This window comes from Burkholderia sp. B21-005 (assembly GCF_020843965.1).
GTDB classification, from domain to species: domain Bacteria; phylum Pseudomonadota; class Gammaproteobacteria; order Burkholderiales; family Burkholderiaceae; genus Burkholderia; species Burkholderia ambifaria.
In genome coordinates this window covers 2179424-2235763 of record NZ_CP086302.1, presented here as the reverse complement: position 1 = coordinate 2235763, position 56340 = coordinate 2179424, and the positions used below count along the sequence as shown (strand labels likewise).

At 68.1% G+C, this 56340-nt stretch carries 53 protein-coding genes (2 of these 53 only partly in view); 31 read left to right on the top strand and 22 right to left on the bottom strand.

Annotated features, from left to right (window positions below; all coding sequences use genetic code 11):
* The 7 genes from LMA02_RS26540 to lysA form a co-directional block, all read right to left on the bottom strand.
* On the bottom strand, positions 1–252 hold the 5' portion of the coding sequence (locus LMA02_RS26540) for a ribosome-inactivating family protein (protein WP_228908165.1). 360 nt of this gene lie to the left of the window's left edge; 252 of the gene's 612 nt are visible here — the first part of the coding sequence; its start codon is at positions 250–252; its stop codon lies off the left edge, out of view.
* A gap of 422 nt (positions 253–674) precedes the next feature.
* Complete coding sequence (locus LMA02_RS26535; RefSeq protein ID WP_228908164.1) at positions 675–1019, bottom strand: DUF3088 domain-containing protein; 345 nt, start codon at positions 1017–1019, stop codon at positions 675–677.
* 87 nt (positions 1020–1106) lie between these two features.
* On the bottom strand, positions 1107–2294 hold the full coding sequence (metC, locus tag LMA02_RS26530; protein ID WP_228908163.1) for a cystathionine beta-lyase: 1188 nt from the start codon (positions 2292–2294) through the stop codon (positions 1107–1109).
* A gap of 49 nt (positions 2295–2343) precedes the next feature.
* Positions 2344–3069 (bottom strand): amino acid ABC transporter ATP-binding protein, encoded by a 726-nt coding sequence (locus LMA02_RS26525; RefSeq protein WP_041491502.1) that lies wholly within the window; start codon positions 3067–3069, stop codon positions 2344–2346.
* 44 nt (positions 3070–3113) lie between these two features.
* Positions 3114–3773, bottom strand: coding sequence for an amino acid ABC transporter permease (locus LMA02_RS26520; RefSeq protein WP_011659235.1), 660 nt, complete (start codon positions 3771–3773; stop codon positions 3114–3116).
* An 84-nt stretch (positions 3774–3857) separates the two neighbouring features.
* Positions 3858–4658: a transporter substrate-binding domain-containing protein gene (locus LMA02_RS26515; RefSeq protein ID WP_228908162.1), complete on the bottom strand. Its 801-nt coding sequence runs from the start codon at positions 4656–4658 to the stop codon at positions 3858–3860.
* A gap of 589 nt (positions 4659–5247) precedes the next feature.
* On the bottom strand, positions 5248–6486 hold the full coding sequence (gene lysA, locus LMA02_RS26510) for a diaminopimelate decarboxylase (protein ID WP_175790424.1): 1239 nt from the start codon (positions 6484–6486) through the stop codon (positions 5248–5250).
* A 109-nt stretch (positions 6487–6595) separates the two neighbouring features.
* On the opposite strand from lysA, the gene LMA02_RS26505 reads away from it, so the two are divergent.
* Both LMA02_RS26505 and LMA02_RS26500 read left to right on the top strand, forming a co-directional pair.
* On the top strand, positions 6596–7510 hold the full coding sequence (locus LMA02_RS26505; RefSeq protein ID WP_175654465.1) for a LysR family transcriptional regulator: 915 nt from the start codon (positions 6596–6598) through the stop codon (positions 7508–7510).
* A gap of 87 nt (positions 7511–7597) precedes the next feature.
* Positions 7598–8197, top strand: a complete 600-nt coding sequence (locus LMA02_RS26500) for a GNAT family N-acetyltransferase (protein ID WP_228908161.1) — start codon at positions 7598–7600, stop codon at positions 8195–8197.
* Between the two features lie 121 nt (positions 8198–8318).
* Here the strand turns inward: LMA02_RS26500 and LMA02_RS26495 are convergent, their stop codons facing one another.
* The gene (locus LMA02_RS26495; protein WP_212063378.1) at positions 8319–8891 is read right to left on the bottom strand and encodes a DUF4142 domain-containing protein; all 573 of its coding nucleotides are present in this window, start codon (positions 8889–8891) and stop codon (positions 8319–8321) included.
* Between the two features lie 394 nt (positions 8892–9285).
* Positions 9286–9909, bottom strand: a complete 624-nt coding sequence (locus LMA02_RS26490; RefSeq protein ID WP_228908160.1) for an HAD hydrolase-like protein — start codon at positions 9907–9909, stop codon at positions 9286–9288.
* A gap of 149 nt (positions 9910–10058) precedes the next feature.
* Between LMA02_RS26490 and LMA02_RS26485 the strand changes: the two genes are divergently transcribed.
* A complete protein-coding gene (locus tag LMA02_RS26485) occupies positions 10059–10502 on the top strand; it encodes a GNAT family N-acetyltransferase (RefSeq protein WP_228908159.1) in 444 nt (147 codons plus the stop codon).
* 56 nt (positions 10503–10558) lie between these two features.
* Entirely contained in the window at positions 10559–10777 is a 219-nt protein-coding gene (locus LMA02_RS26480; RefSeq protein WP_006751720.1) for a DUF1653 domain-containing protein, read from the top strand.
* A 96-nt stretch (positions 10778–10873) separates the two neighbouring features.
* On the opposite strand, the gene LMA02_RS26475 is transcribed toward LMA02_RS26480, so the two are convergent.
* Complete coding sequence (locus LMA02_RS26475; protein ID WP_228908158.1) at positions 10874–12085, bottom strand: winged helix-turn-helix domain-containing protein; 1212 nt, start codon at positions 12083–12085, stop codon at positions 10874–10876.
* A gap of 349 nt (positions 12086–12434) precedes the next feature.
* Positions 12435–13823, bottom strand: coding sequence for an MFS transporter (locus LMA02_RS26470; protein WP_228908157.1), 1389 nt, complete (start codon positions 13821–13823; stop codon positions 12435–12437).
* Positions 13824–14142: 319 nt separating this feature from the next.
* On the opposite strand from LMA02_RS26470, the gene treA reads away from it, so the two are divergent.
* Positions 14143–15861: an alpha,alpha-trehalase TreA gene (gene treA / locus LMA02_RS26465; protein ID WP_228908156.1), complete on the top strand. Its 1719-nt coding sequence runs from the start codon at positions 14143–14145 to the stop codon at positions 15859–15861.
* Positions 15862–15954: 93 nt separating this feature from the next.
* On the opposite strand, the gene LMA02_RS26460 is transcribed toward treA, so the two are convergent.
* A complete protein-coding gene (locus LMA02_RS26460; RefSeq protein ID WP_228908155.1) occupies positions 15955–17433 on the bottom strand; it encodes a carbohydrate porin in 1479 nt (492 codons plus the stop codon).
* Positions 17434–17539: 106 nt separating this feature from the next.
* Positions 17540–17800: a hypothetical protein gene (locus tag LMA02_RS26455; protein ID WP_166724594.1), complete on the bottom strand. Its 261-nt coding sequence runs from the start codon at positions 17798–17800 to the stop codon at positions 17540–17542.
* 1064 nt (positions 17801–18864) lie between these two features.
* Here LMA02_RS26455 and LMA02_RS26450 point away from each other — a divergent pair.
* Both LMA02_RS26450 and LMA02_RS26445 read left to right on the top strand, forming a co-directional pair.
* Positions 18865–19002 (top strand): hypothetical protein, encoded by a 138-nt coding sequence (locus LMA02_RS26450; protein WP_006751726.1) that lies wholly within the window; start codon positions 18865–18867, stop codon positions 19000–19002.
* A gap of 103 nt (positions 19003–19105) precedes the next feature.
* The gene (locus tag LMA02_RS26445) at positions 19106–20752 is read left to right on the top strand and encodes an NRAMP family divalent metal transporter (RefSeq protein WP_228908154.1); all 1647 of its coding nucleotides are present in this window, start codon (positions 19106–19108) and stop codon (positions 20750–20752) included.
* Between the two features lie 71 nt (positions 20753–20823).
* Here LMA02_RS26445 and LMA02_RS26440 read toward each other — a convergent pair whose 3' ends face one another.
* A complete protein-coding gene (locus tag LMA02_RS26440) occupies positions 20824–21729 on the bottom strand; it encodes a helix-turn-helix transcriptional regulator (protein WP_228908153.1) in 906 nt (301 codons plus the stop codon).
* Between the two features lie 280 nt (positions 21730–22009).
* On the opposite strand from LMA02_RS26440, the gene LMA02_RS26435 reads away from it, so the two are divergent.
* The 15 genes from LMA02_RS26435 (at position 22010) to asnB (ending at position 38399) form a co-directional block, all read left to right on the top strand.
* Positions 22010–22843, top strand: coding sequence for a helix-turn-helix transcriptional regulator (locus LMA02_RS26435; protein WP_166724591.1), 834 nt, complete (start codon positions 22010–22012; stop codon positions 22841–22843).
* A gap of 238 nt (positions 22844–23081) precedes the next feature.
* Positions 23082–25286: a type III secretion system export apparatus subunit SctV gene (sctV, locus tag LMA02_RS26430; protein WP_228908152.1), complete on the top strand. Its 2205-nt coding sequence runs from the start codon at positions 23082–23084 to the stop codon at positions 25284–25286.
* The gene (gene sctS, locus LMA02_RS26425) at positions 25283–25561 is read left to right on the top strand and encodes a type III secretion system export apparatus subunit SctS (protein ID WP_006751731.1); all 279 of its coding nucleotides are present in this window, start codon (positions 25283–25285) and stop codon (positions 25559–25561) included. The genes sctV and sctS overlap by 4 nt, the downstream gene beginning before the upstream one ends.
* Positions 25561–27603 (top strand): type III secretion system outer membrane ring subunit SctC, encoded by a 2043-nt coding sequence (gene sctC / locus LMA02_RS26420; RefSeq protein WP_228908151.1) that lies wholly within the window; start codon positions 25561–25563, stop codon positions 27601–27603. Before sctS ends, sctC begins: the two co-directional genes overlap by 1 nt.
* Complete coding sequence (gene sctD, locus LMA02_RS26415) at positions 27584–28942, top strand: type III secretion system inner membrane ring subunit SctD (protein WP_228908150.1); 1359 nt, start codon at positions 27584–27586, stop codon at positions 28940–28942. The genes sctC and sctD overlap by 20 nt, the downstream gene beginning before the upstream one ends.
* 148 nt (positions 28943–29090) lie before the next feature.
* Positions 29091–29312, top strand: a complete 222-nt coding sequence (locus LMA02_RS26410) for a hypothetical protein (RefSeq protein WP_012366493.1) — start codon at positions 29091–29093, stop codon at positions 29310–29312.
* Between the two features lie 109 nt (positions 29313–29421).
* On the top strand, positions 29422–29904 hold the full coding sequence (locus LMA02_RS26405; protein WP_165753483.1) for a hypothetical protein: 483 nt from the start codon (positions 29422–29424) through the stop codon (positions 29902–29904).
* Positions 29905–30026: 122 nt separating this feature from the next.
* Complete coding sequence (sctJ, locus tag LMA02_RS26400) at positions 30027–30914, top strand: type III secretion system inner membrane ring lipoprotein SctJ (protein ID WP_228908149.1); 888 nt, start codon at positions 30027–30029, stop codon at positions 30912–30914.
* On the top strand, positions 30911–31651 hold the full coding sequence (locus tag LMA02_RS26395; protein ID WP_228908148.1) for a SctK family type III secretion system sorting platform protein: 741 nt from the start codon (positions 30911–30913) through the stop codon (positions 31649–31651). Before sctJ ends, LMA02_RS26395 begins: the two co-directional genes overlap by 4 nt.
* Positions 31633–32262, top strand: coding sequence for a type III secretion system stator protein SctL (gene sctL, locus LMA02_RS26390; protein ID WP_006762149.1), 630 nt, complete (start codon positions 31633–31635; stop codon positions 32260–32262). Before LMA02_RS26395 ends, sctL begins: the two co-directional genes overlap by 19 nt.
* Positions 32259–33644, top strand: coding sequence for a type III secretion system ATPase SctN (gene sctN / locus LMA02_RS26385; protein WP_228908147.1), 1386 nt, complete (start codon positions 32259–32261; stop codon positions 33642–33644). The genes sctL and sctN overlap by 4 nt, the downstream gene beginning before the upstream one ends.
* Positions 33637–34317, top strand: coding sequence for a hypothetical protein (locus LMA02_RS26380; RefSeq protein ID WP_228908146.1), 681 nt, complete (start codon positions 33637–33639; stop codon positions 34315–34317). The genes sctN and LMA02_RS26380 overlap by 8 nt, the downstream gene beginning before the upstream one ends.
* Positions 34311–35120, top strand: a complete 810-nt coding sequence (gene sctT / locus LMA02_RS26375) for a type III secretion system export apparatus subunit SctT (protein ID WP_175654482.1) — start codon at positions 34311–34313, stop codon at positions 35118–35120. Before LMA02_RS26380 ends, sctT begins: the two co-directional genes overlap by 7 nt.
* A 24-nt stretch (positions 35121–35144) precedes the next feature.
* Positions 35145–36176, top strand: coding sequence for an EscU/YscU/HrcU family type III secretion system export apparatus switch protein (locus LMA02_RS26370; RefSeq protein WP_228908145.1), 1032 nt, complete (start codon positions 35145–35147; stop codon positions 36174–36176).
* Between the two features lie 255 nt (positions 36177–36431).
* Entirely contained in the window at positions 36432–38399 is a 1968-nt protein-coding gene (asnB, locus tag LMA02_RS26365; protein WP_228908144.1) for an asparagine synthase (glutamine-hydrolyzing), read from the top strand.
* Between the two features lie 72 nt (positions 38400–38471).
* On the opposite strand, the gene LMA02_RS26360 is transcribed toward asnB, so the two are convergent.
* The 4 genes from LMA02_RS26360 to LMA02_RS26345 all read right to left on the bottom strand — a co-directional run bounded on the left by LMA02_RS26360 (position 38472) and on the right by LMA02_RS26345 (position 41778).
* Positions 38472–39275 (bottom strand): lytic transglycosylase domain-containing protein, encoded by an 804-nt coding sequence (locus LMA02_RS26360; RefSeq protein WP_228908143.1) that lies wholly within the window; start codon positions 39273–39275, stop codon positions 38472–38474.
* A complete protein-coding gene (gene sctR, locus LMA02_RS26355) occupies positions 39272–39946 on the bottom strand; it encodes a type III secretion system export apparatus subunit SctR (protein ID WP_166726763.1) in 675 nt (224 codons plus the stop codon). The genes LMA02_RS26360 and sctR overlap by 4 nt, the downstream gene beginning before the upstream one ends.
* A 3-nt stretch (positions 39947–39949) precedes the next feature.
* A complete protein-coding gene (gene sctQ / locus LMA02_RS26350; RefSeq protein WP_228908142.1) occupies positions 39950–41095 on the bottom strand; it encodes a type III secretion system cytoplasmic ring protein SctQ in 1146 nt (381 codons plus the stop codon).
* Between the two features lie 284 nt (positions 41096–41379).
* Positions 41380–41778, bottom strand: a complete 399-nt coding sequence (locus LMA02_RS26345) for a winged helix-turn-helix domain-containing protein (RefSeq protein WP_166726267.1) — start codon at positions 41776–41778, stop codon at positions 41380–41382.
* Positions 41779–42159: 381 nt separating this feature from the next.
* Between LMA02_RS26345 and LMA02_RS26340 the strand changes: the two genes are divergently transcribed.
* On the top strand, positions 42160–42297 hold the full coding sequence (locus LMA02_RS26340) for a hypothetical protein (RefSeq protein WP_228908141.1): 138 nt from the start codon (positions 42160–42162) through the stop codon (positions 42295–42297).
* A gap of 100 nt (positions 42298–42397) precedes the next feature.
* Here the strand turns inward: LMA02_RS26340 and LMA02_RS26335 are convergent, their stop codons facing one another.
* Positions 42398–44608 carry a xanthine dehydrogenase family protein molybdopterin-binding subunit gene (locus LMA02_RS26335; protein WP_228908140.1) on the bottom strand — a complete coding sequence of 737 codons (2211 nt, stop codon included), beginning with the start codon at positions 44606–44608 and terminating at the stop codon, positions 42398–42400.
* A gap of 2 nt (positions 44609–44610) precedes the next feature.
* On the bottom strand, positions 44611–45072 hold the full coding sequence (locus LMA02_RS26330; RefSeq protein WP_012366480.1) for a (2Fe-2S)-binding protein: 462 nt from the start codon (positions 45070–45072) through the stop codon (positions 44611–44613).
* Positions 45073–45252: 180 nt separating this feature from the next.
* Here LMA02_RS26330 and LMA02_RS26325 point away from each other — a divergent pair, with 180 nt between their 5' ends.
* From LMA02_RS26325 to LMA02_RS26295, 7 genes are all read left to right on the top strand, one after another.
* Positions 45253–46179 carry an AraC family transcriptional regulator gene (locus LMA02_RS26325; RefSeq protein ID WP_228908139.1) on the top strand — a complete coding sequence of 309 codons (927 nt, stop codon included), beginning with the start codon at positions 45253–45255 and terminating at the stop codon, positions 46177–46179.
* Between the two features lie 1803 nt (positions 46180–47982).
* The gene (locus LMA02_RS26320) at positions 47983–48309 is read left to right on the top strand and encodes a hypothetical protein (RefSeq protein WP_228908138.1); all 327 of its coding nucleotides are present in this window, start codon (positions 47983–47985) and stop codon (positions 48307–48309) included.
* 111 nt (positions 48310–48420) lie between these two features.
* Complete coding sequence (locus LMA02_RS26315; RefSeq protein WP_228908137.1) at positions 48421–49011, top strand: hypothetical protein; 591 nt, start codon at positions 48421–48423, stop codon at positions 49009–49011.
* 76 nt (positions 49012–49087) lie between these two features.
* The gene (locus tag LMA02_RS26310; protein WP_228908136.1) at positions 49088–49369 is read left to right on the top strand and encodes a hypothetical protein; all 282 of its coding nucleotides are present in this window, start codon (positions 49088–49090) and stop codon (positions 49367–49369) included.
* A 44-nt stretch (positions 49370–49413) separates the two neighbouring features.
* Positions 49414–51078, top strand: coding sequence for a chemotaxis protein CheA (locus tag LMA02_RS26305; RefSeq protein WP_228908135.1), 1665 nt, complete (start codon positions 49414–49416; stop codon positions 51076–51078).
* Between the two features lie 155 nt (positions 51079–51233).
* Entirely contained in the window at positions 51234–51818 is a 585-nt protein-coding gene (locus LMA02_RS26300; RefSeq protein ID WP_228908134.1) for a hypothetical protein, read from the top strand.
* 169 nt (positions 51819–51987) lie between these two features.
* Positions 51988–53349, top strand: coding sequence for a sigma 54-interacting transcriptional regulator (locus LMA02_RS26295; protein ID WP_416378695.1), 1362 nt, complete (start codon positions 51988–51990; stop codon positions 53347–53349).
* Positions 53350–53454: 105 nt separating this feature from the next.
* Here LMA02_RS26295 and LMA02_RS26290 read toward each other — a convergent pair whose 3' ends face one another.
* Positions 53455–53946: a hypothetical protein gene (locus LMA02_RS26290; protein WP_228908132.1), complete on the bottom strand. Its 492-nt coding sequence runs from the start codon at positions 53944–53946 to the stop codon at positions 53455–53457.
* A gap of 361 nt (positions 53947–54307) precedes the next feature.
* Between LMA02_RS26290 and LMA02_RS26285 the strand changes: the two genes are divergently transcribed.
* Positions 54308–54985 carry a response regulator transcription factor gene (locus LMA02_RS26285; RefSeq protein WP_228908131.1) on the top strand — a complete coding sequence of 226 codons (678 nt, stop codon included), beginning with the start codon at positions 54308–54310 and terminating at the stop codon, positions 54983–54985.
* Between the two features lie 96 nt (positions 54986–55081).
* On the opposite strand, the gene LMA02_RS26280 is transcribed toward LMA02_RS26285, so the two are convergent.
* Positions 55082–56340, bottom strand: partial view of a methyl-accepting chemotaxis protein gene (locus tag LMA02_RS26280; protein WP_228908130.1) — the 3' portion only. The gene runs 295 nt beyond the window's last position; the window shows 1259 of its 1554 coding nt (coding positions 296–1554); its start codon lies off the right edge, out of view; the stop codon is at positions 55082–55084.

The window sequence follows — 56340 nt, the reverse complement described above, 5'->3', positions numbered from 1 at the left end:
GTCGAACACGAAGGCCATGCCGCTCTGGCCGACGAAGCCGAGTGTGTACAGCGACGCGTCGACGGCGGGGCCGTTCTTCGCGGCTTGCCATGCGAGGTTCAGCAGCAGCGACACGCGCGGCGCGCCGGCGTCGTCATCGATCACGAGGTCGACGGCATGCCGCGTCGCGCGCGTGCCGTTCCGACGGATCGTGTCGCGGAGCGCCGCGAGATCGTCCAGGTAGTCACTGCCGGTGGTGAGTCGAAGTTGCACGATGTCCACTCCTGTCGATAACCCGGCGTCGCTCGGCCGTCGAGACGGCGCGCGGATCGAAGCGGACGCGCAGCCGTGTGGCCACTGTGCGCGGCGCGCGGCGGGTGAACAATGCGGCGGAAGTCATGGCCATCGGTGTGACCGAACACCCGGGAAGCAGGTGCCGGATGCGGCCGACGCAGGCGGCGCAGGATGTGCGGCGGCGTCACGCGACGCGCATGAAGGCTTGGCAACTTCGACGGCGTGCTTCATGCATCGTCGAGCAGCACGCCTGCGCCGCGCCGAAAAACACAACGGCCAGGCTTGCCGGCAGCGGCAAGCCTGGCCGTTGGCGTTGCTGCCGCCGAACGCGTGTTGCTCGAATGTGTCGAGTGCGATCAAGGTACCGATCGCCTGCCGGCGGTGAATCAGCCGCGGCGTGCTTACGCGACGTGCGCGACGCCGTATTGCGACGACAGATAGCGCCGGATGTCGGCCGGCGAATCGATGAAGCGGCGGCCGTCGTGTTCGCGAATCCCGACCGCGTCATCCTTCGGCATGCGCCCGTCGCCGAGCACGAGCACTGGCGCCGACTGGTTGTCCTCGCCGATCAGCGCGACGATCGGCAGGCGCGGCCGCGGCGCGTCGATGTACTCGACCGCGACGGCCTCGCGCAGCTGCGGATAGAAGCTCAGCAGCCCTTCGACGGCGACCGAGTCGCCGCAGTAGAACGGACCTTCGGAGTCCTTGAAAAAACCGGGACGGAGAATGAACAGCGTGTCTTTCATGAGGGTCTCGCTATCAGTGGTGGTCGAACGTTGAAGAAAAAGGGTGGTGCGCGGTGACGCGCGTGACGCAGATGGCGTTGTCGGATTTCAGGCTTCCGCGAGCGCGGCCGCGGCGGCGCGCATTCTCGCGAAGCCGGCGTCGAGGTCGGCGATCATGTCGTCCGGATGCTCGAGCCCCGCGTGAATGCGCAGCAGCGGGCCGGCCGCGTTCCATTGCGTCGCGGTGCGCTGGCGCGACGGATTCGACGGGATGATCAGGCTTTCGAAGCCGCCCCAGCTGTAGCCCATGCCGAAGCACGTCATGCCGTCGAGCAGCGCGCGCACCGCATCGTCGGGCTGCGGATGCAGCACCAGGCCGAACAACCCGCACGCACCCGTGAAGTCGCGCTGCCACAGCGCGTGGCCGGCGTCGCCCGGCCGCGCGGGATACAGGATTTGCGCGACTTCCGGCTGCCGCGCGAGCCAGTCGGTCAGCACCTGCGCATTGCGCTGGTGGCGTTCGAGGCGCACCGACAGCGTGCGCAGGCCGCGCAGCGCGAGATACGCATCGTCGCCGCTGACGGTCATCCCGAGCTGCCGGTAGCAGCGCGTCACCTGCTGCGCGAGCGCTTCGGTCGTCAGGATCACCCCCATCAGCACGTCGGAGTGTCCGGCGATGTATTTGGTCGCCGCGTGGATCGACACGTCGACGCCGTGCGAGAACGAGCGGAAATTCAGCGGCGTGCCCCACGTGTTGTCGAGCAGCACGACCGCGCCATGCTGGTGCGCGACGCGGCAGATCGCGGGGATGTCCTGCACCTCGAACGTCAGCGAGCCGGGCGATTCGGTAAACACCGCGCGCGTGTTCGGCCGCATCAGCGCCGCGATGCCGGCGCCGATCGACGGATCGTAGTAGGTCGTCTCGATGCCGAGGCGGGCGAGCGTCTCGTCGCAGAACGAGCGGGTCGGGTCGTACGCCGAATCGACCATCAGCAGGTGATCGCCGGGATTCAGCACCGCGAGCAGCGCGGTCGTGATCGCGCTGAGCCCGCTCGGCGTCAGCAGCGCGGCATGTGCGCCTTCGAGGCGTGCCAGCGCCTTTTCGAGCGCCCGCGTGGTCGGGCTGCCGTGGCGTCCGTACGCGAGCGGCGTGCCGCGCACGGCGTCGAGCGCGTCGGTGCCGTGAAAGAGCAGCGTCGACTGCCGGTACACGGGCGGGTTCACCGGCGAGCCGGGCTGGCCGTGCGAGCGGCCTTCGTGAGCGAGCAGGGTGTCGGTCGAATGCAGGGGATTCAAGATGTCGTCCTTTGAAGGTCAGTCAAATCGGAGCGAGGCCGTCGCGCGGTCAGTGCAGGATCTTGTCGAGGAAGTCGCGTGCGCGTTCGGAGCGCGGCGCGGCGAAGAACGCATCGCTCGCCGCATCCTCGACCACCGCGCCCTGGTCCATGAAGATCACGCGATGCGCGACCTTTCTCGCGAAGCCCATCTCGTGCGTGACGCACACCATCGTCATGCCGTCGCGCGCGAGCTCGACCATCACGTCGAGCACTTCGTTGATCATCTCGGGGTCGAGCGCGGAAGTCGGCTCGTCGAACAGCATCGCGACCGGGTTCATCGACAGCGCGCGCGCAATCGCGACGCGTTGCTGCTGCCCGCCGGACAATTGCCCCGGATACTTGTTCGCATGCGCCTTCAGGCCGACGCGATCGAGCAGCTTCATCGCGTTGTCGAGCGCTTCGTCCTTGCGGCGGCCGAGCACCTTGACCTGCGCGAGCGTCAGGTTGTCGGTGATCGACAGGTGCGGGAACAGCTCGAAATGCTGGAACACCATGCCGACCCGCGCGCGCAGTTGCGCGAGTTTCGCGGCGGGATCGCCGAGCCGCATGCCGTCGACGACGATGCTGCCTTTCTGGAACGGCTCGAGGCCGTTGATCGTCTTGATCAGCGTCGACTTGCCGGAGCCCGACGGCCCGCAGACGACGACCACTTCGCCTTTCGATACCGCCGCGCTGCACGCCGAAAGGACCTGATGCTTGCCATACCACTTGGAAACGTTGTCGAGCGTGATCATGGGTTGTCCGTGGTGGAGGTTCGGGTTGAATGACATGCGCAGGCTCAATGCGTGGACGGCAGCGACAGACGCGTTTCGACACGGCCCTGCAGCCGCGTGAGCAGCGTGCTCAGCACCCAGTAGAGCGCGGCGGCCGCGAGGTACAGCGGCAGCGGCTGGAACGTCGCTGCGATGACTTCCTGCGTCGAGCGCAGCAGCTCGGTGACGGTGATCACCGACACGAGCGACGTGTCCTTGATCAGGCTGATCAGCGTATTGCCGAGGCTCGGCACCGCGAGGCGCAGCGCTTGCGGGCAGACGATGTAGCGCAGCGTCTGCACGTGCGTGAGGCCGAGGCTGTGCGCGGCCGCCCATTGCCCGCGGCCGATGCCGAGGATCGCGCCGCGCATGCTTTCCGACAGGTACGCGCCGGCGTTGAGCGTCAGCGTGAAGATGCCGGCCGTCGTCGGATCGAGCGTGATGCCGAGATCGGGCAGCCCGTAGTAGACGACGAACATCTGCACGAGCAGCGGCGTGCCGCGCATCAGGCTGACGTAGCCTTGCGCGAGACCGGATGCGAGCCGGTTGCTGCCGATGCGCATGATCGCGACCACGAGCCCGACGACGAGGCCGAGCGCCATCGACGCCACCGCGAACTTCAGCGTGAGCAGCGCGCCCTTCACCATCACGGGCAGGGTATGAATGACCAGATCGAGTGCTTCCATCGCGTGTCTCCTGATTGTGTGTCGTGTGCCGCCGAGGGGGCGGCGGGCCCGCGCGTTCGGGCGCGCGGGCGCGTGAAGGCTGCGTTATTGCGCGATCGGCTGCGTCGTGTCCGTGCCGAACCACTGCATCGAGATCTTCTTCAGCGTGCCGTCCTGCTGCAGCGACGCGACCGCGTCGTCGATCGCCTTCGCGAACTTCGGATTGCCCTTGCGGAACGGGATGCCCATCCGGTCCTCGCCGCCGGCGAGCACGGAGCCGGGCCGCAGCGGCAGGTGCGAGTTCTTGATCAGGTAGCTCAGCATCAGGCGGTCGTTGACTGCCGCGTCGATACGCCCCGCCGCGAGATCGCGCAGGTTTTCCGGCGTGCCCGGATAGACCTGCAGATCGATCGCGGGCACCGTCTTCACGAGATCGACGTAGTTGCTGCCCATCGTCACGCCGACTTTCTTGCCCTTCAGCTCGTCGAGCGACTTGAACGCACGCGTGTCGTTCTGGCGTTGCAGCAGCTGCGCGGACGAATACACGTACGGCATGCTGAAGTCGAGCGCCTGCTGGCGCGATGGCGTGATCGCGACCTGGTTGACGATCACGTCGAACTTGCCGGCCTGCAGCCCGGCGAGAATCCCGCTCCATTCGGTCGTGACGAACTGCGGCTTCACGCCGAGCCGCGCGGCGACCGCCTTCGCGACGTCGACGTCGAATCCTTCGAGTTGTCCTTCGGCATTGCGGTAGTCGAACGGCGGGTAGGTGCCTTCGAGTGCGATCTTCAGCACGCCGGCCTGTTTGACGGTGTCGAGCAGATCCGCCGCGTGCGACGCCGTGGCCGCCACGCAGAGGAGGGCGGCGGCGAGGCCTTGCTTGAGCGTCGGGGTGAAGGGCTTCATGGTTGTCTCCGGGTGTTGTCGAAACGTCGTTGTCGAAATTTTTGGGCGTACGTGTCCGCGGCGACGGGCGGTGTCGCCGTGGGCGGGAAGCGGGCCGCAGTGGAATGCGGCGCGGGAAAGGTGCGGCGAGAGACGGCGAAAGACGGCGCGAGAGGCCGCGAGCCGTTTGCCGCGATGCGTTACGGCATGCGTTCGCGCACGGTGGCGTAACGGTGCGCGGCGAAGAGTTCAAGCGTCGTGTTCATGAGTGCCCGTGCGGCTTGCGAGTGGGGTAGACCGGCTGCATCGTCGATGCGTGTCCGGTGACGCAAATGCTGAACGACTGAGGGCAATCTTAGATTTGTCAAAAAGGAAAGTGCTTCCAAAAATGCACGGACTTTCCACGCGGCATGGAATGTTTTTCTCCTTGCATGAAACACGGTGCAAGCGATCTGCTGCGGTTGCACGGGATGCGCAGCATCCGGTGCTACGCCGTGCTCGAGCGGTTGCTCCGAGCACCATCGCCGAAAAGCAAAACGGCCAGGCATGCCGGTAGCGGCTAGCCTGGCCGTTGGCGTCCGGTTGATCGAACGCGGCGCGAAGGCGCGTGTTACTCGAACGTTTCGAGCGCGAGCAGTTCGCCGATCGTCTGCCGGCGGCGGATCAGCCGCGGCGTGCCGCGATCGACCAGCACTTCCGGCGCGAGCGGCCGGCTGTTGTAGTTCGAGGACATCGATGCGCCGTATGCGCCCGCATCGTGCAGGAACAGCAGGTCGCCGATCTGCGGTTGCGCGAGCGTGCGGTGCGTGACCACGCCGCCTGCGTCCTGGGTGAACACGTCGCCGGATTCGCACAGCGGCCCCGCGATCGCGATGTCGACGAGCGGCCGGCCGGCCGGCAGCGCGCCGTCCGGCGCATGCACGGACACCGCGTGGTAGCTGCCGTACATCGACGGACGCATCAGGTCGTTGAAGCCCGCATCGATCAGCACGAAGTCGTGCTTCGGCCGGTGGTTCACGGCCTGCACTTCGGTGACGAGCGTGCCGGCCTCGGCGACGAGGAAGCGGCCCGGCTCGATCTCGATGCGCACCGCATGCCCGAGATGCCGTTCGATCCGCTTGCGCGCGGCATCCCACTGGCTGAAGTAGTGGCCGACGTCCACGCGCGGCTCGCCGTCGCGATACGGAATCGACAGCCCGCCGCCGGCGGAGATCGCTTCGATGTCGTGGCCAAGCGACGTGACGAGGTCGACCATCGCGTCGCACACTTGCGACAGGTGGCCATAGTCGACGCCCGAGCCGATATGCATGTGGATGCCGACCAGCTTCAGCCCGTACTGGCGCACGATCTCGATCGCGCGCGGCACGTCGTCGATCCAGATCCCGTGCTTGCTCTGCGGGCCGCCGGTATTGGTCTTGTTGCTGTGGCCGTGGCCGAAGCCGGGATTCACGCGCAGCCACACGCGATGGCCGGGCGCATGCTCGCCGACGCGTGCCAGCATGTCGAGCGAGCCGGCGTTCACGGTCACGCCGTGCTTCAGCACGGCGGCGAGCGTCGGGCGGTCGATCAGGTCGGCCGTGAACACGACGCCTTCCGGATCGCCTGCAGGACTGAACCCCGCCGCGAGGCTGCGCTCGATCTCGCCGAGCGACACGGCGTCGACGCACACGCGTTCGTCGCGCATCAGCTTCAGGATATGCAGGTTCGAGTTCGCCTTCTGCGCGTAGCGGATCACGTCGAACTGACGCAGTTGGGCGATACGGTCGCGGATGACGTCGGCGTCGTACACCCACAGCGGGGTGCCGTATTGCTGCGCGAGCGTCGCGAGCTGGCGGGAATCGAGGGACATGGCGGAGGAACCAAAGCGAATGAACGGACAGCCTGAATGATGCGCCTGTTCGTCTATACAGTAAAATGCCTGATTATCGATGTTCGATTCATTTCTGATATAGGCAGCCATGCTCACACACCGGCACATCGAGGTCTTCCGCGCGCTGATGGTCACCGGCAGCACGACGCGTGCGGCCGAGATGCTCTATACGTCGCAGCCCACGATCAGCCGCGAGCTCGCGCGGATGGAGCAGGTGGTCGGCTTCGCGCTGTTCGAGCGCTCGCATGGCCGGCTGCGGCCGACGATGGCCGCGCTCACGCTGTTCGACGACGTGCGGCTCGCGTATGTGGGGCTCGAGCGTGTCGCGGCGACGGCCGCGCGGCTGCGCGAGTTTCGCGACGGGCAGCTGTCGGTGATCGCGCTGCCGGCGTTTTCGCACGCGATCCTGCCCGGCGCCTGCCGGCGCTTTCATGACGCGCATGCGGGCGTCAGCGTGTCGGTCGCGACGCAGGAGTCGCCGGTGCTCGAAGAGTGGCTGACCGCGCAGCGCTACGATCTCGGGCTGACCGAACACGACGTCGCGCCGGCCGGCACCGTGCTCACGCCGCTGCTCGAAGTCGACGAGGTGTGCGTGCTGCCCGACGGCCATCCGCTGCTCGCGCGGCGCGCGATCGATCTCGCGGATCTCGCCGATCGTCCGTTCGTGAGCCTGTCGCTGAACGACCCGTACCGGATCCTGATCGACGAGGCGTTCGCGCAGCTCGGCGTCGCGCCGCGTTCGGTGGTCGAGACGCCGTCGGCCGTGTCGGTGTGCGCGTTCGTGCGGCAGGGGCTCGGCGCCGCGATCGTCAATCCGCTGACCGCGCTCGATTTCGTCGGGCGCGACCTGCACGTGCGGCCGCTCACGCGCTCGTTTCCGTATCGCGTCAGCGTGATCGTGCCCGAGCACCGGCCGAAGAGCCTGCTCGTCGACGCCTTCGCCGATGCGCTGCGTGGCGAAGCGAAGGCGATTCGACAACGGCTCGCCGCGCTGCCCGGCTGACGCCGGCCGTATGATGGGCATTTCGATGTGCGTTTTGCCGCGCACGGCGTCCTCCTCCTCGTCACCTTCACGGCAACGGAACCCGTCATGACCGACGCTTCGTCTTCTCTCGAACAACCGACGCTTGCCGGCGCGCGCATCGTATTGCGGCCGCTCGCAGCATCCGACCGGCAGGCGCTGCTGGACGCCGCGGCGGACGGTGAACTGTGGAATCTGAAGGTCACGGTCGTGCCGGGCGAAGACACGGTCGATGCCTATATCGACACCGCGCTGCAAGGCCGCGCGGCCGGCACGGTGATGCCGTTCGTGATCGTCGAGCGTGCGTCGGGCCGCGCGATCGGCAGCACGCGTTTCTGGAAGATCGACCGCAACAATCGCAAGCTCGAGATCGGCCATACGTGGCTGAGCGAATCGGCGCAGCGCACGCGCGCGAATACCGAAGCGAAATGGTTGTTGCTCGCGTACGCGTTCGACACGCTGCACTGCGTGCGCGTGCAGTTCACGACCGACGAACTGAACGAGAAGTCACGCGCGGCGATTCTGCGGCTCGGCGCGAAGCAGGAAGGGATCGTGCGTCACGAACGGATCATGCCCGACGGCCGCAAGCGCAATTCGGTGCGCTTCAGCATCATCGACGACGAATGGCCTGAGGTGAGCGAGCGGTTGCGGGCGAAGCTCGCGACGTAACGCGAACCGGGGTGCCGCAGGCGTCGCGCCGCCGGAGAGGGGGACGGCGACGCGACGAGGGGGGAAGCGGGGTGCCGCGCAGGTTGCGCGGCGGGTTATCGCCTGACTGGCGTGACTGGCGTTATTGCGCCGATGCGAGGTGATGACGTTGCGCGAGCTTCTGCGCTTCCGCGTAGTGGGCCTGCAGGATCGGCAGCGACTGGCGTGCGACTTCCTTCAGCTTCGTGTCGCGGCCTGCCGCGATTTCGGCCTGGAATGCCGAGATCGTCTTCTGCTGGCCGGCGAGCGCGACCTGCTCGATGTACGCCTTGTCGAATTCCGCGCCGCGCAGGGTCTTGATGCTGTCCAGCACGGTCGTGTCGGGATCGTTGGCCGGCACGTCGACGCCACGCGGGCTGGCCGCGCGCATCGCCTGGATGATCTTCGCATCGTCGGTCGACACGCGTTGCGCGAACGCCTTCACCTGGCTGTCCGACGTGCGCGAATCGGCGATGCGTGCGGCGTCGTGCTGCGTCGACACGGTTTTCGTGCCGTCCGTGATGAAGGTCTGGTCGGCTTCGTGGATGCGCGTTTGCGTGGCGGCGGTCGGTGCGGCCGGCGCCGGTTGAGCGGTTTGCGCGGTCGCCGTCACGGCGACGAGAAGCAGGCCAGCGGCAGACAATGCAAGGCGCGAGATTTGGGGAAAGCGGTTCATAGGACCTCCTCGATCGGGGCTCTGATTAATGGGCGGATCGCGTGATCCGCGGCTGTGCGAGAGACCGGGCGCGCCCGGGCCGGACTCGACGCCGCTCTGCCGCGGCGGCGTTCGAAGTGTTTCCCGGCCCGAATGATTCTAGGAGAGCGCTCCCGTAGCAGGTGCAACCGCGCTGTGGTTTGTGTAACGGTTGGTAAGACGAATCGATGGGTGCGCGCGTGGACAGGTAGTGCGTACCTGTCGCGTGCATCGTGGCGGCAATTTTTGCGTGCACGATGCGCATGCAATGGATGCGATGTGCGCACGTGTCATCGGCGTTTCATCGTCTTGCGGGCGGGTATCGAGTGATTGCGTCACGACGCGTCGAATCGAGCGCGCGATGCGCCCGACACCATCAAACGCGATCGAGCAGTGCGTCGAGACGCGGCAGCAATGGTGTCGCGCAATGCGCCTGCAACGCGTCGGGGGCCGTGTAACCCCATGCGACGCCCTGGAATGCGATGCGCGCACGGCGCGCCGCTTCGGCATCGCGGATTTCATCGCCGACATACAGCACGTCGTCGGGCTGCATGCCTGCTTCGCGTACGAGCGCACGTAGCCGGCGCGCCTTGCCGAACAGCGGAATGCCGCAGGCGAACGTATCGACGCATCGGCTCGCATGCGGGCCGAGCCGGTCGCGCACGATGTCCTCGGTGTTCGACGTGGCGATCGCGATGCGGATGCCGCGCGCGGCGAGTGCGTCGAAGGTCGCGTCGACGCCGGGGAACAGCTTCACGTGCGCGATGCGCGGCCGCATCAGCCGGCGCATGTCGATCGTCACGCGCGGCACTTTCCACATCGGCACCTCGAGCGCGCGGATGATCTCGCGCGCCGACATGCCGCGCAGCGCGGGGCGCAACTCGGGCGTCGCGTCGCGAAAGCCGTGCATGCGCGACGCCTCCGTCAGCGCGGAGAGAAAGCAGTCGAGTGAATCGGCGAGGGTGCCGTCGAAGTCGAACGCGATGAGTCGATAGGGCATGAAGTGATGCGGCAGGTTCATCGAGCCGCCGACGATATCACTGAATCGAGCCTCGTTGGCTGCACGATGGGTTGCGCAAGCCTCGCTTGTCGCCCACCCCGCGCCGCGCTATCGTTGCTGCTCCGCCCCGATCCGACAGGAGAGCCGACGTGCCCGCAGCCCCAACCGCCACGCTGAGATTTTCCACCGACAAGCGCGAACTCGACATCGACGCGATCTTCGATTTCCTGCATCGCGACGCGTACTGGTCGCAGGGCATTCCGCGCGACGTCGTCGAGCGTGCGATCGACGGCTCGCTGTGCTTCGGCGCGTATGTCGGCGACCGGCTCGTCGGGTTTGCGCGGCTCGTGACCGATCACGCGACGTTTGCGTACCTCTGCGACGTATTCGTGCTGCCGGCCGACCGCGGCAACGGCTACGGCCGCGCGCTGATCGATCACGTGTTCGCGCAGCCGATGGTGCAAAGCCTGCGCCGCATCATGCTCGTGACGACCGACGCGCATGAGCTGTACCGGCCGGTCGGGTTCGGGCCGTCCGCGAATCCCGAGCGGCTGATGGAGATCCGCCGCCCCGACATCTACGTGAAGCGCTGACGCGCGGCGAGCGCATACAATACGCGCTTTCGTTTTTTGCCGAAGGAAAGCAGATCATGACCGAACAGGAAGCCGAACAGCTCGCCACGCATCGTCACTACAAGGGCGGGCTATATCGCTACATCGGCGTCGCCCGTCATTCCGAAACCGAGGAATCGGTGGTCGTGTACGAGCATCTGTGGCCGCATGCGCGCGGCCTGTGGGTACGCCCGGAAGCGATGTTCAACGAGAACCTGCCGGACGGCACCCCGCGTTTTCGCAAGCTGCGTGACTGAGCGGTAGGCGGCGGCTGACAACGAGCGCGTCGCCGTACATGCGCAAGCGGCAAACCCCACGCGCATCGCCCGCCGCTCGGCGCGACTCCGCCGGCCTCATGCGCCGGCTAGCGCCTTCATCAATTCGGGCGGCGCGTGCGCGACCGTCACGTCCGGCGTGCCATGCCACGCGGCCAGCCGCTTCACGGCCTTCGCGACGTCGGCCGCGAGTCCCGTGCCGAACCGCACGCCCGGCTCGACATGCACCGCCTTCAACTCGAACGTGCCGAGCACGCGATGCGCTTTCGCGTCGATGCGGCCGATCAGCCGGCCGCGATGCAGCACCGGCAGGCAGAAATAGCCATAACGCCGCTTGTGCGCCGGCGTATAGCACTCGATCGTGTAGTCGAACCCGAACAGCGTCGACGCACGCCGGCGGTCCCACACCACCGGATCGAACGGCGACAGCAGCGTCGTGACCGTCGAGCGCAGCGTGTCGGCCGCGGCGGCCGGCAGCAGCGCTTCGAGCGAGCGATGCACGTAGGCCGGCTCCTTCCAGCCGGCGATCTCCACCGGAAGCAGCTCGCCCGCGTCCGCGAGGCGCTCGAGCTCCGCACGGTACGAACGGCGCGGCAGCCGGTAGTAATCGGCCACCCAGTCCGCGCGCACGACGCCGAGCGCGCGACACGTGTAGTCGAGCAGCGCGGGCAGCACCGCGTCGCGCGGCGGCAGGTCGCGCGCATCGTCCCAGCCGGGCAGCACGCGCTCGCGCACGTCGTAGATGCGCTGGAAATTGCGGCGTTCGGACACCATCAGGTCGCCGGTCGTGAACAGCACTTCCAGATGTTTCTTCTCCGGCTTGCGGTCCCACCATCCGTTGCCCTTCACGCCGTCTTCGCGGATGAAATCCGCCGACCGCACCGGGCCTTCGTCGCGAATCCGCGCGAGCAGCCGTTCGATGTCGGCGCGGTTCTGTTCGTGCCATTCGGCCGCGTATTTCCAGCCCGTCCCCGACGGATCGAGCATCTTGTAGCGCATCAGCCCGAATTGCTCGATCGGCAGGAAGCACGCTTCGTGCGACCAGTATTCGAACAGGCGCGCCTCGGCGAGATGCTCGTCGAGCCACTGCGGGGCAAAGTCGCCGAGACGGCTGAACAGCACGAGATACGGGCTGCGCGCGACGACGTGAATGGTATCGATCTGTAACTGCGCCATCCGGCGGATCGTGTCGAGCACGTCGGCCTTGGTGGCCTTGCGGCGGGGCGGGGTCAGCAGGCCCTGCGCGGCGAGATGCAGCGCGCGGGCGGCGGCAGGCGAGAGCGTAAGCATCGGAGCGGCGGCTGAGGGTGACGGTCGGGCACCACTTTAGCGCGAAAGCGGCGCACAGGTGCGGCGCGCGCACGCCGCGGCGTCTGACAATGCTTGACAGATGCGCGACGCGACTTTCCTTATAGTGCGGACATGGCGCGACGCATTGTGCGCGCAACGATTCCGCTTCCGACGCACATATGTCCATGGCACGCAGGAAGCAGATCCGGGATTCTCAACCCCCAACGAGAGACCCGGAGCCCTGAGCGGACATCCATGCGGCTGTGCACCGGCCCCGTGTGGATGTCCGCTGATTTTTTTGTATTCCGGTTTTTTCAGCCGCCTGCCCGTTCCCCTCAGCCTTGCCCGTTCATTGCCGCTTGCCGCGCGCGACTTCGTCGCCGGCGCCGGGCGGCAGCCGCCGCGTGATCGGAATCGACGCGAAGGAACACAGCCCGACCACGACGAACGCGGGCCAGAAATCCGACCACACCATCGTCTGATGGCCCTGCAGCCAGTGCGACACGTGCAGCACGAGGCCGGCGACCGTCACGCCGAGCCCGAGCGACATCTGCTGCACGACGCTGCCGAGGCTCGTCGCGCGGCCCGCGTCGGCCTGCGAGATATCCGCGTAGATCATCGAATTCAGGCTCGTGAACTGCAGCGCGGGGAAGATGCCGCCGACCAGCACGATCATCCAGATCGCCCAGGTGGCCATGCCCGGATGGAACACGCCGTATGCGGCGATCGCGAGCCCCGCGAACGCGGCGTTGTAGATCAGCACCGTGCGAAAGCCGAAGCGGCGCAGCGTATGGGTGGCCGTCGAGCGGCTCACCGCGCCGCCGAGCGCGGATGCGCAGGTGATCAGCCCGGAGTGGAACGCGCTCATGCCGAGGCCTTCCTGCAGCGCGAGCGGCAGCAGGAACGGCACCGCGCCGAGGCCGATGCGGAACAGCGACCCGCCGACCACGCTCGCGTGGTAGGTCGGAATCTTCAGGAAACTGAGGTCGAGCACCGGCCGCTCCTTGCGGCGTGCGTACGGCACGTAGAGCGCGAGCATCACCGCGCCGGCCGCGCACATCATGATCGCGTTGCCGCGCGACGTGAGCGAGCCGTCGATCAGCGTGAGGCCCATCAGCAGCAGCGCGGCGCCGCTCGCCGACAGCAGGAAGCCGAACCAGTCGAGCGGGCCCGGGTCGGGCTCGTGCGTGTTCGCGATGTGCTTGCTCGCGACGTAGATCCCGTAGATGCCGATCGGCACGTTGATGAAGAAGATCATCCGCCAGTGCAGGTAGGTCGTGATGAAGCCGCCGACGAGCGGACCGACCGTGGGCCCGAACAGCGCGGGAATCGCGAGGTAGTTCATCGCGCGCACGAGATCGGAGCGCGGCACCGCGCGGAAGATGATGATCCGGCCGACCGGCACCATCATCGCGCCGCCGACGCCCTGCACGAAGCGCGCGAACGTGAGCACGCCGAGGGAGTTGGAGGCCGCGCACATCAGCGAGCCGACGACGAAGATGCCGATCGCGGTGCGGAATACGGAGCGCGCGCTGAAGCGGTCGGCGAGCCATCCGCAGATCGGGATGAAGACGCCGAGGCCGACCACGTAGGCCGTGATCGCAATGTTCAGTGTGACGGGATTGTGTCCGAAGTCCCTCGCCATCGCGGGGAGTGCGGTGACGATGATGTTCGCGTCGACGCTTTCCATGAACAACGCACAGGCAACGATGAGCGGTGCTAGAAAGACGGGCGACATGAGCAGGGCGCGCGGTAAAGACGCCATTATGCCCACAATGTGGTCGTTGCGTCACGTGAGGCAACGCCTGTTTCGCATGTTGCAACAGTCGTTCCTGTTACCGTGCCCGGCAAAAGAGACGACTGCGGCGCATGACATCCCCCATGACGCGCGTGCGCGGGCCCGGCCGCCAAACTTGCGTGCGATGCGCGTTTCGTGCGACAGTCGGAACTCATCTGCGACATACAACGACGCGCATCGATCGACGGCCATCGAGACGAGCGCACGCGCGAACGAGACCCCTGCCGATCCACTCACCATCGAAAGGAGGGGACACGTCATGACGTCACGTCGTGCCGCATCGATCGCATTGCATCCTGCCTCGCACTCGCACTCGCACTCATTCGCTCCCGCGCCGCGCATGCGCTGGGCCGCCGTCCTGGCCGTCGCGTACCTGGCCGTCGCCGGGTGCGCGGCGCAAGCCGACAGCGCGAACCACGCGGCCACGCAGTCGGCTGTGCCAGCCTCGGCGGCGCTCGCGAATCCGGCCTCCGGCGGCACGCTGCTGCCGCCGCCGAGCCAGCTCTACGGCGACCTGTTCGTCGCGGTGCAGACCGCGCAGCTCTATCCCGACCAGAAGACCTTCGTCGATGCGACGCCCGATACCGATCCCGCGACGATCGTGCAGTTGTATCAGCAACAGAAGTCGCAGCCGGGTTTCTCGCTGAAGGCGTTCGTCGACCAGCACTTCACGCCGCCGCCGGCAGGCGGCGTCACGCCGCCCGCGAACCAGACGCTGCGCCAGCACATCGACTGGCTGTGGCCGCAGCTCACGCGCACCAGCACGACGGTGCCGCCATACAGCTCGCTGATCCCGATACCGAAGCCGTACGTGGTGCCGGGCGGTCGCTTCCGCGAAGGCTACTACTGGGATACCTATTTCACGATGCTCGGGCTGCAGGTGTCGGGGCGCGAGGATCTCGTCGACGACATGCTCGACAACTTCGCGCATCTGATCGACACGATCGGCCACATCCCGAACGGCAACCGCACGTACTACGCGAGCCGCTCGCAGCCGCCGTTCTTCGCGTACATGGTCACGCTCGCCGCGCAGGCCGAAGGCGACAAGGTCTACCAGAAATACCTGCCGGCGCTGCGCAAGGAGCATGCGTACTGGATGCAGGGCGAAACCACGACGCCGCGCGGGCAGGCCGCGCGCCACGTGGTCGCGATGCCGGACGGCGCGGTGCTGAACCGCTACTGGGACGCGAGCGACACGCCGCGCGACGAGTCGTATCTCGAGGACGTGACGACCGCGAAGGTCGTGCCGGATCGCCCCGCGAACGAGGTGTACCGCGACCTGCGCGCGGGCGCCGAAAGCGGCTGGGACTACAGCTCGCGCTGGTTCGGCGACGGCAAGACGCTCGCGACGATCCGCACGACGTCGATCGTGCCGGTCGACCTGAACAGCCTGATGTTCCATCTCGAGACGACGATCGTGAAGGGTTGCGCGGTCACGCACGACATCGCGTGCGTCGCGGACTTTTCCGGACGGGCGGGCCGCCGCGCGGCCGCGATCAACCACTATCTGTGGAATCGTCACGGCTATTACGGCGACTACGACTGGCAGTTGCGCAAGCCGCGCGACGGCGTGACGGCCGCCGCGCTGTATCCGCTGTTCACGAGTGTCGCGTGGCCCGAGCGCGCGAAGGCGACCGCGCGCGAGGTGCGCAAGACGCTGCTGCAGCCGGGCGGCCTCGCGACGACGACCGAGAACACGGGCCAGCAGTGGGATGCGCCGAACGGCTGGGCGCCGCTCCAGTGGATCGCGATCGACGGGCTGCGCCGTTACGGCGACCCGGCGCTCGCGAAGGACATCGGCACGCGCTTCCTGACCGACGTGAAGCATGTGTATGCGACGGAAGGCAAGCTCGTCGAGAAGTACGTGGTCGAGGGGGCCGGCGCGGGCGGCGGCGGGGGCGGCGAATATCCGCTGCAGGACGGCTTCGGCTGGACCAACGGCGTCACGCTGAAACTGCTCGGGCTGTATGGCGAGTGACGGGGCGCGTGCGTCGCGCGCTAGCACTTGAATGCACAACGGGCCGGAGCGCCGCGCAAGCGGCAGTCCGGCCCGTGTCGCATGCGCGGTGCGTCAGAACGTGATCGTCGTGCGCACGCCGACCACCGTTTCGTCGCCGATGCGCGCGCCGGCCGCGTTCGGGTTCGGGATGCCGCCGCCCGGCCGGAAGAAGTGCTGCAGGTCGGCCTGCAACTGCCACCACGGCGTGACCTGGTACTGGTAGGTCGCCTCGATCACCGTTTCCGCGCGGCGCACCGGATAGCCGGGCGTCGTGTAGGCGCCCGTGTCGCCGTCGAGCGCACGCGCGTGCGAGCCGATCTTCGTGTAGCCGACCGCGATGCCGGCCGTATCGTTGTCGCGTCCGGCGAACGGCGCCTTCAGCGTGATGCCGGCATTCGCCGCGAAATCGACGACGTTGCGATCGCCCGGCGAGCCCATCACGCGCGCGAACACGCCGACCGAGCGCGGGCTGTCGGCCGACGGCCGCCACACCATCTGATCCGCGACCGCATAGAAGCCGTAGTTGCCGCGATGCGTGGCGGCGATCCCGTTGCTGTCGGGATTCGCGAGCGACAGCCCGTCGGTGCCGAAGCGCGGATCGTTCGCGTGCTGCGACTGATACCAGAAGCCGAGCCTGTACGTGCCGGGCAGGCCGGCCGGTGGCGGCGCCTTCGGATCGGCGGGCGGCGCGTTCAGCGCGTACTGGAGTTCGCCGATCACGAACGCGCCGCTGCGCAGGTTGAAGTTGGTGCCGTGCGCGTTCAGCGACTGTGCGTCCCCGTCGCTGCGGCCGGCCGGGTTGCCGTCGAACACGCCGACCATCGCGGTCCACGCGTCGGCCGGTTTCACGCGCAGCCGCACGCCGAGCGACGACAGCGGATACGCGGGGCCGCCGGCCGGCAGGTCGGCCGCCGGCAGAACGGGCCAGCCGAACGTCGCGTTCATGAACGTCGCCGCGTACTGGCTCACCATGAACTCCTGGTCGACGCTCTGCTGGCCGACCTTCACGTCGGCCTTGCCGTCGAGAAACGCCTGCTGGTACCAGAGCTCCCACAGCCGCGTGGTCGAATTCGCCTCGATGCCGGTCGCGGTCTGCAGCGTCTGCAGGTAGCGCTGCGTGAGGTTGGTGCCGTGGATCTGCAGCCCCGACACGTTGAACGTGCCGCCCGGCAGCCCGATCGCCTTCTCCGTATCGACGTTGAAGCCGAATTGCGTGACGCCCTGGTACGCGCCGCCGCGATGCGTGCCGCCCGCGGCGTTGTACAGGTATTCGCTGGTTTCCTGCAGGCTCAGCGTGACGCCGTGGTCGCCGAGCACATCGCGCAGGCCGCCCATGTTGCCGAACAGGTTCGAACGGTCCCAGAAGCCGGTGGGGGCGGGCGCGGCGGCATCGGCGGCCTGGGCGGCGGCGGTGTCGCTGGCCTCGGCCGTCGGTTCGGCTGCGGCTGGCGACGCCGACTGCGCGAATGCGGGTGCGGCGGCGAGCGACAGCATAAGCGCCGTGAACGCATCGAGTCGGCGCTTGCGCGCGGGTTCGAAACGATTCTTCATGTGTGCTCCGTTATTTGAATACTTGGTCAGGCTGGCGAAGTGGCGGCGTGAGGCGATCGCATGAGGGCGGGCGGCGCATGGACACAGGGCCGCGCCGCGTTGCCGCTTAAGGCAGCCAGCCGCCGATACGCCAAGCCTGTGTGAAGCCGAGGTGCGACGCGGCCGTGCAGAGCAGCGCGACGAGCGCGACGGCGGCGGCCATCGCGCCGACCAGCAGGCAGTCGAGCGGGCGCGGTGCCGCCGGCCTATGCGCGAGCGCGCTGCCGCGCCAGTTGCCGAGCGCGTGGGCGAGCGGTGAAACCGACGAGCGATCGCACGTGACGTGCAGGAGCCGCTTGAGTGTGGCCGCGAGCGATTGAAAGAACATGGCGTATCTCCGTCCGGTCCGGAGCATACCGGACGACGTGATCGAGCGTAGGCATGACGCGGCCTGCGATCGGCGGTTGGAACGTAACGGAGCGTGCGACGGACGAACCGGCGAGGCCGGTCCGGGAGGAAGCGCGCTAACCCGACGAAGCGAGCTAGCGGCGAAGGACATGCGTCCGGCTGCTATCTCGCGATGGCTTGGCCGGCCTGTGCCGGCATCGAACTACAACTTGAGCATGTGTCCACGAAGGGACTCCCTTGACGATTCGGGGCGGATTGTAGTCGCGAGTTTTGCTGCGGTGCAAGCAAAAAGCGTCGTCTTGGCGCGCGTCGCGACAGTGTTGCAGCGGCGGTTCGCCCCGGCCGACACGCGGTACAGCCTCCCGTCGGCGGCTTGCGGGGACTGTTGCTCGCACGCATCGGCGGCACGCGGCCGCCCACGCGTTGAAAGGTTGCGGCGCGTCATTCCGGGCGCAAATCTTTCAGCGTCCCGATGCCGGAAAAAATATTCCCCGAAGGGCGTTCCAGAGGGTTGACTTCCGTTTCGGGCGGTCCATAGAATCCGCCATCTTCACTCTTGGGGCCGCCGCCTTGGACGCCTGCAGTAGTCGATCTTCGAACGAAGTTTCCGCCTGAGCGACCGACGTCCGCGCCTCATCGAAGCCGCCGTTTGTCCCCCAGGCAAACGGTGCGCGCAGCAGTATTCCGCAGTAACCCCCTACGTGCACCCTGATTCGCGCCGGTTAGCGTGATGCCTTCGCGCATGCGCGATCCGGTTTCGCCGCCGCCTGGTGCGCGGCCGCCGTTCGCGCATGCGTTTCGCATGCAGCCGAACGGCGGTCAGCGCGCCGGACGGCGGTCAACCGTGTTTTCCGGAACACCGCACAGGAGCCGCCATGAACGACAGTGACAGTTGTCCCTTATGCCCGTTGCGTCAACAGACCCTTTTGAACCCGGGTCGCAGGGACATGCCGGCCGACTAGCCTGACACGTCGTTCAGGCCCGGACTGGCCCCGCGCCCACTACGCGGCCGGCACACATGCCGTCGCCGCCAGGAGCCAGACCATGAACTTCGGCCTTCTGCTGTCGAATCTCCCGCAAGTCACGCAATCGCGCTCGCACTACGACGCGATGCTGACGTTCGACGCCCGTCCACGGGTGTTCTCCCGGTTGTTGAACCGCCTCAAGTCGTTGATCCACTGACACGCCGAGCACGTCTCGGCATGCGCACGCGGGCCGGTTCCGCGCGCGTATGCCAAGGCCACACGCTTGACCGGATAAAAAAACCAGCCGTACGGAATTCATCATGTCCACGCCATCCAACGTCTCTCCACCGATCGCCGTCGAGCGCAGCGCCGTGCTCGATGAAGCCCACCTGGGCGACATCCGCGGTGCCCTCGGCACGATCTCGCATCACGACACCGCCGCACGCGGCACGTGGTGGGCACGGCTGCGCACGCTGCTCGCGATCATCGGCCCCGGCCTGATCGTGATGGTCGGCGACAACGACGCGGGCGCATTCGGCACCTACACGCAGGCGGGCCAGAACTACGGCACGACGCTGCTCTGGACGCTGCTGCTGCTGGTGCCGGTGCTGTACGTGAACCAGGAAATGGTGCTGCGCCTCGGCGCGGTCACGGGCGTCGGCCATGCGCGCCTGATTTTCGAGCGCTTCGGCCGGTTCTGGGGCGCGTTCAGTGTGATCGACCTGTTCCTGCTCAATGCGCTGACGATCGTCACCGAGTTCATCGGCATCACGTTCGTGCTGGCTTTCTTCGGGCTCCCGAAGGTTGCGGGCGTGTGCGTGGCGGCCGCGCTGACGATGGCCGCGGTGAGTACCGGCGACTTCCGGCGCTTCGAGCGGTTCGCGATCGTACTGTGCGTGCTGAGCCTGCTGCTCGTGCCAGTGCTCGTGTCGATCCACCCGCCGGTGTCGCAGATGTCGCGCGACTTCTTCGTGCCGAACTGGCCCGCGCACGCGAAGCTGTCCGACGTGATGCTGCTCGTGATCGGCATCGTCGGCACGACGGTCGCGCCGTGGCAGCTGTTCTTCCAGCAGAGCTACGTGATCGACAAGCGCATCACGCCGCGCTTCATGAAGTACGAGAAGGTCGACCTGTGGATCGGCATCGCGTTCGTGTTGATCGGCGCGGTCGCGATGATCGGCTTCAGCGCCGCGCTGTTCGGCGGTCATCCGGAAGCCGGCAACTTCACCGATGCGGGCGGCGTGATCGCGGGCCTCGAGAAGTATGCGGGCCGCACGGGCGCGACGCTGTTCGCGGTCGCGCTGCTCGACGCGTGCATCATCGGCGCGGCGGCGGTGTCGCTGTCGACCGCGTATGCGATCGGCGACGTGTTCAAGATCCGTCATTCGCTGCATCGCGGCGTGTCCGACGCGAAGGGCTTCTATCTCGTCTACTTCGGGATCGTCGCGGCCGCTGCCGCGCTCGTGCTGATTCCGGGCAGCCCGCTCGGCCTGTTGACCGAAGCGGTGCAGACGCTCGCGGGCGTGCTGCTGCCGAGCGCGACGGTGTTCCTGCTCGTGCTCTGCAACGATCGGCAGGTGCTCGGCCCGTGGGTCAACTCGACGAAGCTCAACGTGTTTACGGGCGCGGTGATCTGGGTGCTCGTGCTGCTGTCGATCATCCTGACCGCGTCGGTGATGTATCCGGACATCAGCGGCGAAGCGATCGTCGACGTGCTGGTCGGCGGCACGGTGCTCGCGATCACCGGTTATCTCGCGACGGTGCTGATCCGCCGCAACAAGCGCGTCGTCGAGCCGGGCATCGATCGTGCGGCGCGCGACACGTGGCGCATGCCGCCGCTCGACTCGCTCGAGCCGCAGAAGATGACGGTCGCGACGCGTGTGTGGATGGCCGTGCTGCGCGGCTATCTGGTGGTCGCGGTCGGTCTCGTGATCGTCAAGGTCGTGCAGATGACGCTGATGAAGTAACGGCGCGCGTCATCCTCGCGATGAGTTCCGCACATGCTGGCCCGCGAGGCCGGCATGTGCGTATACGCAAGTCAGATCAGCTCGAGCTTCGACGTCAGGTACGTGAGCTGGATCCGGTTCGCGACGCCGAAGCGCTTGCGCAGCTTGCGCAGGTGATAGTCGACATTGTGCGCGCTGGTGTCGAGGCGCCGGCCGATCTCCTTGTCGGATGCGCCTTCCGCGATACCCAGCAGCAGTTCCTGCTCGAACGGCGTGAGCCCGTTGACCGCGCGCTCGCGCGAGGTCGCGATCAGTTGCGGCGACGCGAACTTGTGCACCGACAGCCCGATCGACAACGCCTGCTCGATCGTCGCCGGCGTGATCCACTCGCGCGTGCGGCGCGGTGCGGTGAAGCTCATGAACGCGTGCAGCCGCGTACCGGGCACGGCCATCGAATACATGATGCCGCTGCACATCCCGTCCTCCTGCATCGTCTGCAGGAAACCGTCGAGCGCGGCCGGCGTCACGCACGGGCCGTCGTCGCGCTCGCGATGTTCGCGGCGCAGTTGCTGCAGGTCCCACACGATCGGCATGTTGCACACGCGCGCGTCTAGCGTGCGCGGATCGATGTCGTGATGGTTGTGCCGCACGTAGTCGCCACGGTAGGTGGTCGGCGTGAACGCCTCGTGCAGGTAGAGACTTTCGACGCGCTCGCGCGAGAATTCGAGCGCGAAGTACGCGAACGTCGAGAAGCCCGTCAGGTGCAGCAGGCTTGCGACGATCCGGTTGCGTTCCGCCGTGCTCTGCGCGTTCGCGAGCGTATCGGCGACGCCGAGCTTCGGCGCGTGCGGCTGCGTGATGTCGCCGCGCTTCAAGTCATCGCACCAGACGACCTGCACCGGGCGCTCTCTCGACGCGTCGGCGCAGGCGACCGTCCGCCGGGGCGAACGGGACAACGTTGGGGCGACCGCTTCTTCTTGCAATGCAATATCGGACATGAGCCATCCCTCGGAATCGACGCGCATCGCGTGGCGGCAGCCGTGTCGTGCACGGCGCTCGCGACGGTGCGATCGAGCATCTTTATGATATGCGCCGATCGTCATCCAGACGAAACGCGGGGGCATTGTACAAAAATGCCAGTGTGCGCGTAATATGCCGTAATACTAATGCGGGCGAAAGGTTCATATCCGCACCGGTATAGAGATGACCAGAAAATCATAAAGAAAAGACCAGGTGGTGACGGGGCAAGTTCACATATTGGGAAAGGGTGGGCTGCTCATGACATATGCTGACGACGCGCCACGCGTCGAGTGGTTTTCGCAAGCCGATATCGCGGCCGCTGCCGCTTATTCGAAAGAAATTCATGCATTCGAGCGTGACGTTTTTACCGGCATTCAAATCGCGCCCGGTAAGTCCGACCTGAGTCTCGTCGATTTCGCCCAATGCCATGCGCGATTGCGGCAAATCGGTTTCAGCACGCTCGGTTACGGCGCATACGAGATGATCGGGCGGCGCATTCTGTGCGCGCATCTGCTGCGCGACCTCGCGCCCGCGACGTTCATGCAGCCGTATATCGACGGCATGCTCTACGAGAGCGACCCGCGTTTCGCGCAGGTGCGGCAGAGCGGCTTTCCGGTCGCGTGGCGGCTCGACGAGATCGAGTCGGCCGCGCAGGGCAGCGGCGATCGCAAGGTGCTCGCGCTGGCCGGCCATTTGCGTGCGCACGCAATGAACAGCGGCGTGATCTTCAGCCTGTCGGCGCCGCGGCTCGACCTGCGCGTCGCGGTGAACGTGACGTCGGAAGCCCACGGCACCGAGTGGATCGACGATCGCGTGATCGGCGGCGCGCTGTCGGTGAGTCTCGCCGTGCATCGCATCGCGCTGCCGTTTCTCGAGGCGCGCATCGCGCGCATGCGCGGCTTCGCGCTCGGCGACGAGCAGCAGCAGGTGCTCGAGCGCCTCGTGCACGGGCTGTCCGACCAGGAGATCGCCAGCGCCTTGCGCACGTCGCTGCACAAGGTCGGTCACCATATCCGTTCGCTGGAAAAACTCTTCAACGTCCAGAACCGCGCGCAGCTCGCGTACCTCGCCGCGCGCCGCCTGGAGTCCTGACCCCTTCTGCTCGCGCGGCCCCCGCCGCGCGATGGAAGCGGTTCCGGCGATGGGCGCGCGCACGCGCCGCCGGGTTTCGTAGTCCGATCCGATCGCCGCCGGAAAACCGCCGCGACGCTACGAGGCGCGTCCCTTTTCACGCGGTTTCCCGTCGCTACACTCGTCCCATTCAACGGTCCGAGCGACGCAGGGCATGACGGCCCGCGCCCGCCGGCGACAACGACAGGACGACGGCACGATGGCAGAACCGAAGGCGCTCCCTCGCGACTGGCAGCGGATCTTTTCCGCCGGCCGCAGCGTGTCCGGGCGGCGCCTCGGGGCGTCGCCGCGCGCCGACCTGTTTCTCGCCGGGTTCATCGTGTCGGTGGTCGCGCTGTTCATCCTGCCGCTGCCGCAGGCCGCGCTCGACGGGATGATCTCGCTGAACCTCGCGGCGAGCGTCGTGCTGCTGACGGTGTCGACCTACGTGCCGTCGGCGGTCAGCTTTTCGTCGTTTCCGGCGCTGCTGCTGTTCACCACGCTGTTCCGGCTCGCGCTGAACATCGCGTCGTGCAAGCTGATCCTGCTGCACGCGAACGCGGGCCACGTGATCGACGCGTTCGGGCGGCTCGTGGTCGGCAACAACGTCGTGGTGGGCGGCGTGGTGTTCCTCGTGATCGCCGTCGTGCAGTTCATCGTGATTGCAAAGGGCTCCGAACGGGTCGCCGAAGTCGGCGCGCGCTTCTCGCTCGACGCGATGCCGGGCAAGCAGATGAGCATCGACGCCGACCTGCGCGCGGGCATCATCAGCGCCGACGAAGCGCGCGAGCGCCGCGAGAGGCTCGAGCAGGAATCGCAGATGCACGGCGCGATGGACGGCGCGATGAAGTTCGTGAAGGGCGACGCGATCGCCGGCCTCGTGATCGCGTTCATCAACATCGTCGCGGGGATCGCGGTCGGCACGCTGATGCACGGCATGGATATCGGCGAGGCGCTGCAGCGCTACGCGATCCTGACGGTCGGCGACGGGATGGCGTCGCAGATCCCGTCGCTGCTGGTGTCGATCGCGGCCGGCATCGTGACGACGCGCGTCGCGACGCGCGACACGCGGCAGCGCCAGCTCGGCGAACAGCTGGGCGAGCAGCTCGGCGCGCATCCGCGTGCGCTGCTGATCGCGGCGCTCGTGCTCGCCGGCTTTCTCGTCGTACCCGGTTTCCCGAAATGGTCGTTCGCGCTGATCGCGCTCGGCCTCGGCACGTTCGCCGTCACGCAACTGAAGCGCAAGACGACCGCGCCGAGCTTCAACCTGATTCATATCGCCGGACGCATCGGCGCGACCGACGACGGCCAGCCCGCGAAGGTGTCGCACGCGGCGGGCGTCACGTCGCTGATCGCGGTGTCGCTGTCGGACGACCTGCGCACGACGCTGAATCTCGCGCAGCTGCAGACCGCGCTGTCGAGCGCGAAGGCGCGCGTCGACGCGGATATCGGCACGGTGTTTCCGCGCATCACGCTGAACGACGACGAGGGCGCGGCGGCCGGCACCTACCGGATCTATCTGCAGGACGTGCTCGCCGCCCATGGCGCGCTGAAGCCGGGCTGGCTGCTGTGGGACGGTGTCGCGCCGCTGCCGGAGCGCGCGGAACGCCAGCCGGCCGAGGCATTCGGCCCGTTCGCGACCGCGCTGTGGATCAAGCCCGACGGCGCGGCGCCGGACGGCAAGTGGCTGACGAGCGAAGGCGCGCTCGCCGCGCACGTCGAGCAGATCGTGCGCCAGCACGCGGACGAGCTGCTCGGCATCCAGGAGACGCAGGCCCTCGTGCATCTGGTGCGCCGCGAGCACCCCGAACTGGTCGGCGAACTGACGCGGCTCGTGCCGCTGCAGCGCGTGACCGAGGTGCTGCGCCGGCTGCTCGCCGAACAGGTGCCGATCCGCAACCTGCGCGTGATCTTCGAGAGCCTGATCACGTGGGCGCCGAACGAGCCGGACGACGTGATCGCGCTGGTCGAGCTGGTGCGCGTCGACCTGCGCCGGATGATCACCGATCGCCATGCGGGCGCGGCGCGCCAGCTGCGCGTCGTGCTGTTCGAGCAGAACCTGCAGGAGCGGATCGAGAGTGCGGTGATGCGGACGAAGCAGGGCAATTTCCTCGCGCTGTCGAGCACGATCAAGCAGGACATCGGCGAGCAGGTGCGCGCGATCGTGCAGGCCGCGCAGGCGGCCGGCGCCGGCGGCCACGGCAATCCGCAAGGTGCGCCGCGGCTCGCGGTGATGGTCGCACTCGGCGCGCGCCGCTACGTGAAGACGATCTTGCAGCCGGTGCTGCCCGAGCTCGCGGTGCTGTCGTACCAGGAGGTCGAGGAAGACGTGCAGCTCCATACGGTCGGCTGGGTGAAGAACCCGCCCGACGACGGCACGCTCGGCGCGGGCGCCGGCGTGCGCGCGCCGGGAGTCGTGCAATGACGAGCTCGACGATCCTCGACCTGACCCGGCAGGCGCTGATGCTGGTGCTGCTGCTGTCGCTGCCGATCGTGCTGATCGCGACCGTCACCGGCCTCGTCGTCGCGATCCTGCAGGCGGTCACGCAGGTGCAGGACGCCAACATCGGCATCGCGGTGCGGCTGATCGCCGTGATGGTCGCGCTCGTGCTGCTGTCGGGCTGGCTCGGCAGCGAGGTGCTGCGCTTCGCGCAGCAGGCGCTGGAACGCATGTTTGTTTCTTCCACAGGAGTGCTTTGATGCGTCGACGCGTCGCCCCGATCCGGTTTCAACCGCGCCGCCTGCAACGGGTTGCGCTCGCCATGTGCGCGACCGCGCTGCTCACGGCGTCGCTGTGCGTGACGATCGCGCAGCCGGCGCGCGCGGCTGACCTGCGCTGGCGCAACAAGCCGTTCACGATCGTCGCGAACGGCAAGAAGATCGGCGACTTCATTCGCGAGCTCGCGTCGTCGCAGGGCGTGACGGCGGTGGTCGATCCGAAGGTGGACGGCGTGATCAGCGGCCGCTTCTCGGGCACGCCGCAGCAGACGCTCGATACGATCTGCTCGACCTACGGGCTCACGTGGTACTACGACGGCTCGTTCCTGTACGTCGATCCGGCCGACCAGTCGCAGACGCAGATGATTCCGATCCCGCCGAACGCGGCCGGCGAGATCGGCCGCTCGCTGCAGGCGATGCAGATTCCCGACAAGCGCTACACGCTCGTGATCAACGACCGCGCGAACAGCGTGTACGTGGCCGGCCCGCGCCGCTATGTCGAACTCGTGCGCCAGGCGGTCGGCTCGGTCGGCGATCCGTCGGCGAACGGCGCGCATGCGGACATCCGCGCGTTCCGGCTCAGGTACGGCTGGGCGTCCGATTTCACGATCAACCGCTCGGGCAAGGAAGTGACGGTGCCGGGCGTCGCGACGATCCTGCGCCGGCTGTTCGGCAAAGGCGGCGGCACGAACGAGCCGCCGTCGAGCACGCCGCTCGGGCAGGCCGCGCGCCAGGTGAAGCTCGGCTCGGGGCTGACGATCGCGGTGCCGCGGCTCGACTTCCCGGACATTTCCGGCGGCGCGCGTCAGGGCAGCTATGGCGGCGCCGACAGCGCGGCCGGCGGCTTCTCGCCGTTCTCGAATGCCGGCGGCGGCGACACGCTGCCGCAGATCGTCGCCGATCCGGCGATCAACGCGGTGATCGTGCGCGACCTGCCGGAGAACATGTACCGCTACCAGTCGCTGATCAACCAGCTCGACGAGCGGCCGCGCATCGTCGAGATCAACGTGACGATCATCGACATCAACGAGGATTCGCTCGACAGCCTCGGGATCGACTGGCGCCTGCACACGACGCATGGCGACGTGCAGATCGGCAACGGCCAGAACCCGCTGAACGGCAACACGCAGTACAACGGCGCCGGCAACCCGCCGCTGACGTTCGGCATCGGCACCTCCGAAACCGGGCAGACCGGCACCTTCCTGCCGACCGGCATCGCGCTCACCGCATCGATCGGCGGCTCGCTGCGCAACTACCTGCTCACGCGCGTGAACGCGCTCGCCCAGAAAGGGCAGGCGCAGCTGCGTTCGAAGCCGAAGGTGCTCGCGCTCGACAACACCGAGGCGATTCTCGAGAACCTCACGCAGTTCTACGTGCAGGTGCAGGGCTACCAGGATTCGTCGCTGTACAGCGTGACGACCGGCACCAGCATCAAGGTGACGCCGATGATCGTCGACGAGGCGATCCGCAATGCGGCGGCCGTGTCGGGTAATCCGCAGAGCGTGATGATGTCGATCGACATCCAGGACGGCAACATCGTGCCGGGGCAGGCGGTGTCGAACGTGCCGGTGATCCAGCAGCGCAACATCGTCACCAAGACGATGATCGACGAAGGCAAGAGCCTGCTGATCGCGGGCTTCAACGACGACGAGGTGCGGCTGAACAAGAGCGGCGTGCCGTGGCTGTCGGACATTCCGCTGATCGGCAACCTGTTCAAGTACACCGACAAGTCGGGCAATCACATGGAGCGGTTCTACCTGCTGACGCCGCGGGTGGTGACGACCGCGTCGATGTACGCGCCGGATGGCGCGCCCGTGAACCCGGGCGCGGGCGGGCCGGCCGATCCGAACGGCGCGTCGATGTATCGCCCGCCGGACAACGACATCGCGGTGCCGCTGACGCCCGCGCCGCTGCCCGGCACGAAGTTCGGCCCGCCCGCGCTGCCGCCGCCGTCGTCGGATTCGGCGTCGCGGCCCGTGGCGACGACCGCAGGAGCGTCCACCCATGTCGACGACCATCATTGAGCCGCACGGCGACGGCACAGTGCCCGGCGGCGCGGCGGGCGGGGCGGCCGCACTCGCGTCGCCGTGGAACCTGTGCTTTCTCAGCGGGCCGATGTACGGCCGCACGATGTCGCTCGCGCGCGGCGCGAACTGGGTCGGCACCGCGGCCGATTGCGAAGTGATCCTGCCCGATCGCGAGATCGGCGCGAAACAGGTGTGCCTGCAGGTCGGCGCGCTCGCGGTGACCGTGCAGAACCACGGCGGCGACGGCGGCGCGCCGGTGCTGTTCAACGACGAGCCGCTCGGCGCGGGCCGCCGCTCGATGACGCCGCAGGACGTCGTGACGGTCGGTTCCATCAAGCTCGGCATCGCGCGTCATGCGCAGGCGAGCGTCGCGGTGCCCGACGAGGCCGATGCGCCGGACGCCGCGCGCGAGGCCGCGTGGCTCGGCTGGCTCACCGGCGGGCTGCGTCGTCTCGGCAGCCGGCGGCTCGTGATCGCGCTCGTCGCGCTGTGGATCGGCGTGCTGCTCGGCGCGCTCGGCTACGGCTTCGTCGCGTGGTCGGGGCGCCTGCCGTGGCAGCACGAATCGGTGCTCGCGCGCACGCACCGGCTGCAGCAGCAGCTGCATGCGTATCCGGAACTCGCCGTCGCGCCGCGCGACGACGGCGTGATCGTGTCGGGCTACGTGAGCGATCCGGCCGCGCGCGAGCGTGTCGCGCAGATCGTCGCGGGCATCGACAACGCGGCGCTCGGCAACATCTACGTCGTGAGCGATCTCGTCGCGACCGCGCAGACATATTTCAGCGACACGGCGCTGACGGTCACCTATCTCGGCCGCGGCCGGATCGAATTGACGGGGGCGGCCGAGCGCGCGCAGATCGAGCCGCGCATCCGCAACTACATGAAGGACGCGCGCCCGGCGCTCGAGGTGGTCGACCACGTGCGTGACGCCGATGCCGCCGCGCCGCGCACCGCGACGACGCTCGGCGGTGTCGCCGGGATTCCGGAGATCACGACCGTGTTCGCGGGCGACGGCGACCAGCGTTATATCGAGACCGTCGACGGCAGCCGCTACTTCGAAGGCGCCAGGCTGAAGGAAGGGTCGACGGTCGTGTCGATCGGCCCGGACGAAGTCGTGTTCGAACGCAACGGCCAGCGCATCACGATGCCGCTCGGCGGTTCGTCCGCGAGCGCGCCCGGGCAGGCGCCGGCGCCGCCCGTGCCGCCGCTCGCGAGCGGTGCGGCGGCGGGGGTCGCGCAGCCGGTGCCGGGGCCGACGCTGTTGCCGGATGCGCCGGCAGTCGCGTCCGTTGCGGCAGTCGCGGCCGCCGGCGCATCGAAGGGGGCGGCGCGCTAGCGCCGCGACGGAATGACAGGCGCATCGCGTATCGCGCGGTGCGCGCAGGACGCGACACGCCGCGGACGAGCGGCGCGTCACGGTGCCGGCGGGGGCATGGGGCCACCGCCGGAAAGTAGGTGATGTTCTTCACGTAAAGGAGCGAATCATGGGTGCCTCAGCAGCCGGTAGTACGGGTGGTGCAGACAACACGCAACAAGTCCAGCAGCAAGCGGACGATCTGACCAAGACGCAGCTCGAACTGACGAAGATCAACTTCCAGGTCCAGCAGTCGACCGCGACGTTCGAAACCAGCAATGCAGTAACCGCGCAGGAAGGGACGGCGAACGCCCAGGTTGCGCAACACCTGAGTTCCGCCGGCCGCGCATGACGCCGGTCGCCGGCCGTGCCGCGCGACGCCACATGCCGGGGCCGCCCATGACGGGCGCCCGGTGGGGCGTATGCGCGTGCCGGCCGGCTTATTCAAGGAGGACACGATCATGTCGGTAACAGGCGTAGGCGCGGCGCCGCCGGGCGCGGCCGCGCTCGCGGGGGCCGTGCAGCAGGCGGGCACGGCGTCCGATCCGGCGCAGGTGCGCCAGTTCGATGCGTTGATGCAGCCGGGTGCGGCCGCGGCGTCGCCGTCGGCATCGGGTGTCGCGATGTCGCGCGTGGCGGCCGATGCGGCGCCGGCGGTGCAGATGACGCCCGCGACGCCCGCGCAGGCGAACCATTCGTCGCTCGTCGAGCGGTTGCGCACGTACGGCAACGATCTCGACACGCGGTACGCGAACATCGACAAGCATCGCACCGAGATGCTGACGTCGATGGCGGACAACCGCCGCGATCCGCTGATGACGATGGTGCAGGCGATGGATTTCCAGTGGACGGCGACCACCACGATTTCCGAATACCAGTTGAGCCTGTCGGTCGCGCAGGCGGCGAACGGCTTCACGCACACGGTGCTGAAGACGCAGGAGTGACCGGGATCCGTTCCTGCTCGTGACGGGCTTGCGCCGGCCGCCGGACGGGCCGGGCGCGAGGCATGGGACGACCCTGAGGTGCGTGTGCCTGAAACGGGCCGCGCGCCCTGAGTGGACAAACGATGACGACGATCGATTCGACGCCGCGCGTGCATGCGTGGCGCAGCCGGGCGGCGCGTGCGCTGCTCGCGGGGCTGCTCGCGCTGCTGGCCGGCTGCCAGAAGGAGCTTTACTCCGGCCTGTCGGAGCGCGACGCGAACCAGATGGTCGCCGTGCTCGGCGATGCGGGGATCAGCGCGTCGAAGGATAACGACGCGCGTGACACGTCGGATCGCAATGCGTGGCTCGTGAGCGTCGCCGACGGCGAGATGCAGTCGGCGCTGACCGTGCTGCAGGCGAACGGGCTGCCGAAGCCGAGCTATGCGAGCCTCGGCGAGCTGTTCCAGAAGCAGGGGCTCGTCTCGACGCCGGCCGAGGAGCGCGTGCGCTACCTGTACGGCGTGTCCCAGGACCTGTCGCGCACGCTGCAGGACATCGAGGGTGTGGTGGTCGCACGCGTGCAGGTCGTGATTCCGGAAAACGATCCGCTCGCGGACAAGATCAAGCCGTCGTCGGCGGCCGTGTACATCCGCTACCGGCCCGGCGTGGACCTGCGCGCAATGGCGCCGATGGTCAAGGATCTCGTCGCGCACAGCATCGAGGGGCTGCAGTACGACAACGTGTCGCTGTTCCTGCAGCCGGCCGCCGCGCGCGCGACGCGCATGGACGGCATCGGCAGCGCCGTGTCGGACATCCTGCGGCTGCGCTCGCCGCTGGGCTGGCTGGTGTTCGCGCTGATCCTGCTGACCTGCGCGGTGATCGCGCTGTCGGCCGCGCGGCGCGGGATGTTCGGTGCGCGGCTGGCCGGGCTGGTCGGCACGCCGCGCGGCGCGAACGGGGCCGGTGGTGGGTCCGCGCAGTCGGGCGGCGGCAGCCTGCGCACGCCGGATGGCGCGCGCGACGGCGCATGAGCGAGCCCCATGCGCTGCCGCCGGGCGTCACGCCCGACGCCGCGTCGCCGCCGTGGCTACACCCGATCGCGCCGCCGCCTGCCGGGCGGCGCACGGCGTTTCACGCGCTCGTCTGCGAATTCAACCTGCGGCCCGACCGCTATCTGCACGTGACGCGCGTGCCGGCCGAGTGGCCCGCGCGCTATCGCTCGCCCGACGCGTTCGGGCCGGCCGGCCGCAAGCTGCTTGCCCGCCACCTGCTCGACGCGAACGGCGTGGCCGGGCACCACGATTTCGACGTCGCCAATCCGTGCGCGCGGCTCGCGCTGCTGCCCGGTGCGGCGCTCGAGCAGCTCGCGTCGTATGCGGGCCTGCTGCTGCATCGCGGCTGGCTGCGCGATGCGCTGACCGTGCGGCGCATCCGCGCGGAGGTCGCGGCGAAGCTCGGCGGCGATGCGCTGGAGCTCGCGCTCGAGCGCGCGCCGGAATTCGGCGCGCTCGCGGAAACGCTCGAACCGTGGCGTGCCGATCCGGCCGCGCTGCCGGTCGTGATCCGTGCGCGCGGCGGCCGGCTGCTCGCGGATTTCATCGGCGTGGCAGGCGACGCGGTCGCGCGGCGCGTGCGCCTGAAATTCAACCGCGCGATCGATGACGAGGCGCCGTACTGGCTGAACCGCGCGCAGCGCGACCAGTTCGGCGAATTGCTGTTCCTGTTTCTGATTCCCGAGAGGCTTGCGTCATGGGACTGGCTTTTCTGATCACGAGCGACAACCTGCAGCTGCTGTCGGAGCGCAAGGTGCTCAAGGAGCGCGAATACGCGGCGCTGCTCGATGCGTCCGCGGTGATCGCGACCGCGCGCGACGAGGCCGCGCGCATCGTCGCCGACGCGCAGCGCGAATTCGACAAGCGCCAGGCGGCCGGCTACGACGAAGGGATGCGTCGCGCCCAGCGCGAGCATGCGGCGCAGACCTATACGCAGGCGCTGGCTGCCGCGCGCACGATGGAGTCGATGAAGGATTCGATGGCCGATATCGTCGTGAAGGCCGTGCGCGCGATCGTCGGCGAGATGGGCACGCAGAAGCTGTACGAGGCCGCGCTCGCGCGGATCGCGCCGCTCGTGCGCGACGAAGCGTTCCTGATCGTGCGGGTAGCGCCTGGCCGGCAGGACGAGATGCGCGACGCGCTCGAGCGCGCGTTCGCCGGCCAGTCGAACCGGCAACGGATCCGCATCGTCGAGGATGCGCAGCTCGAACGTCACGCGTGCACGGTCGAGACGCCGTCCGGACGCATCGACGCGAGCCTCGACCTGCAGATCGACGCGTTGCGCCAGGCGATCCGCCGCGACGCACTGAAGGGCACGACGCGATGAATGGGCCGCTCGACGATCCGCAGCCATTCGGTGACGGTGGCGACGACGATGCCGTGCCGTTCGATCGCGGCCGACTCGTCGGCGACCTCGATGCGGGGCTCGCGTTCTTCTCGCCGGTGTCGGTGCAGGGCCGCGTCAATCATGCGGTCGGACAGATCCTCAACGCGACCGGCATCCGCGCGCGGCTCGGCGAGATCTGCGAGCTGCGCACGCCGAACCAGCCGACGCTGCTTGCCGAAGTGGTCGGTTTCTCGCGGCAGACCACCTTGCTCACGCCGCTCGGCGACGTGGCCGGCCTGTCGCCGGAGACGACCGTCGTGCCGTCGGGGCGCGAGCATGTATTTCCGGTCGGCGAAGCGCTGTTCGGCCGCGTGCTCGACGGGCTCGGCCGGCCGCTCGACGATCGCGGGCCGGTGACGGGCGCCGCGTGGGTATCGACGCAGCAGGACCCACCCAATCCGCTCGCGCGCAAGATGATCGACACGCCGTTTCCGACCGGCGTGCGCGTGATCGACGGCCTGATGACGCTCGGCATCGGCCAGCGTGTCGGCATCTTCGCGCCGTCGGGTGTCGGCAAGAGCACGCTGCTCGGGATGATCGCGCGCGGCGCGCAGGCCGACGTGAACGTGATCGCGCTGGTCGGCGAACGCGGCCGCGAAGTGCGCGAGTTCATCGAGCACAGCTTGTCGCCCGAAGTGCGCGCGCGCTCGATCGTCGTCGTGTCGACGTCCGATCGTCCGGCGATGGAGCGCGTGAAATCCGCGCTGGTCGCGACCGCGATCGCCGAGCATTTCCGCGATGCGGGCAAGCGCGTGCTGCTGCTGGTCGACTCGCTCACGCGCTTCGCGCGCGCGCAGCGCGAGGTCGGCCTCGCGAGCGGCGAGCCGCCGACACGGCGCAGCTTTCCGCCGTCGACATTCGCCGTGCTGCCGCGCCTGCTCGAACGCGCGGGGCAGGGTGCGACGGGTTCGATCACCGCGCTGTACACGGTGCTCGTCGAAGGCGATGAGGAATCCGATCCGATCGCCGAGGAAGTGCGCTCGATCCTCGACGGCCACATCGTGCTGTCGCGCAAGATCGCGCTCGCGAACCGCTATCCGGCGATCGACGTGCTCGCGAGCCTGTCGCGCGTGATGCCGCTCGTCGCGAGCCGCGCGCATCAGCAATCGGCCGCGCGCGTGCGCGAGCTGATCGCGAAGTATCAGGAAATCGAGCTGCTCGTGCAGATCGGCGAGTATCGCGAAGGTAGCGACCGGCTCGGCGATCTCGCGCTGCGCGCGCGCGATGCGATCGGTGCGTTCTGCGCGCAGGGGTCGCACGAGGACGTGCGCTTCGACGCGCTGCTCGCGAAGCTGACGAAACTCGCGAACGACCATGTCTGAAGCCGACGACCGCCTCGTGCTCGCGACACTCGCACGCCTGAAGCGCGTGCGCGAGATGCGCAGCCAGATCGCGCGCGTCGCGGCCGCGCGCCAGCAGGGCATCGCCGCGCAGAGCCGTCGCGCGCTCGACGCCGCGCAGGCGCAGCTCGCGCAGCAGGTCGCCGCGAAGGCCGCGATCCAGACCCGGCTCACCGACGACGTGCGCGAGGCGCGCGCGTTGCAGAACGCGGCGGCCGACACGCGCACGTTCGACCGGCATATCGGCGTCGCGAACGCGTCGGTGAGCGAGGCCACGCACGTGCATCGCGATCACGAGGCGGCGCTCGCCGACCTGCAGCGCGCCGCGCGCAAGGCGAAGGCCGCCGAGGACAAGCTCGACAAGGCCGGCGAGAAGGCGCTGCAGGCCCGCGCGGCGCGGGTCGAGCGCGACGCCGACGAAGTCGCGGATGCGCACGCGGTGCGGCGCTTCGCGACGGCCGGCGTGTGGGCGGGCGAGGCGGAGGGCCACACAGCGGGGCAGCCGGACATGGCCGCCGCGTTCGATGCGCAGATGAGATCGCGACCGGCGGATGCGGATGCAGACGCAACCGATGCGGCCGACGCAACCGACTCGGTCGATTCGGCCGCCCCCGCCGACGACCCCGCACCCACGGCCGCGGAGCGTCGATGCTAGACCACGCGGCGAACTTCAACGACATCGCCGGCACGCTGCGCCCGCTGCTCTACGTGATGCCGCGGCTGCTGCCGATCATGTTCGTCGTGCCGGTTTTCAACGAGCAGATCATCACGGGCCTCGTGCGCAACGGGATCGCGGTCGTGATCGCCGCGTTCGTCGCACCGGTGATCGACCCGGCGCAGGTCGCCGCGCTGCCGTTCCTGATGTGGTGCCTGCTCGTCGCGAAGGAGGCGGTGGTCGGCATGCTGCTCGCGGGCGCGTTCAGCGCGGTGCTGTTCGCGATCCAGGGCGTCGGCTACCTGATCGATTTCCAGACCGGCAGCGGCAGCGCCGCGTTCTTCGATCCGATGGGCGGCCATGAGGGCGGCCCGACGTCGGGATTCCTCAATTTCGTCGCGATCGCGCTGTTCGTGACGGCGGGCGGCCTGCAGGTGCTCGTGCAGCTGTTCGCGCAGTCGTATGCGTGGTGGCCGATCGGCTCGCTCGGCCCGGATTTCTCGTCGATGCTGCAGACCTTCGTCGTGCGGCAGACCGACACGATCTTCGAATGGATGGTGAAGCTCGCCGCGCCGGTGATCATCGTGCTGGTGCTCGTCGAGCTCGGCATCGGCCTGGTCGGCCGCGCGGTGCCGCAGCTGAACATCTTCGTGTTCGCGCAGCCGGTGAAGAGCGCGCTCGCGGTGCTGATGATGGTGCTGTTCCTGCCGGTGGTGTACGCGTCGCTGCATGCGCTGCTCAGCCCCGACAGCGGGTTGATGGCGCTGCTGCGTGCGTTGTTCGCCGCGCACGGCGGCGCGTGACGGGCCGCCGGAGCCGGAGCGACCATGGCCGAAAAGGACCAGAAGCCGACCGCGAAGCGCCTGCGCGAGGCGCGCCAGAAAGGCGATGTGCCGAAGAGCGCGGAGACGATCTCGTCGGCGTTCTTCGTCGGCGTATGCGTCGCGCTCGCGGTGGGGCTCGGCACGCTGTTCGCGCGGCTGCAGGCGCTGTTCCGGCTCGTGTTCGACGCGGCCGGCGCCGCGGACCCGTCCGCGCGGCTCGCGGTGCTGATCGACGGCGCCGCGCGCGACTGGGCCATGCTGTCCGCGCAGATCGTCGCGGCTGGGTTGCTGGCCGGCCTGCTCGCGGGCTTCGTGCAGGTGGGCGGCGTGATGGCGTGGAGCCGGCTCGTGCCGCAGCTGTCGCGACTCAATCCGGCCGAGGGGCTGAAGAACATGTGGTCGACGCGCAACCTCGTGAACCTCGCGAAGATGCTGCTGAAGACCGTGCTGCTGGCCGCGACGCTCGGCTGGCTGATCGTCGAGTCGCTCGACCCGTCGGTGCAGTCCGGCTTCACGCGGCCGATGTCGATTCTCGCGCTGATCGTGAAGCTGCTGATGCTGCTGTTCGGCTGGGCCGCGCTGATCTATATCGTGATGGCGCTGATCGACATCGTGCACCAGCGGCACGAGTTCAATCAGAAGATGAAGATGTCGATCGAGGAAGTGCGGCGCGAGCACAAGGAAGACGAAGGCGATCCGCATATCGAGGCGAAGCGCCGGCAGCTCGCGCGCGAAGCGCAGTTCTCGTCGCTGCCCGACCGGATCGGCTTCGCGTCGGTGGTCGTCTATTCATCGAGCGTCGCGGTCGCGCTCTATTACGGCGGGATCGGTACGCTGCCGTGGGTGCTCGCGCGCGGCGAGGGCGAGGCGGCCGAACGGATCGTGCGGCTCGCGCGCGACGCGTTGCGTCCGACGCTCGCGAACGCCGGCCTCGCGCAGGCGCTGTACGAGAGCACGCCTGAAAAGGGCACGATCCAGCAGCAGCATTTCCGCGAGGTCGCGCAGTTGCTGAAGTGGGCGACAGGCGCTGCCTGACGGGGGCGAGGTATCGGGGCCGGAACGCTGGCCTGCGTGTGGCCGGCGCGCTTCGCCGCGATGCGGGCCTATTTCCCGGGCGGCCTGCCGCGCCCACGGCGCTTGACGCCGTTTTTTTTCCGGGCTTGGCTGACATTCACCCATGAATTATTGCTGATTTATTTCTTCGTAATATGGCTCGACCGTCAGTGGGGCGGCGGGCCGCGAAGTCGCGCCGCCGCTGATGGGACAGGTCAACAGGGGCAGACAAATCAAATGTGCGGAATCGACGGCTTTTTGAATAGCGTCGCCTTCGATGAGGAGACAGCGCGCGGCACGCTCGCGCGAATGACGACGAGCCTCGCGCATCGCGGGCCGGACGGGCAGGGCCTCTGGGTCGACCCGGAAGCCGGTATCGCGCTCGGCCACCGGCGGCTGGCGATCGTCGATCTGTCGGTCCATGGCCGGCAGCCGATGGCATCCGCGTGCGGCCGCTACGTCATGGTCTTCAACGGCGAAATCTACAACCATCGCGAGTTGCGCGCGGAGCTCGAGCGCGCGGGTCGCGCACCGGCGTGGCGTGGCCACTCCGACAGCGAGGTGCTGATCGCGGCGATCGTCGCGTGGGGCGTCGAGGCGACGCTGCGGCGCGCGACCGGCATGTTCGCGTTCGCGCTGTGGAATCGCGCGTCGCGGGTGCTGACGCTCGCGCGCGACCGGATCGGCGAGAAGCCGCTCTACTACGGCCGGATCGGCGACGCGCTGGTGTTCGCGTCGGAGCTGAAGGCGCTGCGCAGCTATCCGGGCTTCGACGGCACGATCGATCGCGACGCGCTGTGCCTGTATCTGCGCCAGTCGAGCGTGCCCGCGCCGCATACGATCTATCGCGGCATCAGCAAGCTGCCGCCGGGGACCTTCATTCAGTTCGAGCATGCGCGCGACACGTCGCCCGCGCGCGCGTACTGGACGCTCGAGCAGGCGATCGAGGCGGGCCGCGAGCGGCCGTTCGAGGGCAATGCCGACGAGGCCGTCGGACAGCTCGACGCGATCCTGCGTCAGGCCGTCGCGCGGCAGATGGAAGCCGACGTGCCGCTCGGCGCGTTCCTGTCGGGCGGCGTCGATTCGTCGGCGATCGTCGCGCTGATGCAGGCGCAGTCGACGAAACCCGTCGACACGTTCACGATCGGCTTTCACGAGGCCGGCTACGACGAAGCCGGCTATGCGAAGGCGGTCGCGCGCCATCTCGGCACGCGGCATACCGAGCTCTACGTGACGGCCGACCATGCACTCGGCGTCGTGCCGAAACTGCCGACGATCTACGACGAGCCGTTCGCCGATGCGTCGCAGATCCCGACCTTCCTCGTGTCGGAGCTGACGCGCCGGCACGTGAAGGTGAGCCTGTCCGGCGACGGTGGCGACGAGCTGTTCGGCGGCTATACGCGCTACTTCCTGACGCCGCGCCTGTGGCGCAAGCTGCATCGCGTGCCGGCGGCGGTGCGCGCGCGGATCGCGGCCGCGCTGCACGCGCTGCGCCCCGATCATGCGGACCAGCTCGCGGCGGTCGCGCAGGGCGCATGGAGCGGCGTGGAAGCGCGTGAATCGGCGTCCCGCATCGGCGACCGGCTGCACAAGCTCGGCCATGTGATGACGGCCGAGAGCCGCATCGGGCTGTACCGGCTGCTGATGTCGTCGGTGCATCATCCGGAGCGCATCGCGCTCGCCGGGCAGGAGCCGCCGACACCGCTCGATACCGTCTCCGCATGGCCCGCGCATCTGAGCTTCGCCGAGCAGGCGATGGCGATCGACACGCTCACGTACCTGCCGACCGACATCCTCGCGAAGGTCGACCGCGCGGCGATGGCCGTGAGCCTCGAGACGCGCATGCCGTTCCTCGATCATCACGTCGTCGAATTCGCGTGGCGCGTGCCCGCGTCGGTGCGCTTGCCGGAAGGGCAGTCGAAGGCGCTGCTGCGCCGGCTGCTGGACCAGTACGTGCCGTCGTCGCTGATCGACCGGCCGAAGCAGGGTTTCTGCGCGCCCGTCGATCACTGGCTGCGCGGCGCATTGCGCGACTGGGCCGACGCGCTGCTGCAGCCGTCGCGGCTGCGCGACGAGGGCTTCTTCGATGCGCAGGCGGTCGAGCGGCTGTGGCGGCAGCACCAGTCGGGCCGGATGAACTGGCAGCACCAGCTGTGGACCGTGCTGATGTTCCAGGCGTGGCTTGAGGCTCAGCGCGCCACATGATGCGCGATGACGCGGCGTGCCGCGTCATGTCCTGCGCGTTACGCGGGTGTCACGCCGGTGTCGTGTCGCCGCTCACTGATCGAGACACCGCACGCACAGCCGCTTCGCCTGGCTTGCCGACAACCCGCGGCACATCATCACGACCGGGCGCGCATGGCACGACGGCGCGTCGGCCGATGCCGCGGGCGACGCGAGCCGGCGCGCGCGTTCGGGCGGCGTGGTGGCGGCCGCGTCCATGCGTCGCTGCCGCGCCGGCGGCGGCACGTCGCGCACCACGGGAATCGGCTCGACGCCGCCTTCGCGCGCATTGCGCTGCGCGCTCGCGACGACCCGGCTCACATAGCCGCTCGAGAAACCGGTCGTGAAATTGCCGCTGTAGTAGCACGACAGCGCCGCGCGCAACGCGGCTTGCGCAGGGCGGCCGGTGTTCGACGAACGCGCGAAGCATTCGGTCAGGATCGCGCCGCCCGCCCGCAGGTTGCGGCACGGCTCGAACATCGTCGTGTCGTCGAGGCCGTATTTCGCGAAATTGCGCTCGTTCACCTGCGCGAGGCCGACGCTGTAGCTGAAGCCGCGCGCGGCCAGCTCGCTCGCGGTCGCACGCGCCTCGTCGAGCGACGCGGGCTGACGCGTCAGATGGCCGCCGACCACGCCGATCGCATACGGATTGAAACCGGACTCGGTGCGCACCAGCGCGGCGAGCGTGTCGGGGTCGATGTTCGGCGCGCAGGCGCGCGCGAGCTGCGCGAAGCCTGCGGCGCTGCCGGCCGCGTGCGCGCTGCGCGGCTGCAGGCCCGCCCATGCGAGCGCGAGTGCGAGCGTCGTGACCAGCGCGCACAGGCTCGCAACGGCGGAGCGCGGGCCGCGCGCGTTCATCCCGCCCCCGCCACGCGGTACGACATCACGAGCCCGTGCACGAGCAGCGACCAGCCGTCGAGCGCGACGAACAGCAGCAGCTTGAACGGCACCGAGATCGTCGTCGGCGAGATCATCTGCATCCCGAGCGCGAGCAGGATGTTCGCGACCAGCAGGTCGACGACGATGAACACGATATAGATCACGAAGCCGATCTGGAACGCCTTGGTCAGCTCGGCGAGCGTGAAGCTCGGCACCAGCACGAGCAGGTCGTCGTCCTTGATGCCGTCCGCGCGATTCTTCGGCCAGACCGACGTCGCGGTGCGCACGAAGAATTCGCGGTCGCGCTGCCGCGTATGCGACACCAGGAAATCCTTGATCGGCGGCAGCGCGGCATCGGCGAGTACGCCGATATCGGCGGTCGACAGCTGCCCCGCTGCATCGAAATGGCGAGACTGCAGCGCGTCGCGGATCGACATCCCGACCGGCGCCATGATGAACAGCGACAGGATCAGCGCGATGCCGTTCAGCACGAGGTTCGGCGGCACCTGCTGGATGCCGAGCGCGGAGCGCAGCAGGCCGAGCACGACCACGAGCTTCGTATAGCTCGTCACCATCAGCGCGGCGAACGGCGCGATGCCGAGCGCGGCGATCACCGCGATCAGCGCGACCGGATTCGGCAGGTTGCCCATCGTTCAGCGCTCGCGCGGCGCGGGCTGCGTCAGCGTGACGACGCGCACGCCGAGCTTCTGGCCGACCGCGATCAGCTGGCCGGTGCCGATCAGCATCCCGTTCGCGACGAGATGGATCACGCTCTGGTTGATCCCTTGTTGCAGCTCGATCACCGCGCCGGGCTGCAGCGCGCCGAGTTCGCCGAGCGGGATCGACGTAGGCGGCAACTCGAAACGCAGGTCGACCGCGAGGCCGTCGAGCGAGCGCGGCGCATCGTCCGTCGACGCATCGTGTGTGGCCGCGGACGGGGTGTCGGTGCGGGTCGGTTCCAAAGGCATCTCCCTGATTCGTTCGACGGTCAGCCGGTTGCCCGACGGCCGTCCGGTGATCTCCCACGCCGGCGCGGCCGGCACCCGCGCGACGCACAGCAGGTTCTGCTCGTGCGCACGCCAGTGCTCGATCGCGATGATGTCGCCGCCGACGACGTCGGCCAGCTCGGCCATCGTCAACTCGGTCCGGCCGATCTCGAACACCAGCGGCACCGGCAGGCTCGCATACGCGGCGCGCGTATCGGCTCGCGTGGCCGCCGGCGTCGCGAAGAACACCGCGAGCGCGTCCGGCGCATCGAACAGCAGGGCGCCATGGCAGCGCCACGCGCCGTCGGCGCGACGCAGCTCGAAGCGCAGCGCGGCCGGCGCGGTGCGCCACGCGGGCACGCTCGCGGCCGGCGGCAGCAATTCCACGCGCTGCCGCGTCGCGGCCTGCAGCACGGCGGCAAGCGGCGCGGCGAGGTCGGCGAGCAGCGCCGCGCGGATCACGGCCGGCACGGCCGGGTCGGCCGCGTCGCCGAGCCACTCGTTTTCCGCGACCGGATCGATCCACAGCGTGCCGGCGGCCGGGCCGATGACGAAGCGGTACGCATGCGCGTCGGCGGCCGGTTCGGCGTCGACGCGCCAGCGCACCTCGTAGGCGTGTTCGCCGAGCATGACCGGAACCGCGGCCGTCGCGCCGTACGCATGCGACAGCCCGCGCGCGGCGGCGGCGGACACGCGCGGCAGATAGGGCGACGCGTCGAGCGCGACCGCGGCGATGGCCGGGGTGGCGGCGGCGGGCGGAGCCCGGTTCGCGGCGTCGCCGGCGTCGGCATTCGTCAGGGACAGCGCAGGCACGGCGGGATCAGGGCGGATTCGGCGTTGGTTCGACGGGTTGTTGTGGCCGGCGGCGCCGGGGCGCGCGGCTGCTGCGTCGATTGTAGGGACGGCGCCGGCCGTGTGCCGCGCCGGAATCCGTAGTCGCATGTGTGCGGGGGCCGCGCGGGCGGCGGCGAGCTACGAAGCCTGTTGCGCGGCGGCGTGGCCGCGCGCGGCGTCGCCCGCGCAAATGCGGCCGCCGCCCGGAGGCGGCGGTCGTGTCGTATCGAGGCGATGGCGGCGCGCGGGTGAGCCGCTACGCGTTACGCGTAGTCGGCGGCCAGCGCCGACAGCGGCGCGGCGCGCAGGATCGGCGCCGCGTCGTGGCGCTCGACGTGCGTCATGGCCGCGCCGAACAGCACCAGCCGATAGCCGACCGCATAGATCGGGATGATCCGCAGGTTCTTGTCGTGATCGAGCTGCAGCTTTGAACGGATGCGCGAGATATGGGTGTCGAGCGTGCGCGACGACACGCCGAGCTCGCGGCCCCAGACCGCTTCCTGGATCGCCTGCCGCGGCACGATCTTGTTCATGTTGTCGAGCAGGAATTCGACGACATCGAATTCGCGCGGCGTGACGTCGACGATTTTGTTGTCGATTTCTATCGTGCGGCGCACGAAGTTGATTTTTATGTTGTCGATGTACAGGTATTTGCAATCCATGGTGGCCCTCGCATGTCCGTAAAGGAGTGTTTGCGGGTCATGTACCGCAACTTCCGGGCCAGGGAAGGCGTGTGGGGCTACGGCGGAGGGTGGGAGCGGGGCGGGCGGCCCGCCAGCGTTGAATCTAAAAGAATTTTTAACGCGAGACGCGTGGCGGGCTGCGGAAGGGTCCGAGCAATATTGAAGGATTGTTACGTAGCATCGATCGGGAACGTTACGGGCGTTACGGGCGGCGTAACGTGGGGACGAGCCGATGACCAGATCGCCGCAGTGCCGTCTCGGCCTGCGCCAAGTTCGGCCAAATAAACCCGACGTGGAACCCTACATTCCACCCGACTCCATGAAATGGAAATCGCATATGAATCATGGATATAAGTCGACATGACTGGCGACGCCAAACCCTACATTCAACCCTACATCAAACCCGACTCGCACCGCGGCGAGCTTTCCTTCGGGTTGCCGCTTGCGGCACTTCGATTTCTGTTCCCGAAGCTTTGGCCGGAAGTCGAACAGGAATGAGCGATCCGTGGCGATCGCGTCGCGGGCGGTGGGCGGCAGCGCGGCACAAAAAACCGGCCGCGCGACGTTCCCGCCGCACGGCCGGCGTTTCACCTACCCGTCAAGCCTTCGCGTGATCGCCCGAGTCGAACGGCAGCACGTAATGCCGCTTGCCGGTCGCCGCGAAGATCGCGTTGGCGACCGCCGGCCCGATCGGCGCGACACCCGGCTCGCCGACGCCGGTCGGCGCCTCCGCCGACGGCACGATATGCACCTCGACCTTCGGCATCTCCGCCATCCGCAGCACGTGGTAGCCGTCGAAGTTGCGCTGTTCGACGTGGCCGTCCTTCAGCGTGATCGCGCTGTGCAGCGCCGCGCCGAGCCCGAAGCCGATGCCGCCTTCCATCTGCGCGGCGACGATATCCGGGTTGATCGCGATCCCGCAGTCGACTGCGCACACCACGCGCTCGACCTTCACCTTGCCGTCGGCGTCCACCGACACCTCGGCCACCTGCGCGACATAGCTCTTGAACGCCTCGGCCACCGCGATCCCGCGCCCGCGGCCCTTCGGCAGCGGCTTCGCCGGATCCCAGCCGGCCTTCTGCGCGGCCAGCTCGAGCACGGCGCGCATTCGCGGCTCCTTCGCGAGCAGGTCGCGACGGAACAGGTACGGATCCTTGCCCGCCGCGTGCGCGGCTTCGTCGACGAATGCCTCGACCGCATACGCGGTGTGCGAGCTGCCGACCACGCGCCACCACAGCACGGGCAGGCCGACCTTGGTGGTGGTGAGTTCGACCGACACGTTCGGCACCGCGTACGGCAGGTTCGCCGCGCCCTCGACCGACGTCGCGTCGATCCCGTTCTTCACCATGAACGCCTCGAACGGCGTGCCGGCGAGGATCGACTGGCCGACGATCCGGTGGCGCCAGCCGACCAGCTTGCCGTCTGCCGTCAGCCCTGCATCGAGCTTGTGGAAGTACATCGGGCGATAGAAGCCGCCCTGGATGTCGTCCTCGCGCGTCCACTGCAGCTTGACCGGCTTGCCGTCCGCGCCGAGCGCCTTCGCGATCGATACGGCCTCGACCACGTAGTCCGACCACGCGTTCGCGCGCCGGCCGAAGCTGCCGCCCGCATACAGCGTGTGGATCCGCACCTGCTCGGGCTTCAGGCCCGCGACCTTGGCGGCATTGCCCTGGTCGACCGTCTGGAACTGGTCGCCGGCCCAGATCTCGCAGCTGTTCGCCGTCAGCTTGACGACCGCGTCGAGCGGCTCCATCGGCGCATGGGCGAGATACGGGAACTCGTAGGTCGCGCTGATCTTGCGCGCGGCGCCCGCGATCGCCGCGTCGGCATCGCCGTCCTTGCGCGCCGACGTGCCGGGCTTGGTGGCGAGCTGCCGGTATTCGCGCATGATCTCGTCCGAGCCGCGCTTCTCGGCGTTCGCTTCGTCCCAATCGATCTTCAGCGCGTCGCGGCCCTGTTTCGCGGCCCAGAAGCCGGTCGCGACGACCGCGACACCGCCCGGCACCTGCACGACCGATACCACGCCCGGCACGGCCTTCGCGGCCGTCGCGTCGAACGACTTGACGGTCGCGCCGAAGCGCGGCGGGCGCTGCAGCAGCGCGACGCGCATGCCGGGGAAGGTGGTGTCGAGCGTGAATTGCGCGGTGCCGTTCGATTTGGCCGACGCGTCGACGCGCGGAATGCGATGGCCGATCAGCTTGAAGTCGGCCGGCTGCTTCAGCGTGACCTTGTCGGGTACCGGCAGTTTCGACGCGTCGGCGACCAGCGCGCCGTACGTGGCCGTCTTGCCGCTCTTCGCATGCGTGACGACGCCGTTGGCGGTGGTCAGCTCGCCGGCCGGCACCTTCCAGCGGGCCGCGGCGGCCGACACGAGCATGGCGCGCGCCTTGCCGCCCGCTTCGCGCAACTGCTGCCACGAGTTCGACATGGCCGAGCTGCCGCCCGTGCCCTGCATCGTGCCGAACGCGAGGTTCGCATAGCGCTTCGCATCGGCCGGCGCGCTTTCGACGCGCACGCTCGACCAGTCGGCGTCGAGCTCCTCGGCGACGATCGTCGCGATGCCCGTGTACGCGCCCTGGCCCATTTCGACGTGCTTGGCGATCACGGTGACCTTGCCGTCGGGCGTGATGCGCAGGAATGCGTTCGGCGCGAAGTCGGCGGCGGGCGCCGTCGCGGCGAGCGCGCGGCGGCCGAGGCCGGCCCATTCGAAGCCGATCGTCAGGCTGACGGCGGCCGCGGCGCCCGCGGCCTTCAGGAACGTGCGGCGCGACGGTCGCACCGAATCGGGGTTGTCGAGTTCGATCGTCATGGTCAGGCTCCCAGCGTCGCGGCCGCATCGTGGATCGCGGCCCGGATGCGGGCGTAGGTCGCACAGCGGCAGAGGTTGCCGTTCATCGCGGCGTCGATGTCCGCGTCGGTCGGCTTCGGGTTCTGTTCGAGCAGCGCGGTGGCCGACATGATCTGGCCGGACTGGCAATATCCGCACTGCGGCACCTGCAGCTTCACCCAGGCGGCCTGCACGGCCTGCGCGGGCTTGCTCTGCACGCCTTCGATCGTCGTGACGTGCTTGCCCGCGACGCCGGCGAGCGGCAGCACGCACGAGCGGACGGCCTGGCCTTCCAGGTGGACCGTGCAGGCGCCGCACTGCGCCATGCCGCAGCCGAATTTCGTGCCGGTCAGCCCCGCGTGCTCGCGGATCGCCCAGAGGACGGGCATCGACGGATCGGCGTCGAGCGTGACGCTCTTGCCGTTCAGGACAAACGTGGTGGGCATTTTTTGTCTCCGTGGGGAAAACCCGGCATCCGCCGGATCAGGTGGCAGTGTGCGCGAACGGTCGGTTTTTACGTCTACCCAATCCTGCAAATTTATTGAACAATCCTGCAAATCCCCGGCACGGCGGCAAGCGATTCGCTATGCTCCCGCGATTCAGGGAAATGAAGCGAGGAATCCGTCATGGACATGACCGATATCGCGGCGTCGCGCGAATCCGGGCGGCGCGAACTGGCGTCGCTGATCGGCCGTTTCGCGCCGGCGGACGGCTCCCACTCGACGGCCGTGCCGGCACTGATGCTGCACCGGCATACGCGTCCGGTCGATCTCGGCTGCGGCGTGTCGCGCGCCGCGCTCGTGATCGCCGCGCAGGGCGCGAAGCGCGTGATGGTGGCCGGCCAGACTTACGAATACGACACGCAGAACTGCCTGATTACGTCGATCGACTTGCCGATTCTCTCGCGCGTCACGCGGGCATCGCCGGATGCGCCGTACCTGTGCCTGTCGCTGACGCTCGATCTGCAGCGCATCGTCGAACTCGCGGCCGAGATGCGGCTGCCGGAACCCGAAGCGGGCCCCGAAGGCGAGGGCATCGCGCTCGCCGAGCTGACGCCGCCGCTGCTCGATGCCGCGCTGCGGCTGCTGCGGCTGCTCGATACTCCGGCCGATATTCCAGTGGTCGCGCCGCTGATCGAGAAGGAACTGCTGTACCGGCTGATGACGAGCGGGCAGGGCACGCGGCTGCGGCACATGGCCGTCGCGGGCAGCCAGACGCACCGGATCGCGCGCGCGATCGAGTGGATCCGCGATCACTACGCGGAGCCGATGCGCGTCGACACGCTCGCGCAGGCGGTCAACATGAGCGTGTCGTCGCTGCACCATCACTTCAAGCACGTGACCACGCTGAGCCCGCTGCAGTACCAGAAGCAGCTGCGGCTGCACGAGGCGCGGCGGCTGTTGCTGCGGCAGGGCGGCGACGTGGGTTCGGTGGCCGCGGCAGTCGGCTACGAAAGCGCATCGCAATTCAGCCGCGAATACAGCCGGCTGTTCGGCGCACCGCCGATGCGAGACGTCGTGCACCTGCGCAAGAAGGAGTTGCTCGGCACCTAGCGGCGGCGCCGGTCATTTCGATTGCGGCGAGCCCGACTCCCTCGCGGGCCGCGCACGAACTTCCGTTTCACGCGTGCATCCCGCAGGCGGGCGGACGGATGCGGCAACTGCCGCCCGGATGCGGACCGACCGGTCGAAACGTGCAAAAAAATCGCGCAATGACGAACCTTCCGCGTAGATCGAGCGTGGTACGAACATGTTTCGGTGACGGGATTCGCGATCGATATCACTTCGGAAATGTTTCTCGCGCGTATCGCGTGTCGCCATCCCGGCAATGAAATCAAATGGTTATCGGCATTGAATGCAGGCGAATGGAATGCAGGCAGTCGAAATCGATAAAGCATGTTGAGGGGTTCGTGCGCCAAGCGTGGCGTCTTTTTTCCCCGATATGCAGGCGGCGTGCGAGCCGTTTTTTCCACGCGTTTTGCATGGTTGATCGACGCTCGATCCCGTCGGTATTTTCATGGATGAATCAATCGCGTTGCGCGGTGGCGGGTGCGCACATCGGCAACCGTACCGATGTCCGTCGCGACGGCCCCGCCGAACCGGGTGACGCGCGCTTCGATTCATGATTTTTCGCGCACGGGAACGCGGTCGAACGGGCTGCGGCAGGCGGTTTGCAGGGGCCGAAGCGCCCCTCGGCCGGAATGTTCGACGGTGCGCTTCGCAAGCTTGAAACACCCGTTCGCCGCCCCCTGCAGGAGGCCCCGCGGGCCGCATTCGTCCGTCTTTTCCAGCCTTGCTGCGCGGCATTCAACGAGCGGCGCAGGCTGCCGACGGTCACCGCGATACATTCCTGAAACAAAAAATGCGATTCCCGGCGACAGATCCTGGCGCAGCGGACGGCATGCGACGCGCAACCATCGGTGGAATCACGCATGGCATGCCGCTTGCGATATGGGTTACACCGGCGAGCGGTCGACCAGATGCATCGAAGATGGGGGGCGGTCAACTCGTCAATAAGCAGTCGGGGAAACAGTGATGAAGACCACAAGCAGCAGCTTGATTCGCGCATTCCTTGCGCACCCTTGGGGTAGTCGGACAGGGTGTAGTACGACTCGCGATGCAGTGCCAGCCTCGCGGGTTCGTCGCTGCCCGTTTCCCGGCTTCCGCGCGTTGCACGCGCTGGCGAACCTGTCGTTGCGCATGACGACCGGCCCACAACGGCGCCCCTCTTCATCTTCGCTCCGTTCCCCCGGATGGACCAGGCTGTTCGTGCCGGACAGCTTGACGCCGATTCATCTTCGACCGTGCAGGGCCGTCTCGATCGCGCCGGAAAAACACCGGCGCCGGCTGGACTAATTCAAACGACCGTCGGCCGGATTGCCGGGAAGATATTCGATCGGTAGCTCAGGGAGAAACGATGCCACCTGACTGTCATGCAGGCCCGTAATCGCCGCGATGACGCGCACGGTTTCAATGGCACTGCATTTTCGGTGGATAACACTATTCGCGCATTTTCGATTGCTGAAGCGGACGCCGTGTGCCGGCATGCCGCGTGAGCGAGTTTCGAAAGCGACTAATCCGGAACGGTGAATTCCTGTTTTCGGGTGCGTGACGCAATTTTTTTCTGGTAGTTGAAAATCGATAAGCCTTATCGAAAACGTTTATAAAAAAGTTCGGAAAACTAAAAAATACGAACCTAAACTTCGACTGGCCAAAAATTACCGGGTGTCGGATTCGCGAGAATCGATTCTTTGTAATTAGATAGTGATCCTTATTTATGAGGATTGCTCAAGGCAGGGAAGTTGAAGGCGTGCAGCTTTCCTTGCTTGTTCCGTCCACGCCGTTATGGAGTCGACCATGAAGAAGCTTCTGATTGCAGCAGCAGTGATGGTGGTTTCGAGTGCAGCGTTTGCAGCGAGCGGCACGGTTTCGTCCAGCATGTCGTCGAGCGGCGGCCAGACGATGGCCGGTGTTGCCGGGAACGGGTCATTCACGGCCATGGACTCTGGCGCGGCACTCGGCGCAGCCGGTGCAACGGCGGGTGGCGGTGCGAGCAGCTCGATCTCGTACACGAACCACGTCAACACGTCGACGGTGAGCGGTTTCGGCTTTGGCGGCGCACAAGCCGGCGGCTCGAGCGGCGCGACTGCCGGCTCGACCGGCTGGACGATGTATCACTACTAAGCCGCGGCGCATAGCGGTCGTCATGGAGTGGTGGCACGGATGCCGGGTTTCGTCCCGCGAGGGCGGGCCCGGCGCCCTCGCCACCGAACTTCCTCACAGCAAGGAATTGCTATGAAAGCCAACGTCTTTTTAGCGACAGCGCTCACCGTTCTGTCGTCGGCCGTCCTGGCGTCCGGACCGTCGACCTTCAACCAGACGCAATCCGTTGCAACAGGTGTCTCGGGTTCGGTGTTGGTCGGCACCGGCAGCTATACGAGCAACTCGACTTCGGTAGCGGGCGCAAACGCGGGAAGTACCGTGACACCCGCTGGATCCACCGGCACGGCAACCGCCTATCACGACTCGACTTCGACGGCCAGCGGCTTGGGCTCGAACGGGGGCGCGTTCGCGGCAGGCGGCGGTATCGGTGCCGCAGGCTCGTTCGGTGGAACCGGCAATACGAGCGAGAACGCCAATGCGCTGTCGGGAGGGGTGACCGCCACGATCGTACTGGGCGCGAACCACTACACGGCAACCGGGGCGAACGACGGCGGCGTTGCCAACGCGGGTGCCGCAGGGATGACGGGCAGTGGCTGGTCGGGAACGGTTGCGGGCTCGAACCACTACAACACGTCGACTGTATGGGGTACCGGTCCGGCCGGATCGCCGTCCGCATCGGGCGGCAGTCAGGGCAGCTCCGGTGCGACCGCCGGCAGTCCTTGATTCGGGTGCTGGGGGGACCAGTTTCCCAGCGACGCTGGTCTCTTTCATCGCCTTGTTGTCACCGTAAGGAGTTGGCATGAAGCAGAAACTGATTGCCGCCGCTCTGATGCTCGCGTCTCTGACGGCATATGGCGCTGACCGTGCTGCCGACGACGTGCAATCGAATTTGCAGACGTCAAACAACCCTGACCAGGCAACCAAACCGTCACAACAACAAGCGCTTTCGTCGGGCAGTGCCATCGGTGCGCCAGGGGGGCCGCAATGGCCGGGTATGTCGGGCGGCTCGTGGTCCCAGCTGGGTAGCGGCTGGAAGCAGTTCGGGGAAGCAGGCAAATCTGAAGGAATTCAGGGGAAGTAGCACGGTTGCCTGGGTGGGAGGTCAAACCTCGTCCGGAGAATGAAATGAACAGCAACAAGATCAAGGTGGCATGCGCGGCGATGTTCGCGATGGCCACGATGGGTGCCCAAGCGCAGACAGCCGACTCGACTTCAAGTGCGCAGTCGTCCACATCGTCGACGGCAGTCAGCCTCGGGGGCGGGGCGAGCATGAACACCAACACCACGACTGGCGGCAATGCCACGAGCAGCAGCGGGATTCGGGGCAGCGGCAATTCGAGCGTCCAGGTCAACCTGACGATGCCGTCTTCCACGAGTGGCGGCTCGAGCGTGACGCCGCAGAGCACGAGCTCGCTCGCGGCCGGCACGCCCGGCACCAGCCCGTACAACACCCAGGCGGCGGAAAACGTCAACTATTCGGGTACCCAGACGATCAAGACGAACCCGGCGATCCAGGCGCCGGGCCTCACGACCACGCTGTCCGATACCTGCATGGGCTCGGTGAGCGTCGGCGTGTCGTTCCCGGGCTTCGGCGCGACGGGCGGCACGACCCTGGTCGACCAGGCTTGCGTGCGTCGTCTCGATGCGCGTGAATTCCGCGCGATGGGGCTGACCGACGTCGCGCTCGCGCTGCTCTGCCAGAGCGATGCGAACCGGCGCGCGGTGGAAGCGACCGGGCACCTGTGCCCGGGCACGACCGCGCCGCTCGCGCGCTCGAACGTGGCGCCTTCCGTCGAAGCGACCGTGGCCGACGACGTGAAGTATCGCGACCCGATCGTGCGCAACCGCATGGGCCTGCCGCCGCTCGATGGCGCTGCACCGGCGCCCGCGCAGACGCGCCCGGTGGCGACCACCGCGGTCCAGGCTGCGCCGGCACCGGTGCCGATGCCCGCGCCGTCGATCGCCGCGCCGGCCGTCAGCGCGGTGCCTGCCGCGATGCAAGCGGCTGCCGTGAAGGCGTCGCAAGCGGCTGCCATCGTGCCTGCTGCCGTGCCGGTTCCCACAGTCGCACCGGTTGCCGCGGCCGCACCGGCGGTGAGTGCCGCGCCTGCCGTCGCACCGGTTGCTGCCGGAGCACCGGCGCTGAGCGCCACGCCTTCCGTCGCACCGGCCGTGATGAGCGCGGTGCCTGCCGCCGCCATCATTGCCGCGCCTGCCGTCGCCGACAAGGCGCCGGAACAACCTGCGCCGGCAGTGGCCGACAAGGCACCGGAACCCGCGCCGGCCGCAACGGACGCCACCGCGCAAGCTGCGGCCGCGCCGGCGGTCGACACGAAGGCGCCGGAACCCATGCCGGCGGTTGCCGACAAGGCCGCGGAGCCGGCACCGGCTGCCACCGCAGCGCAAGCCGCGGCCGCGCCGGCCGCCGACGCGAAGGTGCCGGACACCGCGCAAGCGGCACCGGCGGCCGCGACCGACGCCGCACCGCAGGTAGTCGACGCAGCAGTGCCCGCGGCCGAAGCGAAGGCTGTCGAACCGGCTGCGCAGGCGGCAGCCGAAGCGCCCGCGCCCGAGGTCGCGCAGCCCGCGGCGGCGGCGGCCGTTGCCGACACGCCGGTGGTCGACGCGAAGGCGACGGACGCGGTCGAATCCGCAGCCGCGCCTGCGTCGTCCGCCGATATGCCGGCCGGTTCCGACACGGCGAAGGAGCCGGCGCCGGCCACGGTCGACCAGCAGGCCGCGCCGGCCATGCCGGCTCCGGCCATCATCTCGACGAGCACGTCGTCGTAAGCACGCGGGCCCGGCTCTCGCGCGCCCGGCATGCCGGGCGCACGGGAGCCGCCGGGTCCGCTGCGCGACGCACGTCGCAAGTTTGACGGGTGTTGGTCCCATCCCCGAGGCCAACACCTCTTTTTGCCTGACGAGGGTACAAGGAGGCCTCAATCATGAGGATCTTTTTGATCGCTCTGCTGCTGTACGGCACGCAAGCCGCCGCGCAGTCGGTTTTCCAGAATCCTGCGGTGTTTGTCATCCTGAGCGAGCAGAACCTCGCGAACGCCGCGAGCGTTCAGCAGGCGCTGACGACGCTCGGCCGCCCGGACAACACCGGATGCGTGCCGATGATGATGGTCGGCGACCCGCAGATGATTTACATGATGCCGGAGGAAGGGCACGCACCGTCGTGGCAATCGCCGGTGTACGGCCGCGGCGCGCCGTTCGAAGCGCAAAGCGGGCCGGTCCCGACCGGCAAGACGGTCGGCGCGATGCAGCACGCCGAGGACATGCGGACGCAGCCGTGGAACGACAGCAGCGCGATCACGCAGAAGATCGCGGGCGAATCGAACCTGTCCGCGTCGGCGCAGGTCAGCGACTGGCAACGCAACGGGCTGAACACGATCGAGACGGCGTCCGCGACGGAGGTGACGGTCAACGGCAGGACCTACCGCACCTATCGCGAAGACCTCAACCAGGCCGCGCGACCCGCCGTCGAACCGCAGATCTACACGCAGCGCGTCGTGTTCTGCCGATAACGAACTTTCCCGAGCGGACACGCCGGCAGCGCGGCGCGCGGGCAGGAAGGCCTGCCACGCACCGATTCGCGCCGCGCTCCGCCAGACAACCCTAAGCGGCGAGGCCATCGTGAACCATTACTGCCCGATCACACTGTCAGGCCCGCAGGAGGGCGAACGGGCCGCATGCATGCCGCCGTTCGTCGCGTTCCGGCGTCCCCATACCGTGCTGTCGCGCCCGCTCGTGTATCTGTCGCAGCATCCCGATGCGGGGCTCATCGCCTGTCTCGCATCGCGCGGCTGGAACGTGTGGCGTGCGAAATCCGTTGCGGACGCACTCAATCTCGTCAAGGCGAACCGCCTGCACGCGGGCATCGTCGATTTCGACGACTTCGCGCCCCCCGACGTCGCGTCGTTCGAGGCGCTGCTGCGCGATCCGCGTATCGGCTGGGTCGCGCTCGCCGACGACGAGCGGCTGCGCGACGCCACCGTCGCGCGCATGATTCGCCAGTGCTGCTTCGACTATGTGTGCAATGCGACGGCCTGCACGACGATCGGCTATCTCGTCGGCCATGCGTACGGGATGCTGAAACTGGTGGAAAGCGAACCGGCCGTCGATGCCGCGCCGCCCGGCGGTGCGATGATCGGCGCATGCGGCGCGATGCGCCGCCTGTTCGCGACGATCCGCAAGGTCGCGAACACCGAGGCCGCCGTGTTCATCGCCGGCGAATCCGGGACCGGCAAGGAGTTGACAGCGGCGGCGATCCACCAGCATTCGTCGCGCGCCGACGCGCCGTTCGTCGCCGTGAATTGCGCGGCCATCCCGCCGACGCTGCTGCAGGCCGAGCTGTTCGGCCATGAACGCGGCGCGTTCACCGGCGCGCACCAGCGCAAGATCGGCCGCATTGAGGCCGCGCACGGCGGCACGCTGTTTCTCGACGAAATCGGCGACATGCCGTTCGAGAGCCAGGCGAGCCTGCTGCGGTTCCTGCAGGAGGGCAAGATCGAGCGGCTCGGCGGGCGCGTGTCGATTGCGGTGGACGTGCGGATCGTGTCCGCGACGCATGTCGATCTGGAGGCCGCGATGCAGGCGGGGCGGTTCCGTGCGGACCTGTATTACCGCCTGTGCGTGCTGCGTATCGACGAACCGCCGCTGCGCGCGCGCGGCCGCGACATCATGCTGCTCGCCGACCACGTGCTGCGGCGCTATCGCGACGACGGCTCGCACCGGATCCGCGGCTTCATGCCGTGCGCGATCGAGGCGATCCACAACTATGCGTGGCCGGGCAACGTGCGCGAACTGATCAACCGGATCCGCTTCGCGGTCGTGATGACGAACGGCCCGCTGATCTCGGCCGTCGATCTCGAACTGAGCCAGTACACGTCGCACCGGCCGCCGACGCTCGCCGAAGCGCGCCGGCAGGCCGAGCGCCAGACGATCGAGGAAACGCTGTTGCGGCATCGGCACCAGCACGCCGACGTCGCGGCGGAACTCGGGATTTCGCGCGCGACGCTGTACCGCCTGATGATCGCGCACGGCCTGCACGGCTGATGCCGGTTACGCCCGCGCGGCGCGGCGTCGCGCGGCCGCCGGCCCGCCCGCCGGCTCGCCAGCCCGCCCGCTAGCCCGCCAGCCCGTGGCCCGTGGCCCGTGGCGTCAGGCCGGCCGTTCGAAGCCCGATTCGACCCAGCGCGCGGCGCTGGCCTTGTTGAGCTTGAACCCGGCGGACACCTTCGCGTCGGCCAGCAGCTCACCGTACGGGTCGAACGCTTTCAATTGCGCATACGGCTCGAACTCGTCCGGCACGATGTCGAGCGTCACCGACACATCCTGCCCGTCGTCGCCCTGGACCGTCACTTCCTTGTGCAGCATCGCGCGGCGCTGCTGCTCGTGACGCATCAGCACCTCGGTCGCGGTCTTTACCAGCGTGCGGAACGCGTTCGCGTCCATCGGCTTCGGGTTCTTCTTGTCGCGGCCCATCGTCCACGGGCCGACCAGCGCGGGCTCGGCTTCGCCGTCCTTGATCATCTCGACGGCCCAGCCGTCGTCGTCCTCGTTCTTGATGATGCGGGCGGTCCAGCCGTTGTCGTGCCAGAGGCCGTCCTGGTGGATGGTGGTGTCGTCGGATTGCAGATCGGATTCGGTCATGGAGGAAGCGCGGCGAACGGGCGGGGCGCGCGGCCGGGAGCGGCGCGCTGCCCACGGCCGGTCGCCCGGAGTGGCATGCAAAGGCCGCAATTTTACCCCGCGGGCCGTCCGTGCGGCCCGCGCCGCCCGCAATGTCGGCCATCCGGCCGACTCAGGCAGCCGCCGAATGGTCGGACCGGCGCAAATATCAAACTCGTATTACGTTCCCGCAGGCCAATCTATACACCGTCCGATATCCCGGCCGCGCGCCGCTTCCTAGAATAACGTTCGGGATAAAAATATCTCGAACGTCATTCAACGCCGATCCGGCCGCGCACGCATTCCGCGCCGCGCGGCCCGGCGAACCTTCTGGAAACTGCGCATGGGGAAATTCAGTATTCGCACTGTTTTCGCGTACGACTGGCCGCTGACGCTCGCGGGCATGGAGCACATTGCCGGCGATGCGTGCGCGATCGATCTCGTCGGCGTCTCCCGGACCCCGGGCGAACTGGTCGACGCGCTCGGCCGCATCGACTGCGACATCGTGCTGGTCGACTATGCGATCGGCCAGGACGCGCAGATGGACGGCCTCGCGCTGTTCGACTGGCTACGCCGCTCGCGCCCGAACGTCGGCATCGTCGCGCTGGTCGGGAACGAGAATCCGGTGATCTTCCGCTCGATCCTCGCGCGAGGCGGCGCGAGCCTCGTCAGCAAGTTCGACGACGTCGGCCACATCGTCACCGCGATCCATTCGAGCTACAGCGGCGGGCGCTACCTGTCGCCGCTCGTCCGGCGCGCGCTCGAGGCGCTCGCCGAACACGACCAGCCGCCGGTGAAGCTGTCGACGCGCGAAATCGAGGTGATTCGCCTCTATCTGGCCGGCGTGCCGATCAAGACGATCGCGCAGCGGCTGAACAAGGGGAAGCAGACGGTCAGCGCGCAGAAGATCAGCGCGATGAAGAAACTCGGCGTGACCAACGACATCGAGCTGGTCCAGCGGGCGGCCGGGCTCGGGTTCGGCGGCGCCGGGAGCGTGAGCCAGCCGGTCGGCGCGGGGTAGGCGCGAGAGCAGCGCGGGCCGGGCAGGGCCGGTACCGCGCGGCGCCGGCCCGTCAGGGGGAATCCGCCGGGATCGGCGGAATCGATGGAATCGATGTCAGGCCGGCAATGCGAATCGCGTGACCGCGTCGCGCAGCGCTTCGGCCTGGTCGCGCAGCGAATGCGCGGCCGCCGCGGCTTGCTCGACGAGCGCCGCGTTCTGCTGCGTGACCTGATCCATCTCGCCCACCGCCCGGTTGACCTGCTCGATCCCCGCGCTCTGCTCGCGCGACGCATGGCTGATTTCGTCGAGGATTTCGTTCACGCGCCGCACCGACTGCACGATCTCGGCCATCGTCTCGCCCGCGTGCGTGACGAGCGTCGCGCCGTGCTCGACGGTTTCGTTCGACGACACGATCAGCGACTTGATCTCCTTCGCGGCCGTCGCCGAGCGTTGCGCGAGAGAGCGCACCTCGGCGGCGACCACCGCGAAGCCGCGGCCCTGTTCCCCGGCGCGCGCCGCCTCGACGGCCGCATTCAGCGCGAGGATGTTGGTCTGGAACGCGATCCCGTCGATCACGCCGATGATGTCGCCGATCTTGTGCGAGCGGTCGGTGATTTCGTTCATCGTGCGCACGACATTGTCGACCACCTCGCTGCCGCGCGACGCGACCTGCGCGGCCTGGCCGGCGAGCGTCGCGGCCTGGGCGGCGCTGTCCGCGTTCTGCTTCACGTTCGCGGTCATCTGGTCCATGCTCGACGCGGTCTGCACGAGCGCGGCTGCCTGCTCCTCGGTGCGCTGCGACAGGTCGGTGTTGCCCGACGCGATCTCGCTCGCGCCGACGTTGATGTTCTCCGTGCCCATCCGCACGCGCGCCACCATGTCGATCAGCCCGCTCTGCATCGTATGCAGTGCATGCAGCAGGCTGCCGCGGTCGTCATGTTTCACGTTCACGCGCGCGGTCAGGTCGCCCTGTGCGATACGCTGCGCGGCGTCGAGCGCGACCTCGAGCTCGCCGCCGAGGTTCGCGCGCACGCTTTTCAGCACCAGCACCATCACGGCGGTCGCGATCGCGCCGAGCACGGCCGTCATCGCGAGCCAGCGGCCGACGCTCGCGAGCACCGCCGAACGCACGTCGTCCATGTACATGCCGGTCACGAGATACCAGTCCCACGGCGCGAAGCGCTGCACCGCGCTGGTCTTGTCCTGCGGCTTGTCGGCGCCCGGCTTCGGCCACAGATACTCGACGAAGCCCTTGCCGCCTTCCGCGTTGCCGGCCTTCACGATCTCGACGAACAGGTGCTTGCCGTTCGGATCCGCGAAATTCGACACGTCCTTGCCGTTGAGGTCGGTCTTGATCGGATGCATCACGATCA

Excerpts from the sequence above, each read along its gene's own strand:
- LMA02_RS26535 (WP_228908164.1), bottom strand. The coding sequence starts at position 1,019 with ATGAAAGACACGCTGTTCATTCTCCGTCCCGGTTTTTTCAAGGACTCC.
- LMA02_RS26525 (WP_041491502.1), bottom strand. The coding sequence starts at position 3,069 with ATGATCACGCTCGACAACGTTTCCAAGTGGTATGGCAAGCATCAGGTC.
- LMA02_RS26520 (WP_011659235.1), bottom strand. The coding sequence starts at position 3,773 with ATGGAAGCACTCGATCTGGTCATTCATACCCTGCCCGTGATGGTGAAG.
- LMA02_RS26515 (WP_228908162.1), bottom strand. The coding sequence starts at position 4,658 with ATGAAGCCCTTCACCCCGACGCTCAAGCAAGGCCTCGCCGCCGCCCTC.
- lysA (WP_175790424.1), bottom strand. The coding sequence starts at position 6,486 with ATGTCCCTCGATTCCCGCCAGCTCGCGACGCTCGCGCAGCAATACGGC.
- LMA02_RS26505 (WP_175654465.1), top strand. The coding sequence starts at position 6,596 with ATGCTCACACACCGGCACATCGAGGTCTTCCGCGCGCTGATGGTCACC.
- LMA02_RS26500 (WP_228908161.1), top strand. The coding sequence starts at position 7,598 with ATGACCGACGCTTCGTCTTCTCTCGAACAACCGACGCTTGCCGGCGCG.
- LMA02_RS26495 (WP_212063378.1), bottom strand. The coding sequence starts at position 8,891 with ATGAACCGCTTTCCCCAAATCTCGCGCCTTGCATTGTCTGCCGCTGGC.
- LMA02_RS26490 (WP_228908160.1), bottom strand. The coding sequence starts at position 9,909 with ATGCCCTATCGACTCATCGCGTTCGACTTCGACGGCACCCTCGCCGAT.
- LMA02_RS26480 (WP_006751720.1), top strand. The coding sequence starts at position 10,559 with ATGACCGAACAGGAAGCCGAACAGCTCGCCACGCATCGTCACTACAAG.
- LMA02_RS26475 (WP_228908158.1), bottom strand. The coding sequence starts at position 12,085 with ATGCTTACGCTCTCGCCTGCCGCCGCCCGCGCGCTGCATCTCGCCGCG.
- LMA02_RS26470 (WP_228908157.1), bottom strand. The coding sequence starts at position 13,823 with ATGTCGCCCGTCTTTCTAGCACCGCTCATCGTTGCCTGTGCGTTGTTC.
- treA (WP_228908156.1), top strand. The coding sequence starts at position 14,143 with ATGACGTCACGTCGTGCCGCATCGATCGCATTGCATCCTGCCTCGCAC.
- LMA02_RS26460 (WP_228908155.1), bottom strand. The coding sequence starts at position 17,433 with ATGAAGAATCGTTTCGAACCCGCGCGCAAGCGCCGACTCGATGCGTTC.
- LMA02_RS26455 (WP_166724594.1), bottom strand. The coding sequence starts at position 17,800 with ATGTTCTTTCAATCGCTCGCGGCCACACTCAAGCGGCTCCTGCACGTC.
- LMA02_RS26450 (WP_006751726.1), top strand. The coding sequence starts at position 18,865 with ATGAACTTCGGCCTTCTGCTGTCGAATCTCCCGCAAGTCACGCAATCG.
- LMA02_RS26445 (WP_228908154.1), top strand. The coding sequence starts at position 19,106 with ATGTCCACGCCATCCAACGTCTCTCCACCGATCGCCGTCGAGCGCAGC.
- LMA02_RS26440 (WP_228908153.1), bottom strand. The coding sequence starts at position 21,729 with ATGTCCGATATTGCATTGCAAGAAGAAGCGGTCGCCCCAACGTTGTCC.
- LMA02_RS26435 (WP_166724591.1), top strand. The coding sequence starts at position 22,010 with ATGACATATGCTGACGACGCGCCACGCGTCGAGTGGTTTTCGCAAGCC.
- sctV (WP_228908152.1), top strand. The coding sequence starts at position 23,082 with ATGGCAGAACCGAAGGCGCTCCCTCGCGACTGGCAGCGGATCTTTTCC.
- sctS (WP_006751731.1), top strand. The coding sequence starts at position 25,283 with ATGACGAGCTCGACGATCCTCGACCTGACCCGGCAGGCGCTGATGCTG.
- sctC (WP_228908151.1), top strand. The coding sequence starts at position 25,561 with ATGCGTCGACGCGTCGCCCCGATCCGGTTTCAACCGCGCCGCCTGCAA.
- sctD (WP_228908150.1), top strand. The coding sequence starts at position 27,584 with ATGTCGACGACCATCATTGAGCCGCACGGCGACGGCACAGTGCCCGGC.
- LMA02_RS26410 (WP_012366493.1), top strand. The coding sequence starts at position 29,091 with ATGGGTGCCTCAGCAGCCGGTAGTACGGGTGGTGCAGACAACACGCAA.
- LMA02_RS26405 (WP_165753483.1), top strand. The coding sequence starts at position 29,422 with ATGTCGGTAACAGGCGTAGGCGCGGCGCCGCCGGGCGCGGCCGCGCTC.
- sctJ (WP_228908149.1), top strand. The coding sequence starts at position 30,027 with ATGACGACGATCGATTCGACGCCGCGCGTGCATGCGTGGCGCAGCCGG.
- LMA02_RS26395 (WP_228908148.1), top strand. The coding sequence starts at position 30,911 with ATGAGCGAGCCCCATGCGCTGCCGCCGGGCGTCACGCCCGACGCCGCG.
- sctL (WP_006762149.1), top strand. The coding sequence starts at position 31,633 with ATGGGACTGGCTTTTCTGATCACGAGCGACAACCTGCAGCTGCTGTCG.
- sctN (WP_228908147.1), top strand. The coding sequence starts at position 32,259 with ATGAATGGGCCGCTCGACGATCCGCAGCCATTCGGTGACGGTGGCGAC.
- LMA02_RS26380 (WP_228908146.1), top strand. The coding sequence starts at position 33,637 with ATGTCTGAAGCCGACGACCGCCTCGTGCTCGCGACACTCGCACGCCTG.
- sctT (WP_175654482.1), top strand. The coding sequence starts at position 34,311 with ATGCTAGACCACGCGGCGAACTTCAACGACATCGCCGGCACGCTGCGC.
- LMA02_RS26370 (WP_228908145.1), top strand. The coding sequence starts at position 35,145 with ATGGCCGAAAAGGACCAGAAGCCGACCGCGAAGCGCCTGCGCGAGGCG.
- asnB (WP_228908144.1), top strand. The coding sequence starts at position 36,432 with ATGTGCGGAATCGACGGCTTTTTGAATAGCGTCGCCTTCGATGAGGAG.
- LMA02_RS26360 (WP_228908143.1), bottom strand. The coding sequence starts at position 39,275 with ATGAACGCGCGCGGCCCGCGCTCCGCCGTTGCGAGCCTGTGCGCGCTG.
- sctR (WP_166726763.1), bottom strand. The coding sequence starts at position 39,946 with ATGGGCAACCTGCCGAATCCGGTCGCGCTGATCGCGGTGATCGCCGCG.
- LMA02_RS26345 (WP_166726267.1), bottom strand. The coding sequence starts at position 41,778 with ATGGATTGCAAATACCTGTACATCGACAACATAAAAATCAACTTCGTG.
- LMA02_RS26340 (WP_228908141.1), top strand. The coding sequence starts at position 42,160 with ATGACTGGCGACGCCAAACCCTACATTCAACCCTACATCAAACCCGAC.
- LMA02_RS26335 (WP_228908140.1), bottom strand. The coding sequence starts at position 44,608 with ATGACGATCGAACTCGACAACCCCGATTCGGTGCGACCGTCGCGCCGC.
- LMA02_RS26330 (WP_012366480.1), bottom strand. The coding sequence starts at position 45,072 with ATGCCCACCACGTTTGTCCTGAACGGCAAGAGCGTCACGCTCGACGCC.
- LMA02_RS26325 (WP_228908139.1), top strand. The coding sequence starts at position 45,253 with ATGGACATGACCGATATCGCGGCGTCGCGCGAATCCGGGCGGCGCGAA.
- LMA02_RS26320 (WP_228908138.1), top strand. The coding sequence starts at position 47,983 with ATGAAGAAGCTTCTGATTGCAGCAGCAGTGATGGTGGTTTCGAGTGCA.
- LMA02_RS26315 (WP_228908137.1), top strand. The coding sequence starts at position 48,421 with ATGAAAGCCAACGTCTTTTTAGCGACAGCGCTCACCGTTCTGTCGTCG.
- LMA02_RS26310 (WP_228908136.1), top strand. The coding sequence starts at position 49,088 with ATGAAGCAGAAACTGATTGCCGCCGCTCTGATGCTCGCGTCTCTGACG.
- LMA02_RS26305 (WP_228908135.1), top strand. The coding sequence starts at position 49,414 with ATGAACAGCAACAAGATCAAGGTGGCATGCGCGGCGATGTTCGCGATG.
- LMA02_RS26300 (WP_228908134.1), top strand. The coding sequence starts at position 51,234 with ATGAGGATCTTTTTGATCGCTCTGCTGCTGTACGGCACGCAAGCCGCC.
- LMA02_RS26295 (WP_416378695.1), top strand. The coding sequence starts at position 51,988 with ATGCCGCCGTTCGTCGCGTTCCGGCGTCCCCATACCGTGCTGTCGCGC.
- LMA02_RS26290 (WP_228908132.1), bottom strand. The coding sequence starts at position 53,946 with ATGACCGAATCCGATCTGCAATCCGACGACACCACCATCCACCAGGAC.
- LMA02_RS26285 (WP_228908131.1), top strand. The coding sequence starts at position 54,308 with ATGGGGAAATTCAGTATTCGCACTGTTTTCGCGTACGACTGGCCGCTG.